Origin of the sequence: Pseudomonas sp. SORGH_AS_0199, assembly GCF_031453735.1 — a bacterium.
In the GTDB taxonomy this organism is placed as follows: domain Bacteria; phylum Pseudomonadota; class Gammaproteobacteria; order Pseudomonadales; family Pseudomonadaceae; genus Chryseomonas; species Chryseomonas aestiva.
Genome location: NZ_JAVJAE010000001.1, coordinates 1,982,881 through 2,038,809 on the forward strand (window position 1 = coordinate 1,982,881; position 55,929 = coordinate 2,038,809).

Sequence of the window (55,929 nt, forward strand, 5' to 3'; positions counted from 1 at the left end):
CAACCTGCGGGTGATGAAGAACAAGCGCGGCGACAAGATGGGCTTCGTCACCCTGGACGATCGCTCCGGGCGCATCGAGGCCTCGCTGTTCGCCGAAGCCTTCAATGCCGCCCAGGCGCTGTTGCAGACCGATGCCCTGGTGATCGTCGAGGGCGAGGTCAGCCAGGACGATTTCTCCGGTGGCCTGCGCCTGCGCGCCAAGCGGGTACTGGGGTTGGAGGAAGCCCGGACCGCCCTGGCGGAAAGCCTCAGGATCGCCGTGCGCAGCGAGGCGCTGGCCGGCGATCGGCTGCGCTGGCTGGGCGAGTTGTGCGGTCGCCATCGCGGCGCCTGTCCGGTCACTATCGACTACCAGGGGCCCACCGCGCGGGCGCTGCTGCAGTTCGGCGAGAACTACCGGATCGACCCGGCCGATGGCCTGATTCAAACCCTGCGTGACCAGTTCGGCAGGGAGAACGTCTTTCTGAACTATCGTTAAGTCCGAGCGCCTCGTGCGCTCCGTCCCAACCCTCGCCAGCGGCGGGTGCCGGTGATGTGGCAGGAGTCTCGACCTGTCCCGTCCGATCCCTTAAGGTAGGCGCCCCGGCCCCTGGCTCTAGATTGTAATAACGGATGCCCATGAACCCGAACTATCTCGATTTCGAACAGCCTATCGCCGATCTCCAGGCCAAGATCGAAGAACTTCGACTGGTCGGTAACGACAATGCGCTGAACATCAGTGACGAGATCGCCCGGTTGCAGGAGAAGAGTCAGGCGCTCACCAAGAGCATCTTCAGCGACCTGTCCAGCTGGCAGGTGGCTCGTCTGGCCCGGCATCCGCTGCGTCCCTATACCCTCGACTACATCAGCTACCTGTTCAGCGATTTCGAAGAGCTGCACGGTGACCGCCACTTCGCCGACGATCCGGCCATCGTCGGTGGCATCGCCCGCCTGGAAGGTCGTCCGGTGATGATCATCGGTCACCAGAAGGGCCGTGAGGTACGCGAGAAGGTCCGCCGCAACTTCGGCATGCCGCGTCCGGAAGGCTATCGCAAGGCCTGCCGCCTGATGGAAATGGCCGAACGCTTCAAGATGCCGATCCTGACCTTTATCGACACCCCCGGGGCCTACCCGGGCATCGACGCCGAAGAGCGTGGCCAGAGCGAGGCCATCGCCTGGAACCTGCGGGTCATGGCGCGCCTGAAGACCCCCATCATCGCCACCGTGATCGGCGAGGGTGGTTCCGGTGGCGCCCTGGCCATCGGCGTCTGCGACCAGCTGAACATGCTGCAGCACTCCACCTACTCGGTGATCTCGCCGGAAGGTTGCGCCTCCATTCTGTGGAAGACCGCCGAAAAGGCCCCCGATGCCGCCGAGGCCATGGGCATCACCGCCGAGCGGCTGAAGAGCCTGAACATCGTCGACCAGGTGATCGACGAGCCCTTGGGCGGTGCCCATCGCGATCCCCAGACCATGGCCAACAGCCTGCGCAGCGCACTGCTGGAGCAGCTGGATGAACTCAAGGGCTACGACCTGCCGGCGCTGCTGGATCGTCGTTACAAGCGCCTGATGAGCTACGGCATTTCCTGATCCCGCGGCCATGAGTCTGCTGGACCGGCTGCACGCCCGCCTGGAGCGGCAGCCGCCCACCCGCCACTGGCGAGTGGGCTTCTCCGGCGGACTCGACTCCACCGTTCTCCTGCACCTCTGCGCGCGACTGCGCGCGCGCGGCTTGTTGGTCGACCTGCAGGCGGTGCATGTGCACCACGGCCTGCAGGCTGCGGCGGATGCCTGGGTCGCGCATTGCACCCGGGTCTGCCAAGGGCTGGGCATTCCTCTCGCTGTCCTGCACGTCCGCACCGATGGCGCCGCCAGTCTCGAGCGAGCCGCCCGCGAAGCGCGCTATGCCGCCTTCGCCCGGGTGCTGCCGGAGGATGGCTGCCTGGTGCTGGGTCAGCATCGCGACGATCAGCTGGAGACCCTGTTGCAGCGGCTGGTACGTGGCGCGGGTGTGAAGGGCCTCGCCGGCATGCCGGAGACCCGATCGCTGGCGGCCGGGCGCCTCTGGCGCCCGTTGCTGGACGAGCCCCGCGCCGCACTGCTGGCCTATGCCGAAGCCGAAGGGCTGGACTGGATCGAAGACCCCAGCAATGCCGATACCGGGCTGGATCGCAATTACCTGAGACACAAGGTGCTGCCACGGTTGCGCCTGCGCTGGCCAGGGGTCGATCAGGTCATGGCGCGCAGCGCCCGCCACCTGGCCGAAGCCGACGAACTGCTCGGCGAACTGGCCAGTCTGGATCTGCAGCAGGCTCGGCTCGTCCCCCAGCCTTTCTCCTGGATTCCCTTGCCCAGTCTGGCCCTGGTGCCCTTGCAGCGCTTGAGCGAGGCCCGTCAGCGCAATGCCCTGCGTGCCTGGCTGGCTGCGCTGACGCGCCAGCCCGACAGCGCCCATTGGGCCGGCTGGCAGGCGGTGCGCGAGGCGGGCACGGCCAGCGATCCCGTCTGGCGCCTCGAAGGCGGCAGTGTGCGCCGTGGGGCCGGGCGGATCTGGTGGGTTCCGGACGCCTGGCAGGTCATGCCCTCTCCCCAGCCGGTCGCCGCTCGGGTCGGCACCCTGGAACTGAGGGGCAATGGCCGCCTGATCTTTACCGGACAGGCCGTCGAAGCCGGCTGGCGAATCGGCTATCGCCAGGGCGGCGAGCGACTGGTCGTACCCGGTCGCGGCAGTCGCGATCTCAAGCGCCTGCTCAACGAGCGGGAGGTCCCGCCTTTCCTGCGCGGCCGTTTGCCGCTGCTCTGGCGAGGCGACGAACTGCTGGCCGTGGCCAATCTGCCCGGCCTGAGTGCTCTGCCAGGGGGAGGGCGGCTTGAGTGGCAGCCCGCAGACGGCATGGGTGGGTTTGAGCTGGGATGACCTTTAGGCTAGACTACGCTCCCGTCTTATACCGCATTTTCCGCTCGCTCCGAGTGGACGGTGTGCATTGGTCCGGCGCCAGGCCGACCGCTCTCGCTTTCATCGGCGGCTCTCCGCCTCAACGCAGATTCTAGGAATTTTCATGACGCGCTTTATTTTCGTCACGGGCGGTGTTGTTTCTTCTTTGGGGAAAGGCATCGCCTCGGCTTCCCTGGGCGCCATTCTGGAAGCGAGAGGGCTGAAGGTCACCATGCTCAAGCTGGATCCCTACATCAACGTGGATCCCGGCACCATGAGCCCCTTCCAGCACGGCGAGGTGTTCGTCACCCATGACGGCGCCGAGACCGACCTGGACCTGGGTCACTACGAGCGGTTCATCCGCACCACCGTGACCCAGAACAACAACTTCACCACCGGTCGCATCTACATGGACGTGCTGCGCAAGGAGCGTCGTGGCGACTACCTGGGCGCCACCGTGCAGGTGATCCCGCACATCACCGACGAGATCAAGAGACGCATCATCAAGGGCGCCGGCGATGCCGATGTGGCCCTGGTGGAGATCGGCGGTACCGTCGGCGACATCGAGTCGCAGCCTTTCCTCGAAGCCATCCGCCAGTTGCGGGTGGAGATCGGGGCGCGCCGCGCCATGCTGATGCACCTGACCCTGGTGCCCTATATCGCCACCGCCGGCGAGACCAAGACCAAGCCGACCCAGCATTCGGTCAAGGAACTGCGCTCCATCGGCCTGCAGCCCGATGTGCTGATCTGCCGGTCCGACCACACCGTCGACAGCTCCTCGCGTCGCAAGATCGCGCTCTTCACCAACGTCGAAGAGCGCGCGGTCATCTCCCTGGAAGACGTCGACACCATCTACCGCATTCCCTCCGTGCTGCACGCCCAGGGCCTGGACGAGTTCGTCATCGAGCGCTTCGGCCTGGAGTGCAAGCCGGCCGATCTGTCCGAGTGGGATCGCGTGGTGGACGCCAAGCTCAACCCCGCGCAGGAAGTCACCATCGCCATGGTCGGCAAGTACATGGAACTGCTCGATGCCTACAAGTCGCTGATCGAGGCCATGACCCACGCCGGCATCCAGAGCCGCACCAAGGTCAACCTGCGCTATATCGATTCCGAGCACATCGAGCAGCAGGGCACCCATCTGCTCAAGGGCGTGGACGCCATCCTGGTTCCCGGCGGCTTCGGCCTGCGCGGCGTGGAAGGCAAGATCGCCACCGTGCAGTACGCTCGCGAGAACAAGATTCCCTACCTGGGCATCTGCCTGGGCATGCAGGTGGCGGTCATCGAATTCGCCCGTAACGTGCTGGGCTGGAAAGACGCCAACTCCACCGAATTCGACAAGGCCAGCGGGCACCCGGTGGTCGGCCTGATCACCGAGTGGCAGGACGCCACCGGCGCCACCGAGATCCGCACCGAAGGCTCCGATCTGGGTGGCACCATGCGTCTGGGCGCCCAGGAGTGCCAGCTGAGCGAAGGCACCCTGGTGCACGACTGCTACGGCCAGGACGTCATCGTCGAGCGCCATCGTCACCGCTACGAGGTCAACAACAACCTGCTGCCGCAGATCCAGGCCGCCGGCCTGAAGATCTCCGGTCGCTCGGGCGACGGCGCCCTGGTGGAGGTGGTGGAGGCCCCGGACCATCCCTGGTTCGTCGCCTGCCAGTTCCACCCGGAGTTCACCTCCACCCCGCGTGACGGCCATCCCCTGTTCAGCGGCTTCGTCAACGCCGCCCTGCGTTACGCCAAGAAGGATTGAGCATGACCGTGCAGAAGATCGTCCGCGTCGGCAACATCGAGATCGCCAACGACAAGCCCTTCGTGCTGTTCGGCGGCATGAACGTGCTGGAATCCCGTGACCTGGCCATGCAGGTCTGCGAGCAATACGTCAAGGTGACCGAGAAGCTGGGCATCCCCTATGTCTTCAAGGCCAGCTTCGACAAGGCCAACCGCTCCTCGGTGACCAGCTATCGCGGTCCGGGCATGGAAGCCGGCCTGCGCATCTTCGAAGAGCTCAAGGCCACCTTCGGCATGCCGGTGATCACCGACGTCCACGAGCCCTATCAGGCGGCTCCAGTGGCGGCGGTGTGCGACATCATCCAGCTGCCGGCCTTTCTCTCGCGGCAGACCGACCTGGTGGTGGCCATGGCCAAGACCGACGCCGTGATCAACATCAAGAAGGCGCAGTTCCTCGCGCCCCAGGAGATGAAGCATATCCTCGCCAAGTGCGAAGAAGCCGGCAACGACCAGCTGATCCTCTGCGAGCGGGGCTCCTCCTTCGGCTACAACAACCTGGTGGTCGACATGCTCGGCTTCGGCGTCATGAAGAGCTTCGGCTACCCGGTGTTCTTCGACGTGACCCATGCCCTGCAGATGCCGGGCGGTCGCGCCGATTCCGCCGGCGGCCGCCGCGCCCAGGTCACCGACCTAGCCAAGGCTGGCATGAGCCAGGGCCTGGCCGGTCTGTTCCTCGAAGCCCATCCGGATCCCGAACATGCCAAGTGCGACGGCCCCTGTGCCCTGCGCCTGGAGAAGCTGGAGCCCTTCCTGGCCCAGCTCAAGGCGCTGGACGAGCTGGTGAAGTCGTTCACGCCGATCGAAACTGCCTAAGCGGCGGCTGAACCAAAAGGCCCAGGCGCAGCCGAAGGCTGATCCGTCAATGACCGGTAACATGGAGATCGATACAAAAATGGCTAACATCGTCGACATCAAGGGACGTGAAGTCCTGGATTCCCGCGGCAACCCCACCGTTGAAGCGGACGTTATCCTGGACAATGGTATCGTCGGTCGCGCCACCGCGCCGTCCGGCGCGTCCACCGGTTCGCGCGAGGCACTGGAGCTGCGCGACGGCGACAAGAGCCGTTATTTGGGCAAGGGCGTGCTGAAGGCCGTGGGCAACATCAACGGCCCGATCCGTGACCTGCTGCTGGGCAAGGATCCGAGCGACCAGAAGGCCCTGGACCGCGCCATGATCGAGCTGGACGGTACCGAGAACAAGGCCAAGCTGGGCGCCAACGCCATCCTGGCCGTGTCCCTGGCGGCCGCCAAGGCCGCTGCCGAAGACCAGGACCTGCCGCTCTACGCCCACATCGCCAACCTGAACGGTACCCCCGGTCAGTACTCCATGCCGGTGCCGATGATGAACATCATCAATGGCGGCGAGCATGCCGACAACAACGTCGACATCCAGGAATTCATGGTCCAGCCGGTCGGCGCCAAGAGCTTTGCCGATGCCCTGCGCGTGGGTGCCGAGATCTTCCACCACCTCAAAGCCGTGCTCAAGGCCCGGGGCCTGAGCACCTCCGTGGGTGACGAAGGCGGCTTCGCGCCGAACCTGGCTTCCAACGCCGACGCCCTGGCCGCCATCGCCGAAGCGGTGAAGAACGCCGGCTACACGCTGGGCACCGATGTGACCCTGGCCCTGGACTGCGCTTCCAGCGAATTCTACAAGGACGGCCAGTACGACCTGTCCGGCGAGGGCAAGGCCTTCGACGCCAACGGTTTCGCCGACTACCTGGCCGGGCTGACCGAGCAATTCCCGATCATCTCCATCGAAGATGGCATGGACGAGTCCGACTGGGCCGGCTGGAAGGCGCTGACCGACAAGATCGGCAGTAAGGTGCAGCTGGTGGGCGACGACCTGTTCGTCACCAACACCAAGATCCTCAAGGAAGGCATCGAGAAGGGCATCGGTAACTCGATCCTGATCAAGTTCAACCAGATCGGCTCCCTGACCGAGACCCTGGAAGCCATCCAGATGGCCAAGGCCGCCGGCTACACCGCGGTGATCTCCCACCGCAGCGGCGAGACCGAAGACTCTACCATCGCCGATCTGGCCGTGGGCACCGCCGCCGGTCAGATCAAGACCGGATCGCTGTGCCGCTCCGATCGCGTCTCCAAGTACAACCAACTGCTGCGCATCGAAGAGCAACTGGGTGCCAAGGCGCCTTACCGCGGCCGTGCCGAGTTCCGCAGCTAAGGGCTGCGCGACCGGGGAGGTGCTGACTCGCGTCAGCGCCTCCCGCCACGTCCGACGGACCACAGGATAGATGCCCAGTTTACAAGCGTAGAGCTGGGCTTCTATCCTGTTTTCGTCTCTGCCGCCGCCTTTGCGGCATCCGCCGTCCGCGAATCCGTTATCTCCCATGCGAAGTCCCTACTGGCTGTTCCCCTTCCTGCTCCTGCTGCTCGGCGGTCTTCAGTATCGCCTGTGGGTCGGTGATGGCAGCTTCGCCCAGGTGCGCGAACTCAAGCAGCAGATCGCCGACCAGAATGGTGAGAACAAGCGCCTGCTTGAGCGCAACGAGATCCTCGAAGCCGAGGTCGTCGAGCTCAAGAAAGGCATGGAGACCGTCGAGGAGCGTGCCCGCCACGAACTCGGCATGGTCAAACAAGGCGAAACCCTCTTCCTGCAATCCAAATAATGTCCCTTCTGCCTTCCTTCTGGGCGGTCATCCCCGCCGCGGGCGTGGGTGCGCGGATGCGTGCCGACCGACCCAAGCAATACCTCGACCTGTGCGGCCGCAGCCTGCTGGAGCGCACCCTCGACTGTTTTCTCGACCACCCGCGCCTGCGCGGCCTGGCGGTGAGCCTGGCGCCGGAAGACCCCTGGTGGCCGACGCTGGCCTGCGCCCGCGATGCCCGCATTCTGCGCGCACCGGGCGGTCGCGAGCGTGCCGACTCGGTACTCGGTGGCCTGCTGCTGCTGAGCGAGCAGGGCGCTAGCGACGGCGACTGGGTGCTGGTGCACGATGCCGCGCGACCCAATCTCTGTCGCGAGGATCTGGACCGGCTGCTGGCCGAGCTGGCCCAGGACCCGGTGGGTGGCCTCCTGGGCGTGCCGGCACGAGATACCCTCAAGCGCGTTGGCCACGATGGCCGGGTGAGCGAAACCGTGGATCGCAGCCAGGTCTGGCTGGCCTATACGCCGCAGATGTTTCGCCTCGGTGCCCTGCGTGACGCCCTGAGCGCCGGCCTGGCTGCGGGCGCTGCCATCACCGATGAGGCGTCGGCCATGGAATGGGCCGGTCATGCGCCGCGCCTGGTCGAAGGCCGCGCGGACAACATCAAGGTCACCACCCCCGAAGACCTGCAGCGGCTGCAACAGGTCTTCGCCGAGGCCTAGGATCCAGGCCCGCAGTGGCCCATCGCTGAAAAGACTCGCTCGCTGCGCTCAATCCACTGGGTGGCGAGCCCCTGGGCGCGGGGTGCCCAGGCCCTGCTTGAGGTGTTCCACCAGCAGGCGAATCTTCGGCGAGAGAAAGCGCCGCTGCGGATAAAGCGCCCAGACCGCGCTATTGGGCGGCTGACGATTGTCCAGCAGGGCGCGCAGCTCGCCGCGGGCCAGATGCGGCTGCACGTAGTAATCCGGCAGCTGGCAGAGGCCGAAGCCACGCAGGGCAGCGTCGAGCACCGCCTGGCCGCTGTTGCAGCGCCAGGAGCCCTGCACCCGGTGCAGCACCTCACGCTCGTTTTCGCGAAAGCTCCAGATATCGCTGGTACCCACCAGGCAACGATGGCGACTCAGCTCGGACAGGGTATGGGGCGCGCCGAAGCGTTCCAGATAGCTGGGCGCGGCGCACAGATAGAGCTCGCGCGGCGCCAGGCGCGTCGCCACCAGGCGCGAGTCGGCCAGGCGGCCCAGGCGGATGGCCAGATCGTAGCCCTCGTGCAGCAGGTCGACGGTGCGGTTGGTCAGGTCCAGCTCCAGACTCACCTCGGGATGGCGGGCGAGAAAATCGTTGACCAGGGGCACGACGAAGCGTTCGCCATAGGTCACGGCGCAGGTCATGCGGATCAGCCCCTTGGGCTGGCTGGAGAGATCGCTGACCTCGCGCAGCGCTTCGTCGCGTGCCTCCTGCAGACGGCGGCAGTGCTGGAGAAAGGTGTGGCCGGCTTCGGTGAGGGCGACACTGCGGGTGCTGCGATAGAGCAGGCGCGCCTGCAGACGCTCCTCCAGCCTTGCCACCTGACGGCTGACGTGGGACGTGGAGGTGCCCAGGCGATCGGCGGCTTGACCAAAGTGCAGGGTGTTCGCCACCGCGACGAACTCATCGATACCCTCCCAACCCATCATTGTTTCCCTGTGGCAAAAATGAATTCCAGTATGCCCGATTGTTCCAGGATTTCTGGCGTCTAAACTGATCACCTCGTTTTTTCGTCCTACTGGAGTCGAGCATGATCAAGTCCCGCGCCGCCGTAGCCTTCGCGCCCAATGAGCCCCTGAAGATCGTCGAAGTGGACGTCGAGCCGCCCAGGGCCGGTGAGGTGCTGATCCGCATCGTCGCCACCGGCGTCTGCCACACCGACGCCTACACCCTGTCCGGCCAGGACTCCGAGGGGGTCTTTCCCTGCATCCTCGGTCACGAAGGCGGTGGCATCGTCGAGGCGGTGGGCGAGGGCGTGACCTCGGTCGCCGTGGGCGATCACGTCATCCCGCTGTACACCGCCGAATGCGGCCAGTGCAAATTCTGTAAATCCGGCAAGACCAACCTGTGCAGCTCGGTGCGCGCGACCCAGGGCAAGGGCCTGATGCCCGACGGCACCACCCGCTTCTCCTACAACGGCGAGCCGATCTACCACTACATGGGCTGCTCGACCTTCTCCGAGTACACGGTGCTGCCGGAGGTCTCGGTGGCCAAGATCCCTGCCGAGGCACCCTTGGAAAAGGTCTGCCTGCTGGGCTGTGGCGTGACCACCGGCATCGGCGCCGTGCTCAACACCGCCAAGGTGGAAGAGGGCGCCACCGTTGCGGTCTTCGGTCTGGGTGGCATCGGTCTGGCCGCCATCATCGGCGCCAAGATGGCCAAGGCCAGCCGCATCATCGCAATCGACATCAATCCCTCGAAGTTCGACATCGCCCGCGAACTGGGCGCCACCGACTTCGTCAATCCCAAGGATCACCAGAAGCCGATCCAGGAGGTCATCGTCGAGCTGACCGACGGCGGCGTCGACTACAGCTTCGAATGCGTCGGCAACGTCAACCTGATGCGTGCGGCCCTGGAATGCTGCCACAAGGGCTGGGGCGAGTCGGTGATCATCGGCGTGGCCGGGGCTGGCCAGGAGATCAGCACTCGGCCGTTCCAGCTGGTGACCGGTCGCGTCTGGCGCGGCAGCGCCTTCGGCGGCGTCAAGGGCCGCAGCGAGCTGCCCGGCTATGTGCGCAAGGCGCAGAGCGGCGAGATCCCGCTGGACACCTTCATCACCCACACCATGGGCCTGGAGCAGATCAACGAGGCCTTCGAGCTGATGCACGAAGGCAAGAGCATCCGCACCGTCGTCCATTACTGATCACCAGGCGGGCGCCCAGGGGCGCCCCCTGTTCGGGAGATGACCATGAGTCTCGAACTGCTCTCCAGCAACAAGAGTTTCGGCGGCTGGCACAAGCGCTATCGCCATCGCGCGCGCAGTCTCGACTGCGATATGACCTTTGCCGTCTACCTGCCGCCGCAGGCGGAAGCCCGTAGCGACCTGCCGGTGCTCTACTGGCTGTCGGGGCTGACCTGCACCGACGAGAACTTCATGCAGAAAGCTGGCGCCCAGCGCCTGGCGGCCGAGCTGGGCCTGGTGCTGGTGGCGCCGGACACCAGTCCGCGCGGCGAAGGCGTACCGGACGACCCCGAAAAGGCCTGGGACTTCGGCCTGGGCGCCGGCTTCTACATCAATGCCACCCAGCAGCCCTGGGCCAAGCATTACCGCATGCACGACTATGTGGTGGAGGAGCTGCCGGTGCTAATCGAGGCCAACTTCCCGGTCTCGGATCGCCGCGGCGTCAGCGGTCATTCCATGGGCGGCCACGGGGCCCTGATCTGCGCCCTGCGGCATCCGGGTCGCTATCGTTCGGTGTCGGCCTTCTCGCCCATCGTCAATCCGCTGGATTGTCCCTGGGGGCACAAGGCGTTCTCCCACTACCTGGGTGACGACCGCAGCAGCTGGGCGGAGTGGGATGCCTGCGCGCTGCTGGCCAAGGCCGAGGAGCGCCTGCCGCTGCTGGTCGACCAGGGTGAGCAGGACAGCTTCCTCGCCGAACAGCTCAAGCCCCAGGCCCTGCAGCGGGCGGCGGAAGCCACGGGTCATCCGCTGGAACTGCGGCTGCAGCCAGGCTATGACCACAGCTATTTCTTCGTCGCCAGCTTCATCGACGACCACCTGCGGCATCACGCGGCGGCCCTGTCGACCTCGTAAGGGCGACGGCGCCTGTCCACAGCCGGTAGAATCTACGCCCTGTCATTTTCCAGGGCGTCTCTCTTCATGCGCATAGGTCACGGTTTCGACGTTCACGCCTTTGGCGAGGGCGACTTCATTACCCTCGGTGGCATTCGTATTCCCCACCACCACGGCCTGGTTGCCCACTCCGATGGCGACGTGCTGCTGCATGCCCTGGCCGATGCCCTGCTGGGGGCGGCCGCCCTGGGCGACATCGGCAAGCATTTCCCCGATACCGATCCGCGCTTCAAGGGCGCCGACAGCCGGGTGCTCCTGCGCCATGTGGTCGGGCTGGTCCGTGAACAGGGCTGGAAGGTCGGTAACGTCGACGGCACCATCGCCGCCCAGGCGCCCAAGATGGCGCCGCACATCGAGGCCATGCGCCAGGCCATCGCCGAGGACCTGCAGGTCGAGCTGGGCCAGGTCAACGTCAAGGCCACCACCACCGAGCGTCTGGGTTTCGTCGGGCGCGAAGAGGGCATCGCCGTGCACGCTGTGGCCCTGCTGCTGCCACTATGACCGAAGACCAGCTGCTCGGGCCGCGTGCCCATGGCGAGCCCTGCGGCCAGGCGATTCTCAAGGCCAGCGCCGAGGACTTTCAGGTGGACGAGGTGCTGGACATCCCGCTGAGCGGTGATGGCGAGCACCTCTGGCTGTGGGTCGAGAAGCGCGGCCTCAACACCGAGGAAGCCGTGCGCCGCCTGGCGCGTGCCGCCGGGGTGCCGCAGCGGGCGATCAGCTACGCCGGCCTCAAGGATCGCCAGGCCCTGACCCGCCAGTGGTTCAGCCTGCACCTGCCCGGCAAGGCCGATCCGGACCTGGCGGCCGCCTGCGACGAGACGCTGGTGATCCTCCAGCAGGGTCGGCACCGGCGCAAGCTGCAGCGGGGCGCCCATGCCGCCAATGGCTTCCGCCTGCGCCTGACCGGGCTCCAGGCCGATGCCGCGCTGCTGGAGGCGCGGCTGCAGGCCATCGCTACCGGCGGCGTACCCAACTATTTCGGCCCGCAGCGCTTCGGCTACCAGGGCGGCAATCTGGCCGACGCCCAGGCGTGTGCTCGCGAGCAGCGTCTGCCCGAACAGCGCAACCGGCGTTCACGGACGCTGTCCGCCGCGCGCAGCTGGCTGTTCAATCAGGTGCTGGCCGAACGGATCGCCGACAACTCCTGGAATCAGGCGCAGGAGGGCGATCTGCTGGCCTTCACCGACAGCCGCAGCCACTTTCCGGCGACCGCCGCCGATCTGGCGGATCCGCGCCTGGCGGCGCTCGATCTGCACCCCACGGGCCCGCTGTGGGGCGCCGGTGAATCCCTGGTGCAGGGTCCGGCCGCGGCCCTGGAACAGGAGGTGGCCAGGGCCGCCGGAGAGCTGCCCGCCTGGCTGGCCGGTGCCGGCCTCTCGCATGAACGGCGCATCCTGCGCCTCCCCATCGGCGGCCTGACGTGGCATTATCCCGCTCCTGACATTCTGCAACTCGAATTCGTCCTGCCGGCCGGCTGTTTTGCCACCGCAGTGGTTCGCGAGCTGGTAACGCTTGGCGAGGCAGGGCAGACGGAACATCCATGCGACTTCTGATCGCCAACGACGATGGGGTGCTGGCCCCCGGTATCGCCGCGCTGCATGCCGCGCTTTCCGCCCGTGCGGACTACGAGTGCCAGGTAGTCGCGCCGCTCTATGACATGAGCGGCGTGAGCAGTGCCCTGACGCTGGACCGCCCCCTGCATCCGCAGCGCCTGCCCAACGGCTTCCTGGGCGTCAACGGCACGCCTACCGATTGCGTTCACCTCGGCCTCAATGGCCTGTTGGAAGCTACGCCGGACATGGTGGTGGCCGGGATCAACCTGGGCGCCAATCTTGGCGACGACGTCCTCTATTCCGGTACCGTGGCCGCGGCCATGGAAGGGCGTTTTCTCAACCGCCCGGCGCTGGCCTTCTCGCTGGTGTCGCGCAGTGCCGACAACATGGCGGTCGCGGCCGAGATCGCCGCCCGCATCGTGGCCTTGCACGAGCGCTTCGATCTGCCGCCGCGCACCGTCCTCAACGTCAACATCCCGGATCTGCCGCTTGCGCAGATCAAGGGGCTGCAGCTGACCCGCCTGGGTCATCGCGCCCAGGCCAAGCCGCCGGTGCGCGAGGTAAATCCGCGTGGCAAGGCGGGCTACTGGATCTCGGTTTCCGGCGATGCGGTGGATGGCGGACCGGGCACCGACTTCCATGCTGTGCTGGAAGGCTATGTCTCGGTGACGCCGCTGCAGTTCGATCGCACCTTCCGCGAGGGTTTCGCCGGCCTGCAGGCACTGACGGAGCTGCTGGCATGACTCAGGGGCAAGAGCATATGCAAAGACACGGCATCGGCATGACCTCCCAGCGCACCCGGGAGCGCCTCATCCAGCGCCTCTACGAAGAGGGGCTGTCCAACGCCCAGGTGCTGGAGGTGATCCGCCGTACGCCGCGTCACCTGTTCGTCGACGAGGCCCTGGCCCATCGCGCCTACGAAGACACGGCGCTGCCCATCGGCCACAACCAGACCATTTCCCAGCCGTTCATGGTGGCGCGCATGACCGAGCTGCTGCTCGCCGGCGGTCCGCTGGACAAGGTCATGGAGATCGGCACCGGCTCCGGCTACCAGACCGCCATCCTGGCGCAGACCGTGGAGCGGGTGTTTTCCGTGGAGCGCATCCAGTCGCTGCAGGACCGAGCCAAGGAGCGCCTGCTCGAACTCAATCTGCGCAACGTGGTGTTTCGCTGGGGCGATGGCTGGGAAGGCTGGCCGGCGCTGGCGCCCTACAACGGCATCATCGTCACCGCCGCGGCGCGGGAAGTGCCCCAGGCGCTGCTCGACCAGCTGGCACCCGGCGGTCGCCTGGTGATCCCGGTAGGCGTCGACGAGGAGCAGAAGCTCCTGCTGATCGTGCGCGAAGCCGAGGGCTTCGTCCGCCATGAACTCAATGCCGTCCGTTTCGTGCCCCTGCTCAATGGACCCCTGGCCCAGTGAGCGACAGGGAACGTTACCCCGGTACCGCGCTCCAAGGCTGCCTGGCGGCCGCGGCCGCTTGAGGCCGGCGGGATGGCCGGACGGTAGATGATCAGACTCTGCGGGAGGAACGGGTGAAGGCCCGAGCGCAAGGATTTCCAGGACGAGGGCGTTCAGGCTGGCTGGCGGGGGTGCTCTTGGCCCTGCTGCTGGCGGGCTGTTCGAGCAACGGCTCGCGAGCGCCGGTGGTCGACCGCGGCGATGGCCGCAGCAGCGTGCCCCAGGTCACTTCCGGGCAGTATCGCGTCAAGCGCGGTGACACCCTGTTCTCCATCGCCTCCCGCAATGGCTGGGAATGGCGTGCCCTGGCAGCCCAGAACGGCCTCCGGGCACCCTATGTCATCCATGTCGGCCAGGTCATCCGTTTCGGCAGCGGTTCCAGCGCCGGTGGTTCCAGTCGCATCATCCGTCGACCGGCCACGGTAGCTTCCGCTCCGGCACCCGGCACTCCGGTGGCGACACCAGTGCCCATCCCGCCGCCCGTCACCTCCAGTCCCACTGTCGCCACCCCGGTGGTGACCCCCAATCTGCCCGCCGCGCCCCCGCCGACGCCGGTAACGCCCGCTCAGACGCCGACCCGTGATGTCCCCCAATCCGCATCCGGTTGGGCCTGGCCGACGAAAGGTACGTTGATCAGCCGCTTCTCGGCCAGCAGCAGCCTAAACAAGGGAATAGACATCGCCGGGCAGGAAGGTCAGCCCGTGATGGCCGCTGCCGACGGTACCGTGGTCTATGCGGGAAATGGTCTACGGGGTTATGGTGAACTGGTTATCGTCAAACACAGCGAAACCTACGTTAGTGCCTACGGTCACAATCGTAGGTTGCTGGTTCGGGAAGGTGAGCGTGTCAAGATAGGGCAGACGATTGCCGAGATGGGTTCGACCGGGACTGATCGGGTCAAGCTCCATTTCGAGATTCGCCGTCAGGGCAAGCCGGTGGATCCCTTGCAGTTTTTGCCCAATCGCTGATTCGCTAGGCGCCGACTCGATCCCGCAGCTTTTTTGGGGGCGAGTCATGGCGCATCGGCAACGTATCGATACGCCCTGGCTCGAAGCGCAGACGAGCAAGGGTTACTCAAGATGATCCAGAACAAACAAGAAACCGAGTACGACCTCGGCGATGATGTCCTGCTTCTCGATTCCAATCCCTTCGGTGAGGAATCCGCCGATTCAGCCATGACCAAGGCGCTCTCCGGGCGCGGCAATCAGGTCTTGCGGGGGGCGAAACTGGCCGACTACGGCCGAGCGCTCGACGCTACCCAGCTCTATCTCAACGAAATCGGCTTTTCGCCGCTGCTGTCACCAGCAGAGGAAGTGCATTTCGCCCGTCTTGCCCAGCGTGGCGATCCCGCCGGTCGCAAGCGCATGATCGAAAGCAACCTGCGCCTGGTGGTGAAGATCGCTCGCCGCTACATCAATCGCGGTCTGTCGCTGCTCGATTTGATCGAGGAGGGCAATCTCGGCCTGATTCGCGCGGTGGAGAAATTCGATCCCGAGCGAGGTTTCCGATTCTCCACCTATGCCACCTGGTGGATCCGGCAGACCATCGAGCGGGCGATCATGAATCAGACCCGCACCATTCGCCTGCCGATCCATGTGGTCAAGGAACTCAACCTGCATCTGCGCGCCGCGCGCGAACTGACCCAGAAGCTCGACCACGAGCCTTCACCCGAGGAAATCGCCGCCCTGCTGGAAAAGCCGGTAGCGGACGTCAAGCGGGTGATGGGCCTGAACGAGCGGATCAGCTCGGTTGACATGGTCCTCGGCCCCGATTCCGACAAGACCCTGCTCGACACCCTGACCGACGACCGCCCCACCGATCCCTGCGAATTGCTGCAGGATTCGGATCTCAACCAGAGCATCGACCAGTGGCTGCTGGAGCTGCCGGAAAAGCAGCGCGAGGTCGTGGTGCGTCGCTTCGGCCTGCGTGGTCATGAAGCCTGCACCCTGGAAGAGGTCGGGCAGGAGATAGGGCTCACCCGCGAGCGGGTCCGGCAGATCCAGGTCGAGGCGCTCAAGCGGTTGCGCGAGATTTTCGAGCGCAATGGCCTGTCCAGTGATTCGCTGTTCTGAACATGCATAGCTGAATGTCAGCCAAACGGAGCCCGGATTTATCCGGGCTTTTTTCTGCGTTTCGTTGTAAGCCAAGGCTTACAGTCCGCGTAAGCATGCATCGCTTCAGGCTGCCGGAAAGTATCGCTTGAGCAGCTCGACTAATAGCCAAGTGCTTGCTGCGTAACGTTTTTTTGTTTCGAGGGGCGTGCTGAGCGCGCTCACCGTGACCGACTGTGGCAGATTGCCAGCCTTCGGCAAAGGCGTACTATCGGCGCTGTGTCTGGGACGACACGGATCGGCAGGAAGCGGATCGGGATCACCTCGGGACGAGGTTCACCAGGACGGTGACAGGATTACAGGGACAGGGACGAAGGGGGCGGAGCGATCCGCCCCCTTTTTTTTGGCCCGGATTTCCAGGCGCGGCCTAGCGCTCGAGCTGGGCGAGCTTGCCGGTCTTGCCATCCCATTCGGCCGCGTCGGGCAGGGCTTCCTTCTTCTCGGTGATGTTCGGCCAGATGTTGGCCAGCTCACTGTTGAGTTCGATGAAGGCTTCCTGGCCGGCCGGTACCTCGTCTTCCGAGAAGATCGCCTGGGCCGGGCACTCGGGCTCGCACAGGGCGCAGTCGATGCACTCGTCCGGGTGAATCACCAGGAAGTTGGGGCCTTCGTAGAAGCAGTCCACCGGGCAGACTTCCACGCAGTCGGTATATTTGCATTTGATGCAGTTGTCAGTGACGACGAAGGTCATCTGCTCGTTCTCCTCAGGCTAAGGCGGCGGATTCTAGCAGCATTGCCGGAACCCTCGTATCCGTTAACTCAGATACGCTTTTTCCATTCGTAGATAAGCTCCAGGGCCCGTCTGGGTGTGATGTCGTCCGGCTGCAGGCGTTCCAGTTCCTCGATGAGAGGATGGGTGGCGCTGGCGAACAGATCGGCCTGCAACGGACGACCCTTGGCCGGCGCGCTTACCGGCAAGGGGGCACCCACCTCACCGTTGAAACTGGCCGCTTCCAGGCGGGCGAGATGCTCCCGCGCGCGCAGGATGACGTCCTCCGGCACGCCGGCCAGTTGGGCCACGGCCAGGCCATAGCTCTGGCTGGCCGGACCGGGCAGCACATGGTGCAGGAAGACGATGCGGTCGTTGTGCTCGGTGGCGTTGAGGTGGACGTTGGCCACGCTCGGCTGGCCTTCCGGCAGCACGGTCAGCTCGAAGTAATGGGTGGCGAACAGCGTCCAGGCGCGCAGGCGCGCCAGTTGCTCGGCGGCGGCCCAGGCCAGGGACAGGCCGTCGAAAGTACTGGTGCCGCGGCCGACCTCGTCCATCAGCACCAGGCTGTGTTCGCTGGCGTTGTGCAGGATGTTGGCGGTCTCGCTCATCTCCACCATGAAGGTGGAGCGGCCACCGGCCAGGTCGTCGCTGGAGCCGATGCGGGTGAAGATGCGATCCACCAGGGACAGCTCGCAACTCGCCGCCGGGACGAAGCTGCCGACATGGGCCAGCAGCACGATCAGCGCGGTCTGGCGCATGTAGGTGGACTTGCCGCCCATGTTCGGGCCGGTGATCACCAGCATGCGGGTGTCGTTGTCGAGGGTGACGTCGTTGGCGACGAAGGGCGTTTCCAGCACCTGCTCCACCACCGGGTGACGTCCCTGGCCGATTTTCAGGCAGGGCTCCGCGACGAAGCGCGGCTTGTTCAGGTCCAGGTTCAGGGCGCGCTCGGCGAAGTTGGCCAGGACGTCCAGTTCGGCCAGGGCCGCGGCGCTGTCCTGCAAGGGCGCCAGGTGACCGATGAGTTCCTCCAGCAGCGCCTCGTAGAGGGCCTTTTCCCGCGCCAGGGCGCGACTCTGGGCCGACAGCGCCTTGTCTTCGAAGGCCTTGAGCTCCGGGGTGATGAAGCGCTCGGCGCCCTTGAGGGTCTGGCGGCGGATGTAGTCGGCCGGTGCCGACTCGGCCTGGCGGCTGGGGATCTCGATGAAATAGCCGTGGACGCGGTTGTAGCCGACCTTGAGGCCTTGCAGGCCGGTGCGGGCCTTTTCCCGGGCCTCCAGGTCCATGAGGAACTGGCCGGCGTTTTCGCTCAGGGTCTGCAGCTCGTCCAGCTCGCTGTCGTAGCCGCGCTTGATGACGCCGCCGTCGCGGATCACCGCCGGCGGATTGTCGATGATGGCGCGAGCCAGGGTCGCAGCCAGTTCCGGATAGGTCTTGATGCTTTTGGCCAGGTCGAGCAGGTGCGGGGCGATCATCTGCGTCAACCCCTCCTGCAGCGCCGGCAGCGCGGCCAGGGCGTCTCTCAGGCGCGCGAGGTCGCGCGGGCGGGCGTTGCGCAGGCCGATACGGGCGAGGATGCGCTCCAGGTCGCCGATGTCCTTGAGTTGCGGCTGCAGCGTCTCGAAGCGATAGCCTTCCAGCAGGCAGGTGATGGCGTCCTGGCGCGCCTCGATCACCGCGCGATTGCGCAGCGGCCGATTCAGCCAGCGGGTCAGCAGACGACTGCCCATGGCGGTCTGACAGCGGTCCACCACCGACTGCAGGGTGTTGTCGCGGCCACCGGCCAGGTTGACGTCCAGCTCCAGGTTGCGGCGGCTGGCGCCGTCGAGGATGACGGTGTCGTCCAGGCGCTCGTGCCTGAGGCTGCGCAGGTGCGGCAGGGCGGTGCGCTGGGTTTCCTTGGCATAGGCCAGCAGGCAGCCGGCGGCGCCGAGGGCCAGGCCCAGCTTGTCGCAGCCGAAGCCCTTGAGGTCGCCGGTACCGAATTGCTGGCAGAGACTCTTGAGCGCCGAATCGCAGTCGAAGTCCCAGGGCGCCCGGCGGCGCACGCCGCGGCGCTTCTCGGCGGGAAGGCCGGCGGGCCAGTCGTCGGGGATCAGCAGCTCGGCGGGATTGAGACGATCAAGCTCGGCCAGCAGGGTCTCCCAGCCGGCCAGTTCCTGCACGGTGAAGCGGCCGCTGGCGATGTCCAGCACGGCCAGGCCGAACAGGCGCTCGTCGCCCAGCACGGCGGTCAGCAGGTTGTCGCGGCGCTCGTCCAGCAGCGCTTCGTCACTGACGGTGCCAGGGGTGATGATGCGCACCACCTGGCGTTCCACCGGGCCCTTGCTGGTGGCGGGATCGCCGATCTGCTCGCAGATCACCACGGATTCGCCGAGCTTGACCAGCTTGGCCAGGTAGCCTTCGGCGGAGTGGAAGGGGATGCCGGCCATGGGGATGGACTTGCCGGCCGAGGCGCCGCGGGCGGTCAGGGTGATGTCGAGCAACTTGGCGGCACGCCGGGCGTCGTCATAGAACAGCTCGTAGAAATCGCCCATGCGATAGAACAGCAGCTGTTCGGGATGCTGATGCTTGATCTTGAGGTACTGTTGCATCATGGGCGTGTGCGCGGAGAGATCGCTCATGCGGGTGTTTCGATCCGGTTGCCTGTGGATAGCCGCGTATTGTCCACCAACTGGCGGCGTTTGTCGGCCCCGCTCGGCTCAGTGCAGCGGTATCAGGCCTGCGGCCCTTGTTCGCGGGCAGCCAGCAGCTGATCGATGCGGGCCATCAGCCGTTCCAGGGTGAAAGGCTTGGCCAGCACCTCGACATCTGGAACAGGCAAGGCCTCGCCAGGCAGGTTTGCCTCGGCATAGCCGGTGATCAACAGGGTCATCAGACCCGGGCGGCGTTCCCGGGCCAGGGCGGCGAGCTGGCAGCCACTCAGCCCGCCCGGCAGGCCGACATCGGCAATCAGCAAGTCCAGCGAGATATCCGATTCCAGTACCTGCAGCGCCGCGGCGGCATCGGGTGCCTCCAGGGTATGGATGCGATGTTCGCGCAGGGCTTCGTCCACCAGCATGCGCACCAGAGGTTCGTCGTCCACCACCAGGACGGTCATGCCGTCGGGATAGCGCAGCGCTGGAGCCGACGGCGTCTCCACTGACGACGCTGAAGGCTCCACCAGGCGCGGCAGATAGAGGGTCACGGTGGTGCCTTGGCCGGGTGCCGAGGCGATATGGGCGACCCCGCCGGATTGCCTGGCGAAGCCATAGATCATCGACAGGCCAAGCCCGGTGCCCATGCCCACCGGCTTGGTGGTGAAGAAGGGATCGAAGGCCCGCGCCAGCACCGCGGGCGGCATCCCGGAACCGGTGTCGAGCACTGCCAGGGTCACATAGTCGCCAGCCGGCAATTCCAGCGCGGCGGCCTGGGCGTCGTTGAGTCGGCGATTGGCGGTGACGATGCGCAGCATCCCGCCCTCGGGCATGGCATCCCGGGCGTTGATGCACAGGTTGAGCAGGGCGTTCTCCAGCTGATGGGGATCGCAAAGGGTGAGATTCAACGCCTCCGCCAGTTCGATATGGATCTCGATCTGGGGGCCGACCGAGCGGCGGATGAGTTCCTCCATGCCCAGCACCAGTGCGTTGGTCTGGGTGGCCGAAGGATCCAGCGCCTGGCGACGGGGAAAAGGCGAGCAGGCGGTGGGTCAGCGCCGCGGCGCGCTCGGCGGCACCCTTGGCGCCACTGGCATAGCGCTCGAGATCGGTGAAGCGGCCTTGTTCGAGTCTCAGACTGAGCATGTCCAGACTGCCGATCACACCGGTCAGCAGGTTGTTAAAGTCATGAGCGATGCCTCCGGTCAGCTGGCCCACGGCTTCCATCTTCTGGCTCTGGCGCAGCTGTTCCTCGGTCTGGCGCAGGGCTTCCTGTTGCTCACGGATGGCGGTGACTTCGCGCACCGCAGAATAGATGAGGCCATCCTGCAACACCGAATTCCACGACAACCAGCGATAGCCGCCTTCTCGATGCCGATAGCGATTCTCGAAGCCGAACACCGGTTCGCCGTCCTTCAGGCGTTCCAGGGCCGTCTCGGTGCGGGCGCGATCCTCGACATGCACGAAGGCCATGAAAGGCTCGTGGCGCAACTGTTCTTCGCTCCAGCCCAGGGTGCTGGTCCAGGCTGGATTAAGGTCCAGCAGCTGGCCCTCCAGGGTCGCCGTACAGAGCAGATCGGGGCTGGCCTGCCAGATCAGATCACGCTGGCGGGTGCGCAGGGTGACCTGTTCGCCGAGATTGCCGGCGAAGCGATAGAGAGACTCCAGGCTGCGGCGCTGGGCCGCGCAGACCACCGCCATGATGACGTTGACCAGCACGAACAGCGCATGGGACACCCAGCGTTCCGAGAACAGTGCGAAATAGGCGGGTGCCTTGACGAAGAGGGTCTCGGCCAGCAGCACCGACAACAGGGTGGCGAAGATGCCGGGACCCAGGCCGAACCAGAAGGCCGCGGCCATGATGAAGGGAATGAACAGCAGATAGGGCAGGCTGTCGATGCCCAGGCTCAGGCGGATTCCGGCCGCGATGGCGATCAGCAGGGTAGCGCCCAGAAAGCGCAAGGGAGCCGGCGTCTCCCGCGGGACCAGCTTGAGCAGCCGGCCGAGCAGGGTATGGGTGGCAATGGGCACTGGCGCTAGACCTCGGGGCGCTGATCGCTCACGGTATCGAACGGGTCACGACCGGCAGGCCGGCTCAGGTGCCCTCGTGCCGCTCGAATTCCTCGACTGCGCGTACCACGCCAGCGTTGTCCGCCGCCGTGCTGCGGGCCTGGCGCTCGAAGGCGGTGGCCAGCTCATTGACCAGTTGCAGCAGACGCGGGATGTCGCCGCTGCGTTCGGCATCGGCGGCCTGCTCGCGCACGCGGTTGACGAAGGCTTGGGGATCGTCGAAGGCGGTCATGGGGCGTTCTCCGTTGTGATGATACTTGTCTGACCACAAATGACGGCCAAGGCTCACTCGCGCCGCGTCCAGGCCTGCGGATTGACCAGATTTGCCGGTCGCTGACCGCCCAGGGCGGCCAGCAGGTTGTCCACCGCGCAACGGGCCATGGCCTCGCGCGTCTCCCGGGTCGCCGAGCCCAGGTGCGGCGTGGGCACCACGTTGGGCAGCTGCAGCAGGGGCGAGTCCGGCGCCACGGGTTCCCGATCGAAGACGTCCAGCCCGGCGCCACGCAGCCGGCCTTCCTGCAAGGCGGCGATCAGGGCGGCTTCATCGATGACCGGGCCGCGCGAGACGTTGATCAGGATGGCGTGGGGCGGCAACCGGGCCAGTTCGGCGGCGCCCAGCAGGTGATGGGTCTCGTCGCTCAGGGGTACGGTGATGCAGAGGAAGTCGCAGCTCGCCAGCAACTCGGGCAGCGGCAGGAAGCGCGCGCCGAAGCGCTCGTCCACCTCGGGCTTGGCGGCGTGGGCGGTGTAGTTGACCTGCATGCCGAAACCCAGGTGGGCGCGGCGGGCGATGGCCTGGCCGATGCGGCCCATGCCCACCAGGCCCAGGGTCTTGCCATGGACGTCGCAACCGAAATGCGCCTCGCCCAGACTGGCCTGCCACTGGCCGGCGCGTACCCAGTCCGCCAGTTCGACGATGCGCCGCGCGGTGGCCAGCAACAGGGCGAAGGCGGCATCGGCGACGCTTTCGGTGAGCACATCCGGGGTGTTGCAGAGCAGGATGCCGCGCCGCTCCAGATAGGGCAGGTCATAGCTGTCGAAGCCGACCGAGACGCTGGCGATGGCTTCCAGCCGGGGAGCCAGGTCCAGCAGTTCGGGCGTCAGCTTGTAGCTGGAGCCGAGCAGCCCCTGGGCCTCGGGCAGGCGTTCGCGCAGGCGGGCCTCCCCGCCCGGCGCCTTGACGTCGACGTATTCCAGATCGAAGGCTTCGTCCAGTCGCGCGGTCAGCGCCGGCGACAGGGCCTTGTAGTGGATCACCTTCTTTTTCATGGACAGCGCTTCCTCTAGTGACTGGTGGCGGGCTTGAGCGCCGCGGCGCGGGTGACCGGTTCCTGGCGCAGCAGCAGGGTCAGGACCACGGCCACCAGCAGGGCGCCGCCCATGAAGCCGAAGGACGCGCCGGGACCACCGGTCACGCCGTTGAGATAGCCCACCAGGTAGGAACCGGCAAAGGAGCCCAGGGCGCCCATGCTGTTGATCAGCGCCATGGCGCCGCCGGCGACGTTGCCAGGCAGGATCTCCGGAACGATGGCGAAGAAGGGGCCGTAGGGGGCGTACATGCAGGCACCGGCGACCACCAGCAGGGCATAGGACCACCAGAAATGCTGGGTGCCGAGGGCGAAGGAGCCGAGGAAGGCCAGGGCGGCGATCAGCAGCGGCGGCCAGACGAACAGCTTGCGATTTTGCATGCGGTCCGAGGCCCAGGACACCCCGAGCATGGCCAGTACCGCGGCCAGATAGGGCAGCGAAGACAGCCAGCCGGCCTGAACGATGTCCAGGTGGGCGCCCTGGCGCAGGATCGACGGCAACCAGATGACGAAGCCATAGACGCCGATGCTCCAGCAGAAATACTGCAGCGACAGCAGGATGACCTTGGGCGAACGGAAGGCTTCGGCGTAGTTCTTGACCGGCTTCATGCCCTGCTGCTCGGCCTTCAGCGCCTCTTCCAGGCGGGCCTTTTCGTCAGCGGCGAGCCACTTGGCATCCTTGGGCCGCTCGGCGGCCAGGCGCCACCAGATGAAGGCCCAGATCACCGCCGGCAGGCCTTCGATGATGAACATCCAGCGCCAGTCCAGGGCATGGATCAGATAACCCGAGACCACCGACATCCAGAGGATGGTCACCGGATTGCCGAGGATCAGAAAGGTATTGGCCCGGGAACGCTCACGCTTGGTGAACCAGTGGCAGAGATAGACCAGCATCGCCGGCATCACCGCCGCCTCGACGACGCCGAGCAGGAAGCGGATGGCGATCAGCAGGGTGACGTTGGGTACCAAGCCGGTCAGGGTCGCCAGACCGCCCCAGGCGATCAGGCTCCAGAAGATCAGTCGCTTGACGCTGCGCTTCTCGGCATAGATGGCGCCGGGCACCTGGAAGAAGAAGTAGCCGAGAAAGAACAGCGCGCCGAGCAGCGAGGACATTGCCGGGGTGATGCCCAGGTCGTCGGCCATGCCCGAGGCCGCGGCGAAGCCGTAGTTGGCCCGATCGAGATAGGCCAGGCTGTAGGTGATGAAGACCACCGGCATCAGATACCACCAGCGGCGTGGAGCGAGAGGGGAAGCGTTCATGGGGTCACCTGCTTGATTGTTCTTGTCAGGGGGTTGGCGTCGATCAGGGGAGTTCGTGGCGGTAGGGCAATCCTTCCATGTCACCGACCACCTGCACGGCGCGGGCGCCGATCCAGTTGCCGCGGGCGACGGCGGCGGCGACGTCGAGACCGTCGAGCAGGGCGCTGACGAAGCCGGTGGCGAAGCCATCGCCGGCGCCAACGGTGTCGACCACCTCGGCCACCGCTACGCCGGGGACCTCGCCCTCGGCGTCGGGCGTGCGCCAGTAGCCGCCCTCGGGGCCGAGCTTGATGGCCACGGCCTTGGCGCCGCGATCCAGGTAGAAGGCGGCGATGTCCGCCGGGGTGTCGTAGCCGGTCAGCAGCCGGCCCTCGGCCAGGCCGGGCAGCACCCAGTCGGCCAGGGCGGCGAGGTCGTTGAGTTCACGGCGCATCTGGTCTTCGCTGTCCCACAGCGACGGCCGCAGATTGGGATCGAAGGAGATGCTGCGACCGGCGTCGCGCATGGCCTGCAGCAGATGACGGCTGAAGGCGCGGGCGCTGTCCGACAGCGCTTGCGGAATACCGGTGGCATGCAGGTGACGCGCCTGCAGCAGGCTGGGGTCGAAGTCTTCTTCGATGTTGAGGTGGCTGGCCGCCGAGCCGCGGCGGAAGTACTCCACCACCGGATCGCTGCCATCGGTGGCGCGGGACTTGAGCTGGAAGCCGGTGGGGTGCCGGGGATCGACGGTGAGGCGGCGGCAGTCCAGGCCCTCGGCCTCGAGACTGGCGCGCACGAAGCGGCCAAAGGAGTCATCGCCCACCCGCGACAGCCAGGCGACCTTGAAGCCCAGGCGACTCAGGCCGATGGCCACGTTGTTATCGGCGCCGGCGATGCGCTTGCCGAACTGGTCGACCGTGGCCAGCTCACCAGGCGTCTCGGCGACGAACATGGTCATGGTTTCGCCAAAGGCGAGGATGTCGATGTCAGCCATGCCGGCGCTCCTCCCGGGCCTGCCCATCCAGGGTGCGTAGCGCCGCTACCTGGCGGCGGGTCTCGGCCAGCAGATCCGCCCCCATCAGCGGAAATTCGATGGCGCGGCGCAGGCGGCTGGGGAAGTGCGCCATCAGGCCCTGCCAGGCCAGCAGGTCGGCGGCTTCCGGCGGTACGGCGTGCAGGCCACCGGCCCGCCGGCGCACCGCCTTGCAATGCAGGTAACGGACGTCGGGGCCGAGCAGGCGAGCAGCCTGCAAAGGGTCTTCGTCCTGCCAGCGCCAGTTGCCGACGTCGAAGGTCAGCGCCACCGGCAACTGGATTGCCCGGGCCGCCTGGATGAAGGCGCGCAGTGGCTCGACCCGGCCGCCCTGGGCGGTCTGGTCGTTTTCCACCAGCAGCTGTGGGCCGTCGCCTGTCAGCAGGCTGGCGAGCGGCGCCAGATCGGCCGCCGCGCGGTAGTGCCCGAGGGACACCTTGAGTGTATCGGCGCCCAGCAGGCGGGCTTCCGCGAGGGCCGAGGGCAGACGTGGCGAGAGGGCCGCGCCGGCGTCGGGCCAGAGTTCGAGGGGGACCGAATAGACACAGCCCAGACCAGCTGCCTGGATGGCGGCGCCCAGGGCGGCGAAATCGGGCGCCTCGGTAAAGAGTTCGGCGCGGATTTCCACATGGGTGGCGCCCGCGGCGGCGATCAGGTCGAGCCAGGCGGCCTGACCCTGGGTACGGACCCCGTCGGCACCAAAGGCCGAGGTGGTGATGGCGATCTCCGGTGGCATTGTTGTTCTCCTGAAACCGGTTTCAACAAAAGACGAGCAAAAGGGCGAAAGGTGCCTCTAGGTTCGGGCGCGAGTCGACTGACGGATGCGCAATTCCGCGCCGAAGGTCTGCTGCACCGGGGCGCTGCGATCCCCGTCGATCCGCCGCTGCAACCGCTCGAAGGCGGCTATGCCCAGGGCATGGGTCGGCTGGGCAAGGGCGCTGATGCCGCCACCCACCAGGGGAAACCAGTCGAGGTCGTCGAGAGCGAGCAGGCCGAGGCGTTCGAACAGGGGTTCGCCCAGGGCCTGCAGCGCCAGGGTCGTCGCCAGGGTCGCCACGCCATTGGCGGTGAGCAGCGCCTTGGGGCCGGGTCCGGGGCTGGCGAGAAAGGCGGCCAGTGCCGTCTGCAAGGCCAGGGCATCGTCGGCCTGGGCGCAATGCCCGCCACGACAGCCAGGATGGTCGGCCAGGGCTGCGTCGAAGGCCGTCAGCCGCTGGCGGCGGGAGCTGGTGCCGTCCAGAGGTTCGCTGACCAGCAACAGGTCGCGATACCCCTGACACTGCAGGTGGGCCACGCCTTCGGCGATGGCCTGGTGGTTGTCGAGGCCGACCAGATCGGCCTCGACGCCCGGCAGTTCGCGATCCAGCAGCACCAGCGGCAGGCGGCTGCCCAGGTGGCGCAGGTCGGCGGCGTGCTGGCCAAAGGTGTTCACGATCAGGCCTTCGATGCTGTAGGACTGCAGCGCGGCCAGTTGCTGGCGCTCCTGGCGGGCGTCCTGGTCGGTGTTGCAGATCAGCAGCGAATAGCCCTGCTGGCGGCAGGCGGTTTCCACGCCATGCATCACCGCGGTGGAGTAGGGATTGAGCAGATCGGCCACCAGCATCCCGATCAGGCGGCTGCGACCGCGCTTGAGGCCACGGGCCATCTGGTTGGGCTGGAAATCGAGGGCGACCACGGCCTGCTCGATACGCGCGGCGAGGGAATCGGACAGCAGGCGGCGATCGTCGCTGATGTAGCGAGACACGCTGGCCTTGGACACGCCGGCGGCGGCGGCCACTTCGGCGATGGTCGCACGGGTGGCGCGCGGACCGGGGAGAAAGACATCGTTCATGGCGTACCGCTGTTAGGATTTTGTAGGTGCCTGAAACCGGTTTCAGTAAATCTTTTCTCACGCGGACCGGCAAGCCGGTCTAAGGTGCAGGCCGACCAGTGGTCGCCGCAGGCGGTCGCTGGCCGCGGTCACCTTTTATGTTCTCCTTTGCACAGGAAGGTCTCGATGGACTCCCTCGACAGTCTCGCCCAACAACTGGGTGAAGCCCTGCAGGCGGCCGGCGCCCAGGTCACCACTGCCGAATCCTGCACCGGTGGCGGCATCGCCGAGGCGATCACCCGCGTCGCCGGCAGCTCGGCCTGGTTCGAGGCCGGCTTCGTCACCTACTCCAACCGCCAGAAGACCCTGCAACTGGGCGTGCCCGAGGCGCTGTTCGAGCAGGTCGGCGCGGTCAGTGAGGAGGTGGTGGCGGCCATGGCGCTGGGCGCGCAACAGCGTGCCGGTGCCCGCTTCGCGGTCGCGGTGAGCGGTATCGCCGGGCCGGGCGGCGCGGTGCCGGGCAAGCCGGTCGGTACCGTCTGGCTGGCCTGGCGCGACGGCGAAAAATTGCACACCGAACGGCAGGTATTTGCGGGTGATCGCGCCGCCGTTCGCCAGCAGACCCAGGTCCGCGCGCTGGAGGTTTTATTGGCCTTCCTGACCGAGGAAAAAGGCCCTCAGGTGTAGCAACCAGGGGGTGAATATGGTTTAATACTGTTCACTTATACAGGTATCCACGGCCGTCTGGCCCTTCTTTCTCCGAGAGGAATCTAATGGACGACAACAAAAAGCGTGCCCTGGCCGCGGCCTTGGGACAGATCGAAAAGCAATTCGGCAAGGGCACCGTGATGCGCATGGGCGATCACGAGCGCCAGGCCATTCCGGCGATTTCCACCGGCTCCCTGGGCCTGGACATCGCCCTTGGCATCGGTGGTCTGCCCAAGGGCCGGATCGTCGAAATCTACGGTCCCGAGTCCTCGGGCAAGACCACCCTGACCCTGTCGGTCATCGCCCAGGCCCAGAAGCAGGGCGCCACCTGCGCCTTCGTCGACGCCGAACATGCCCTGGATCCGGACTACGCCGGCAAGCTGGGCGTCAATGTCGACGACCTGCTGGTGTCCCAGCCGGATACCGGTGAACAGGCCCTGGAAATCACCGACATGCTGGTGCGCTCTAACGCCGTCGACGTCATCATCGTCGACTCCGTGGCCGCTCTGGTGCCCAAGGCCGAGATCGAAGGCGAGATGGGTGACATGCACGTGGGCCTGCAGGCGCGCCTGATGTCCCAGGCGCTGCGCAAGATCACCGGCAACATCAAGAACGCCAACTGCCTGGTCATCTTCATCAACCAGATCCGCATGAAGATCGGGGTGATGTTCGGCAACCCCGAGACCACCACCGGCGGTAACGCCCTGAAGTTCTATTCGTCGGTCCGCCTGGACATCCGTCGCATCGGCGCGGTGAAGGAAGGCGACGAGGTGATCGGCAGCGAAACCCGCGTCAAGGTGGTCAAGAACAAGGTGGCACCGCCGTTCCGCCAGGCCGAGTTCCAGATCCTCTATGGCAAGGGTATCTACCTGAACGGCGAGATCATCGATCTGGGCGTGCAGCTGGGTCTGATCGAGAAGTCGGGTGCCTGGTACAGCTACCAGGGCAGCAAGATCGGCCAGGGCAAGGGTAACGCTGCCAAGTTCCTGGAAGACAATCCCGAGATCAAGGGCGCCGTGGACAAGGCGATCCGCGAAAAGCTGCTGAGCCAGCCGACCAATCAGAAAGCCGAAGTGGCTGCTGAAGAAGGCGCTGACGTCGATCTCTGATCGCCTGCCAGTGTTCCAGACGACCCCCGCCCCGTGCGGGGGTTTTCGTATGAGGAGGATCACCCTTGGGCAATCCGCTGGATACCACCGCTGCCATCCGTTTCGCTGCCATGGATCTGCTGGCGCGTCGCGAGCATGGCCGTGAAGAGCTGTCGCGCAAGCTGCGTCGGCGCGGGGCCGAGGAGGAACTGCTCGGTCCGGTGCTGGATCGCCTGGCCGAGGATGGCCTGCTCGATGAAAGTCGCTATCTGGAGAGCTATATCGCCAGCCGTGCCCGCTCCGGTTACGGGCCCATGCGCATCCGCGAGGAACTGGGCCAGCGTGGCCTGAAAAGAGAGCAGGTGGAGATGGCCCTGCGCGAAGCGGACGTGGACTGGCAGGCGCAGCTGGAAGAGGTATGGCGCCGGAAATTCGGTACGCCGCCGGCCGACGCCAAGGAGCGTGCCAAGCAGGGGCGTTTCCTGGCCTACCGAGGCTATGCCATGGACGGGATCAACCGGGTGCTGAGTCGGCGGTAGTGGGGTGTGGCTTGCGGTGTTGGGCTTCGCTGTGATCAGCGCCAGCCTGCAGGTCCATCCCGCCCAAGGTGAGTGATTGATTGCGGGAAATGAACGCGCGCACGACTAACCCCCTCTCCCTGAGGAAGAGGGTTGGGGTGAGGGGGTGCTTCGCGGTGATGCCGAATGGAAAGGAGGCGCCATTTTCCGTGCGTTTGCCAGGACACGAATCGAGTTCAGAGCCATCGCGGCCATGGGCCGCTCCTACAGTCAAATCAGTGTCTGTAAGAGCGGCCCATGGCCGCGATGGCAGCGATCACTTCGGTCCCGCACCGCAGGTTCGCGCTGAGCACAGTGGCGCCTAGCATCGGTTCTGGTGTTGGATATCGTTGGGCTTCGCTGCGCTCAACCGAACCTACGGGAGAGTGCTGCAGGTTGGGTTGAGACGGCCCCATCGTCGAAGCCCAACATGGCGGCAGAGTCTGGATACGTTGGGCTTCGCAGTGCTCAGCGCCAACCTACGTGACTGCCCAATGCTCCGGCCGATTGAGTTCGTCCACCAGTTCGCGCAGACGACCGTAGTGACGGCCATGGAAGTCGAAGGCGAGGCGCGTCAGATGGGCGAATTCCGCTTCGTCGGGCTGGCCTTCCCCGGGCGCCAGCTGGGTGAAGCCCGGGGTCCGGCAGAGGTCGCCGAAATCCGTTGCCAGGCGCTCAAGACAGGCCGGTGTCAGGGCGTGCTTGAGGCGGATATGCAACAGGCCGTCACGTCGGCGGGTGGAGTGGTAGTTGCCATAGAAGTGCTCGATCTCGGCGGCGGCGGCTTCCGGTGAGCGTACCAGCCGGACCAGCTTGAGATCGGCTGGCAGGATGTAGCCTTCCTCCAGCAGATTGCGCTGCAGATAGGCCAGGGTGTCGTCCCAGAAGTGGCCGTCGGGGGTGTCCAGCAGGACCAGCGGCACCAGCGGACTCTTGCCGGTCTGGATCAGGGTGAGCACCTCGAAGGTCTCGTCCAGGGTGCCGAAACCGCCGGGGCAGAGCACCAGGGCATCCGCCTCCTTGAGAAAGAACAGCTTGCGCACATAGAAGAAGTGAAAGGACAGCAGGTGATCCGTGCCCTCGATGGTGGGATTGGCGCGCTGTTCGAAGGGCAGGGTGATGTTGAAGCCGAGACTGGCCTCGGGCCCTGCGCCTTCGTGGGCCGCGCCCATGATGCCGGCGCCGCCGCCGGTGATGACCATCATGTCGCGGCGGGCCAGGGCACTGCCCAGTTCGCGGGCGAGGGCATAGAGGCCATGATCGATGCGGGTCCGCGCCGAGCCGAATACCGTGACCTTGCGTCGCCTGCGGAAACGCTCGAGGGTGCGGAAGGCCTGCTCCAGCTCCTTGAGCGTCTGCAGCATGATCTTGGCGTCCCAGCGTGCCGGATTGGTCTGCGCCATGCGCACCACCGTCACCAGCATCTCGCGGTAGAGGCCCAGGTTGGGACTGCCGCCCGGGAGGGCGTGCTCCAGCAATTCGTCGATGCGCTGACCGAGGTCGGCGGCGCTGGGCTCCACGTGGCGGGCCAGGTAGCTGTCGTCGCTGTCCTCGGTCATGGCCGCGGTCTCCGCTTACTTGCCCAGGCCGCAGTCGGCCGCCTGGAAGCGCTCGACCATGACCGGCTTGTTGGTCTGGTATTCGGTGAAGTCATAGACCAGGGTGGCGCCACGGGCCAGCAGCTGGCGATAACCATTGTTTTGGCAGACGCTTTCGGCGAGCTGTACCCGCACCGTGGCCGGATTCTCGCGCATGCGGGCGGCATGGGCCGGGCGGACGCTGAGGTTGTTGATCAGCTGCTTGCCCTGCACGGTATAGCCGCGGTCGAGGATGTCTTCGTTGATGGCGCGGGGCGTGCCCTGGCTGCTCTCGGTCGCCACCTTGCGCAGCATCTGGTTGAGCTCGTGGTCCTTGAGCGACTCGGCCGCCTGGACGGTGAAGGGCAGGGCGAGGGTCAGGGCGAGCAAAGCAAAACGAGGCATCGTGTTCTCCAGCGTAGAGGAGCCCGTTTCGACCGTGGTCGCGGGCGGGGGTTCGCAGGGCGTCTGCGCAGGGTAACCTGCCTGGCCGCCGCGGGCATCCCGATCGCTCTGGTAAACTGCGCTTTTGCCCCGCGAGCCCGGCATGACCCCGATCAGCGACACCCCTCTGCATGCCGTGGCCCGTCTGCGCCAGGAGCGCCTGGCGCGCAGCATCAAGCCCTTCATCGCCCGTGGCTCGCGCATGGCGCGCTGCCCGAATTGCCGCCTGGCACCCAGCCACTGCCTCTGCGACCTGCGTCCCCTGCGCCAGACCCACGCCGGCATGTGCCTGCTGATGCACGACGTCGAGCCGCTCAAGCCGAGCAACACCGGTTGGCTGATCGCCGACGTGGTGGCCGACACTCATGCCTTCGGCTGGAGTCGCACGGCGGTGGATCCGGGGCTGCCGGCATTGCTCGCGCAGCCGGAATGGCAACCGCTGCTGGTGTTTCCCGGCGAGTACGCCGCGCCCGAGCGGGTGGTCGAGAGCCTGCCGCTGGCGCCCGGTCAGCGCCCGCTGTTCGTGCTGCTGGATGCCACCTGGACCGAGGCGCGCAAGATGTTTCGCAAGAGTCCCTATCTGGACCGCCTGCCGGTGCTGAGCTTCCAGCCCAACGCCCTGTCGCGCTATCGCCTGCGGCGCTCGACCCGGGGCGAGCACCTGTGCACCGCCGAGGTCGCCGCCCTGTGCCTGGAACTGGCCGGCGAGGCACCGGCCGGTCGGTTGCTGGAGGCCTATCTGGATGTCTTCAGCGAGCGCTACCTGGACGCCAAGCATCACCTGCCGCTGGCGGCGGACAGCCCGGCCAGCCGGCAACTGAAGGCCCTGCGAGATTAGTTGACCGGCTTGATCTCCACCGGCGCCTGGCGCGGCCAGAGCTGGGCCGCGAGCATGCCGGCGAACATCAGGCCGCAGCCCAGGTAGCCACGACCGCTGAGGGCCTCGCCCAGCAGCCAGGCACCGAAGAAGGCGGCGAACACCGCCTCCAGGGAAAAGATCACCGCCGCATGGGAGGCGATGGCGCCGCGCTGGGCGAACACCTGCAGGGTGTAGCCGATGCCGGCGGCGATCAAGCCGCCATAGAGCAGCTCGGGCAGGGCGAGGACGATCCCGGTCGACTGGATCGGCTCGAAAGCCAGTGCCAGCGCCAGGCTGAGCACGGCGCAGACGCCGAATTGCAGGATCGACAGCACCGTGGCGTCGTGGCGACTGGAATAGTGCCCCACCAGCAGCACATGGATCCCCCAGGCCAGGGCGCCGGCCAGTTGCAGCAGATCGCCCGAGGCCACGTGGAAGTTGTCGCCGATGCTCAGCAGCCCCATGCCGACCACCGCCAGGCTGGCGCCGATCCAGGTGCCCAGGTGGCTGCGCTGGCCGAGCAGCAGCCCCAGTAGCGGCACCACGATGACATAGAGGCCGGTGATGAAGCCGGAATTGGTCACGCTGGTGAACAGCAGGCCGACCTGCTGCAGGTTGATGCCCAGGGTCAGTACCAGGCCCATCAGCAGGCCGCCCTTGAAGGTGTCGCGGGTCAGACGCTGCTGGCGGCCGCGGCGGCGCAGGAACAGGAGCAGCGGGACCAGGGTGAGGGCGCCCAGGGCGAATCTCAGGCCGGTATAGAGAAAGGGACCGATGTGCTCCATGCCGCCGGTCTGGGCGATGAAGGCGCTACCCCAGATGAGGGCGGTGAGCAGCATGAGCAGATCGGCACGCAGGGCGGCGCTGGGCATGGGACGTCTCTTGGGCAAAACGGCAACTGTGCCGCAAACCGCAGGGCCTTGCCTACCGTCCGCGGTCCGCCCGGCCTTGCCCCCGTCCGCGCCGTTCGGCATGCTTGCGTGCAGCCCGTGCGCCAGCTACCTGGTCGACGTGGGCGCTCACGACAACAAGGAAAGCTACACCATGGCGGCTGCCTACCAGATACTGATCGCCGACGATCATCCGCTGTTTCGCAGCGCGCTGCAGCAGGCCCTGACCCTGGGCCTGGGCGCCCAGGCACGGCTCACCGAGGTGGCCGACATCGCCGAGCTCCAGGCCTGCCTGGCCGAGCGCACCGACTGGGATCTGGTCCTGCTCGATCTCAACATGCCCGGCGCCTATGGCTTTTCCGGACTGGTCCTCCTGCGGGGCCAGTATCCCCAGGTGCCGGTGGTGATGATCTCGGCCCAGGAGGAACCGGCGGTGGTGCAGCGCGCCCGGGAATTCGGCGCCAGTGGCTTCATTCCCAAGTCCAGCGATCTGAGCACCCTGCAGCAGGCGGTCAGTCAGGTGCTGGATGGCGATACCTGGTGGCCGCCCCAGGTGGAAGGCGCTCCCGCCCTGAGCGAGGAAGCCAAGGCTGCCAGCGCCGGACTCGCCAGTCTCACCCCCCAGCAATTCCGGGTGCTGACCATGCTCTGCGAAGGCCTGCTCAACAAGCAGATCGCCTTCGAGCTCAATGTCTCCGAGGCCACGGTCAAGGCCCATGCCACGGCGATCTTCCGCAAGCTCGGCGTCCGCACCCGCACCCAGGCGGCGCTGCTGCTGCAGCAACTGGAGAGCACCTCCAGCTGACCCAGGCGCTGTCGGCGCCTGAACCGGGCGCGACCCTCGACTTTCACTTTCTGGCAGCTGCCGTCCATCCGGATCTGCGGTTCGCCCCTGCTGGATGGAGCTTTCGGTGATCTCTCCCTACAAAGGCAAGACCGGCCTGCGCCGGGTCATCAATGCCACCGGCTATTCCCTGGCCGGCCTGCGCACGGCCTTTCGCCAGGAAGCGGCCTTTCGTTCGCTGGTGATGCTCAATGTGGTGCTGGTGCCCCTGGCCTTCTGGCTGGACGTCAGTCGCGGCGAGCGGGCGTTGCTGGTGGCGGTCTGCCTGCTGTCGCTGGTGGTCGAACTGTTCAACGCGGCCATCGAGGCGGTGGTGGACCGCATTTCCCTGGATTGGCACGAACTGTCGAAGAACGCCAAGGATCTGGGCAGCGCTGCGCAGTTCGTGGCCATGATCATCATCGCCGTGGTCTGGGGCATCGTCCTGCTCGGGTGAGCAGGACCCCGGTCAGAGGGTAGCGCCCAGGGTGGCACCCGCCGTGGTGTCATCCGCGGCCAGGCCCTGTTCCAGCACGCTGGGCTGGGCCGAGTGGATGACCTTGTGGATGAAGTGCAGCTTGGCGATCACCGGGGCGGGCAGGGCGAAGGGATAGAAGTCCGGCTGGCCCATGCTGCGCGACAGCTCGTTGAGCATGGCCGCCAATTCGATCCAGGCATTGGCGAAGCCGAGGAATTCGTCGTCGCTGCGATCCTCGGCCTCGTACAGCGCCTCGCGGGTGAACGGCTGGAAGTCCAGCTGCAGGCTGCCGGCGTTCATGCCCAGGCTGGCGGCGGTGGCCAGGGTGTCCATCATGTGCAGGTAGTGCGCCCAGGTTTCCGCCCAGTCCTCCCAGGGGTGCATGGTGGCGTAGGCGCTGACGTACTGGCTCTCCCAGCCTGCCGGTGCGCCCTGCTCGTAGTGGTGCTGGAGCGCCTGGCCATAGTCGGCGCGTTCGTCACCGAACAGGGCGCGGAAGGGTTCTTCCCAGTCGGTGCCGGCGACCAGGCGATCGAAGTAGTAGTGGCCGACCTCGTGGCGGAAGTGCCCGAGCAGGGTGCGATAGGGTTCGTGCATGTCGGCGCGGACCTTTTCCCGGTGGGCATCGTCCGCTTCGAGGATGTTCAGGGTGATGAGGCCATTGGCGTGCCCGGTGGTGGGGGTGCCGGTGGCATCGGGGGCGAGGAAGTCGAAGGCGAGGCCGTGCTCGGCATCCACGGTCTGGGGGATCACCTGCAGCCCCAGGCCCAGCAACTGGGCGACCAGTTGCCGCTTGGCCAGCTCCAGCTTGCGCCAGCGCTCGCCGTTGCCGTCGAAGGACAGGTCCGGGATGGTGTGATTGAGCTGGCAGGCCACGCAGAAGTTTTCTCCCGAGTCGGCCGGTACCAGCCAGTTGCAGGCGGCGGGCATGTCCAGGTTGGCGCAGCGGCGATAGAGCGCGCTGGTCGCCTCGGGCAGTTGCCAGAGGCCGCCTTCGCCCGGCAGCAGCGCCGTCGGCGTGCCCTGGTCCGGGGCGTAACCCAGGGCGTTGCCGCAGGCCAGGCACTCGCTGTTGGGAAAGAAGATGGCCTGGCCGCAGGTGCAGTTGGCGACCTTGCGCTGGACGGGCAGGGCGCGCAGGGCGTTGCGTTGCTGACGATTCGAGCTGTAGCTTCCGAGAAAATTGCGCATGGGGCTGATACCTGGCGAGAGCGGCCGCGTCGGACGTCGGCGGAGCGCCGGCGTCTTGCTAGCGGATTAGTAGAGCGGCTCGACCCGGGAGTTCCGGGTTGTTCGTCGCCTGGGACGGCCGGCGAGGGCTCTGGGATCGGCTCCCGCACCGGGCGACGCGCCACAGGCAGCGGCGGCCAGCGTTAGCGGTGGCGCATCCCGACGCACATCACTACCCTAGGTTACCGGTCGCGACCGGCGCGTGCGGTCCGGCGTGCCCGTCGAGGCGACCTCTCCGAACCTGCTCGCGCACCCTGTCAGCCGTCCTCCGACCATGCCCCCGAACGCTTCCCGCAATGCCAGTGACATGACCGGCAGCTACCACGAACTCTGGAGTCCGCGGGGTGGCGTGCGGCCGCCCTGGCGCCGCTTCTACGGCCATCTGGCCGGACTGCGACCCGCGCAGCTCGATCAGCGCCAGGCGTTGATCGCCCGGCAGATCCAGGAAAACGGCGTGACCTACAATGTCTATGCCGATCCCAAGGGCAGCGACCGGCCCTGGGCACTGGACCTGCTGCCGCAACTGATCTCGGCGGAGGAGTGGGCGCCCCTGGCGGCGGGCGTGGCGCAGCGGGCGCGTCTGCTGAACCGGGTACTGGGCGATCTCTATGGCGAACAGCGGCTGCTGCACGAGCGGCTGCTGCCGCCGGAGCTGGTGTTCGGCCACAACAACTTCCTCTGGGCCTGCCAGGGAATGCGCCCGCCGGGCGATACCTGGCTGCACGTCTATGCGGTGGATCTGGCGCGCGCGCCCGATGGCCGCTGGTGGGTGCTGGCCGATCGCACCCAGGCGCCCTCCGGCGCCGGCTATGCCCTGGAAAACCGCCACATCGTGGCGCGGGCCTTTCCCGAGTTGCACCGCGATCTGCAGGTCCAGCCACTCAATGGCTACTTCCAGGCCCTGCAGCGCACCCTGAGCACCGGCCTGGACACCGGCGAGGAGGCACCGCTGGCGGTGCTGCTGACGCCGGGACGCTACAACGAGACCTACTTCGAGCACCTCTACCAGGCCCGGCAACTGGGCTTTCCGCTGGTGGAAGGCCAGGACCTCACGGTGCGCGACGCCTGCCTCTATCTGAAGACCCTGAGCGGGCTGAGGCGCGTCCACGCGGTGTTCCGCCGGCTGGACGACGACTTCTGCGATCCGCTGGAATTGCGCACCGATTCGGCGCTGGGCGTACCCGGCCTGCTGGAAGCGGTGCGCCAGGGCAACGTCATCATGGCCAACGCCCTGGGCAGCGGCCTGCTGGAATCGCCCGGTCTGCTGGGCTTTCTGCCCGGCGTCTGCCAGGCGCTGCTGGGCGAGACCCTGGCGCTGCCCTCCGTCGCCACCTGGTGGTGCGGCGAGACGCCGGTGCGGGAAGCGGCCCTGGCGCGGCTGGCGGAGCTGGTGATCAAGCCGGCCTATCCGGCCCAGGGCTTCGAGCCGGTGTTCGGCAAGGCGCTGGATGCCGCGGGACTGGTCGATTTGCGCGCGCGCATCCTGGCCACGCCCCATGCCTATGTGGCCCAGGAGCGCATCCAGCTGTCCCAGGCGCCGGTCTGGCAGGGCGGCAGTCTGCAATCGCGCGCCATCGGCATGCGCGTCTATGCGGTGGCCAGCGAGGACGGCTACTGGGTGATGCCCGGCGGTCTGACCCGGGTCGCCCACGAGGGCGCCGCGGTGGTGTCCATGCAGCGCGGCGGGTCGAGCAAGGACACCTGGGTGCTGGGTGGCAGTCGCGGCGCCGCCGAGGTGCCCGGAGCGCGGGTGCTGGGGGTGCGCGACCTGGTGCGCAAGGACCCCTTCCTGCCCTCGCGTACCGCCGAGAATCTGTTCTGGTACGGTCGCTACAGCGAGCGCTGCGAGGATGCCGCGCGCCTGCTGCGGATCGTCCTGAGTCGCCACCTCGATGCCGATGACGGCGGGCCGGCGGTGCAGTCGGCCATCGATCTGGCCACGGCCCTGGAATTGCTGCCGGCGGGTGGCCGGCTGGCGGAGCAACTGCGCGCGGCCCTGGGGCCGGGTGACTTTCCCAGCGGCCTGGGCGCCAATCTGCAGCGCCTGCATTGGGCCGCGGCCCAGGTGCGTGGCCGGCTGTCGCCGGAGAACTGGCGCGCCATTCGCGAGGTGGAGCGCGAGGCCCATGGTCTGGGCCAGGTCGGCAGCGAGCCGGGCGAGGCGCTGCAGAGTCTCAACCGCCTGGTGATGGCGCTGGCGGCGGTGGCCGGCTTCACCTTCGACGACATGACCCATGACGAGAGCTGGCGCTTCCTGATGATCGGCCGGCGCATCGAGCGGGTGCAATTCCTCGCCGGCAGCCTGGCGCACTTTCTCGAAGGCGGCGCCACCTGGGACGCGGCCGGCCTGGAATGGCTGCTGGAACTGGGCAACAGCATCATCACCTATCGGTCGCGCTACCAGGCGGCGCCCCAGCTGATCCCGGTGCTGGACCTGCTGATGCTGCACGAGCACAACCCCTATTCGATCCGCTTCCAGCTGCATGCGCTGATCAACGCCGTGGAGCACCTGGAACGCTACTACGGCCTGCCCCGCGATCCGGCGCTGCACGATACCTACGATCGCCTGCGCCGCTTCGACCTCGCGACCCTGGAGAACACCCTGTTCGGCGACGCCGGTCGGGTCGAGGTGCAGCAGGGGCTGGCGCGCCTGCTGCGGCAGGTCGCCGAGGCCAGCAGCCAGCTGTCCGAGCGGGTCATCTATCGCTGCTTCGCCCATGTCGACGCCGTCAGCCAGCGCACGGTGTCCATGTGATGAATCAGGTCCGCTATCGCATCCAGCACGACACCCACTATCGCTACGCGACGCCGGTGTCGCTGTCGCAGCAGCTGCTGCACCTGTTGCCGCGCGACTGCGCCTGGCAACGCTGCCTGTCCCGGCAACTGGTGATCCTGCCGCAGCCGACCCAGCGCCAGGACGCCTGGGACGCCTTCGGCAATCCGCTGACGCGATTGTCCTTCGAGCGACCCCACGACGAACTCTATGTCGGCACCGAGCTGGAAGTGGAGGTGGATTCCCGTGCCGGTCTAAGGCTGGCGGATTCGCCCGCCTGGGAGGAGGTCCGTGACGGCCTGCGCTATCCCGCCGCCCAGGTGTCGCTGGACGTCCATCACTTCCGCTTCGAATCCCCAGCGGTGCCGCTGGACGGCATCTTCGCCCGCTTCGCCGAGGAGTGTTTCCCACCGGGCCGTCCCCTGTTGCTGGGCTGCCGGGCGCTGATGGAAAAGATCCACCGCGAATTCCGCTTCGACGCCACCGCCACCCAGGTGGCGACGCCCCTGCGCGAGGTGCTGGAGCACCGCCATGGCGTCTGCCAGGACTTCGCCCATCTGATGCTGGCCTGCCTGCGTGGCCTGGGGCTGGTGGCGCGCTACGTCAGCGGCTATCTGCTGACCCGGCCGCCACCCGGCAAGCCGCGGCTGATCGGCGCCGATGCCTCCCACGCCTGGGTCAGCGTGCATTGCCCGCTGCAGGGTTGGGTCGACTTCGATCCCACCAACGACGTCCTGCCGGACCTGGAGCACATCACCCTGGCCTGGGGCCGCGACTTCACCGACGTCTCGCCATTGCGCGGGGTGATCCTCGGCGGCGGCGATCACGATCCGGTGGTCGAGGTGACGGTGACGCCGCTGTAGCGTTTTTGACTTGGCAGGAATTCCAGCTAAGGAACACCTAGCTACAGCACGGTAGCGTGGAAAACGGCGCAGCCTTTGCCACTGGGACTGCGTGGCGAGGGGCGCCCTCACCCCAGCCCTTTCCCGCGGGGAGAGGGGGTTGTTCGAGCAGGCGTTCAGCGCTATCTACGAAACGCCTGCTTGCAGCGCCGTAGCGTGGAAAACGGCGCAGCCTTTTCCACTGGGGCCGCGTGGCAAGGGGCGCCCTCACCCCAGCCCTCTCCCGCGGGGAGAGGGGGTTGTTCGAGCAGGCGCTCAGCGCTATCAGGCCGGGCAAGATCGGCATCAGCTATCGCACCGGCTTGTAGAGGCGACGCTGACCGTGGCGATTTTTAAAGTGGCGCCATAGGTGCGGCCGGCGTTGGCTGAGTCGTGGCAACAGGCAACTCGCTGTTGCGTCCCCGCAGAGTCCTTATTGTCTATACAAAATGAGTGTCGCCTTTCCCCGGTGCTGAGCTTCCATTGCGTCACCGTCAGCGTTCTGCTGGCTTCTAAGGCAAGGAGAGGCTTCATGTGCTTGACGATCAATCAACTCTGGATTAAATGTATATACATTAACCGGAGGGGTCATCATGTCCGCCGCTACCCAGTCGCTGCTCTGGCGTCACGTTACCCTGTTCGATGGCCTGCAGACCCTGCCCAAGCCCATGGCGGTCTGGGTCAAGAATGACCAGATTGCCGGTGTCTGGCCGGAGTCCGAGTTTTATTCCGAGCTGGCCCAAGGCGCCGAACTGGCCCAAGGCGCCGAACTGGCCGGGGAGGGCGGGGTGATGACGCCCGGCCTGGTGGATTGTCATACCCATCTGGTCTATGCCGGTCAGCGTGCCGGAGAATTCGAGCAGCGGTTGGAGGGCGCTAGTTACGCGGAAATCGCCCGCGCCGGTGGCGGCATCCTCGGCACCGTAAGGGCCACCCGTGCAGCCAGCGAGGCGGACCTTTTCGCCCTGAGCCTGCCGCGCCTGCAGGCCTTGGCCAACGAGGGCGTTACCACCGTGGAGATCAAGTCCGGCTACGGCCTGACGGTGGCCGACGAACTCAAGCTGCTGCGGGTCGCCCGCCAATTGGGCGAGGCGCTGCCGGTCCGGGTGATCACCACGCTGCTGGGCGCCCATGCCGTGCCGTCGGAATTTCAGGGCGATGCCGACGGCTATGTCGAGCTGGTCTGCCAGGAGATGATCCCGGCCGCGGTGGCCGAAGGGCTGGCCGATGCGGTGGACGTCTTCTGCGAGGGGATCGCCTTTTCGCCGGCCCAGTGCGAAAGAGTCTTCCAGGCGGCGCACGCGCACGGTCTGCCGATCAAGGCCCATGCTGAACAGCTGTCCAACCTGGGCGGCAGCGCCCTGGCCGCGCGCCTGGGCGCCTTGTCGGCGGACCATGTTGAGTATCTCGACGAAGCCGGGGTGCGCGCCCTGGCCGCCGCCGGCACCGTCGCCGTGCTGCTGCCCGGCGCCTTCCTGATGCTGGGCGAGACTCAACATCCACCGGTCGAACTGCTGCGTCGCCACGGGGTGCCCATGGCGCTGGCCAGTGACGCCAATCCCGGCACCTCGCCGCTCTATCTGCCTACCCTGATCGCGCACCTGGGCTGCACCCTGTTTCGCCTCACGCCCCGCGAGGCCCTGGCCGGCATGACCGCCCACGCCGCCCAGGCCCTGGGGCGCCCGGAGCTGGGCCGCATCCAGGTGGGCGCCCCGGCGGAGCTCTGCTTGTGGGACGTCGGTCAGCCGGCGGAGCTGGCCTATGAGGTACGTCCGGGCCGCCTGCGTCAGCGCGTCTTCGGCGGCGAGGTGCAGCATGTTCGCTGATCGCCAGACCCTGGAGCTCTGGACTGGCCGTACCGATCCGGAAGCCGATGCCTTGCGCTGGCACCAGCGCATCGAGCCGCTGGCTGCGGACAGCGCGCCCGGCGTGGCCCTGCTGGGCTTCGCCTGTGACGAGGGCGTGCGGCGCAACCAGGGTCGCCCCGGCGCTGCCGAGGGTCCTGGCGCCCTGCGGCGTGCCCTGGCCAATGTCGCCTGGCAACGCCAGGGCCCGGCCTATGACGCCGGTGATATCCGCTGCGCCGACGGTGATCTGGACGGCGCCCAGCAGCGCCTGGCCGAGGGTGTGTGCCTCTTGCTGGAGGCCGGTCACCTGCCGCTGGTACTGGGCGGCGGTCATGAGGTGGCCTGGGCCAGTTGGTCAGGCCTGGCGCTGCACCTGGCCAGGACCCTGCCCAAGCCGCGCATCGGCATCGTCAATTTCGACGCCCACCTGGACCTGCGCGACCCGACTCGGGGAGCGACCTCCGGTACGCCCTTCGCCCAGGTCGCCGCGCACTGCGCCCGCCATGGCTGGTCCTTCCACTATGCCTGCCTGGGGCTGAGCCTGGCGGCCAATACCCGCACCCTGCTCAGGCGTGCCGCCGAGCTGGACGTGCTGATCCGCGAAGACCATGAGATCCGCGAAGGCAGCCTGGAGCGCATTGGCGCCGAACTGGACGCCTTCGCGGCTCGCTGCGATGCCCTCTATCTGACCTTCGACCTGGATGTGCTGCCCGCCGGCGATGCACCCGGGGTCAGCGCCCCCGCCGCCCATGGCGTGAGCCTCGCGCTGCTGGAACCCCTGATCCGTCGGCTCAAGGCCAGCGGCAAGTTGCGCCTGGCCGATGTGGCCGAACTCAATCCCGCGCTTGACCAGGACGGCCGCACGGCCCGGGTCGCGGCGCGGCTGATCCATACCCTGGCACTGGACCTCTAGGGCCTGCCGCGAACAACAAGAGAGGAAGATTCCATGACCCGCTTTCGTGAAGGTGAGATCCGCGCGCCCCGCGGCACCCAGCTCAATGCCAGAAGCTGGCTGACCGAGGCGCCACTGCGCATGCTGATGAACAATCTCGATCCCGCGGTCGCGGAAAATCCCGAGGAGCTGGTGGTCTACGGTGGCATCGGCCGGGCGGCGCGCGATTGGGAAAGCTACGACCGCATCGTCGCGACCCTCAAGGAACTGGGCGACGACGAGACCCTGCTGGTGCAATCGGGCAAGCCGGTGGGGGTATTCAGGACCCACGCCGACGCGCCGCGGGTGCTGATCGCCAACTCCAACCTGGTACCGCACTGGGCCAGCTGGGAGCACTTCAACGAACTGGATGCCAAGGGCCTGGCCATGTACGGCCAGATGACCGCCGGCAGCTGGATCTACATCGGCAGCCAGGGCATCGTCCAGGGTACCTACGAGACCTTTGTCGAGGCCGGGCGTCAGCATTACCAGGGTGACCTGCGTGGCCGCTGGGTGCTCACCGCCGGTCTCGGCGGCATGGGCGGTGCCCAGCCGCTGGCCGCGACCCTGGCCGGCGCCTGTTCGCTGAACATCGAATGCCAGCAGAGCCGTATCGACTTCCGCCTCAAGACCCGCTATGTGGACGAACAGGCCAGCGACCTGGACGACGCCCTGGCGCGCATCGCCCGGCACACCGCCGCCGGTGCCGCGGTCTCCGTCGCCCTGCTGGGCAACGCCGCCGAGATCCTGCCCGAACTGGTCCGCCGCGGCGTGCGCCCGGATATGGTCACCGACCAGACCAGCGCCCACGACCCCCTCAACGGCTATCTGCCGATCGGCTGGACCTGGGCCGAGTACCGGGATCGTGCAGTCACCGATCCGGCGGGGGTGGTCACGGCCGCCAAGCAGTCCATGGCCGTGCACGTCCAGGCCATGCTCGACTTCCAGAAGCGCGGCGTCCCGACCTTCGACTACGGCAACAACATCCGTCAGATGGCCCAGGAAGCCGGCGTCGCCGATGCCTTCGCCTTCCCGGGCTTCGTCCCGGCCTATATCCGCCCGCTGTTCTGCCGCGGCATCGGCCCCTTCCGCTGGGCCGCGCTGTCGGGCGATCCCGAGGACATCCAGCGCACCGACGCCAAGGTCAAGGAGCTGATCCCCGACGATGCCCATTTGCACCGCTGGCTGGACATGGCCCGCGAGCGCATCGCCTTCCAGGGCTTGCCGGCACGCATCTGCTGGGTCGGCCTGGGCCAGCGGGCCAGGCTGGGCCTGGCCTTCAACGAGATGGTGCGCAGCGGCGAACTCAAGGCGCCCATCGTCATCGGTCGCGACCACCTGGACTCCGGCTCGGTGGCCAGCCCCAACCGCGAGACCGAGGCCATGCAGGACGGCTCCGATGCCGTCTCCGACTGGCCGCTGCTCAATGCCCTGCTCAATACCGCCAGCGGTGCCACCTGGGTCTCGCTGCACCACGGTGGCGGGGTGGGGATGGGCTTCTCCCAGCACTCCGGCATGGTCATCGTCTGCGACGGCAGCGACGCCGCCGCAGCCCGTATCGCCCGGGTCCTGCACAACGACCCGGCCACCGGGGTGATGCGCCACGCCGATGCCGGCTACGACATTGCCATCGAATGCGCCCGCGAGCAGGGCCTGAATCTGCCCATGATCAAGAGTTGAGCGTCCTGACGCCGGTGGTAGCACCGGCGTCCCGTTCCCGACAACAACAAGAGCGCCGACCTTCGGCGCCGTGGAGCGCGAACCATGCCCAAGGCCAACACCCCCCTGATCGAGCGGCGCTCGATCGACTTCATTCCCGAGACCGAGCGGCACGGTCGGCTCTACAGTCAGTTCACCCTCTGGCTGGGCGCCAACCTGCAGATCACCGCCATCGTCACCGGTGCCCTCGCCGTGGTGCTGGGAGGTGATGTCTTCTGGTCGTTGATCGGGCTGTTCATCGGCCAGTTGCTGGGCGGTGGGGTGATGGCGCTGCATGCCGTCCAGGGCCCCCGGCTCGGCCTCCCGCAGATGATCTCCAGCCGGGTGCAGTTCGGCGTCTATGGCGCGGCGATTCCCATCGTGCTGGTGTGCCTGATGTACCTGGGCTTCACCGCCACGGGCACCGTGCTGTCCGGCCAGGCGATCGCCCAGCTGGCCGGCATCAGCGACAGTGCCGGCATCCTGGTCTTCGCCACTTGCATCGTGGTGGCCACGGTCCTCGGCTACCGGGTGATCCACTGGGTCGGTCGACTGGCCAGCGTCCTGGGCATCCTCGCCTTCTGCTACCTGTTCGCCCGGTTGATCAGCCTGGGCGACCTGGGCGCCTTGCTGCAGATCCGCCACTGCAGCTGGGCGTCCTTTCTACTGGCCTTGTCCCTGGCCGCTTCCTGGCAGATCGCCTATGGCCCCTATGTTGCGGACTATTCCCGTTATCTGCCGAGCGCTACTTCGAGCTGGAAAACCTTTGCCGCCGTGGGGGCCGGTTCGATACTCGGCGCCCAGGCGGCCATGATCCTCGGCGTGCTGGCTGCAGCCCTGGCGAACGGCCAGTTCGCCGGGCGCGAGGTGGCCTATATCGTCGGCCTTGGCGGCAGTGGTGTTACCGCGGCGCTGCTGTACTTCAGCATCGCCTTTGGCAAGATCACCATCTCCACGCTCAATTCCTATGGCAGCTTCATGTGCATCGCCACGGTGATCAGTGGCTTTCGCGGTCATCTGGAGGTGTCGCGGCTCCAGCGGCTGTTCTTCGTGCTCGCCATCGTTGGCGCCGCCACCCTGGTGGCGCTGCTTGGCCAGCGGGAATTCCTCGGCGCCTTCAAGTCATTCATCCTCTTCCTGCTGACCTTCTTCACGCCCTGGAGCGCGGTCAACCTGGTGGACTACTACGCCGTCAACCACGGCCGCTACGACCTGTCCGCCCTGGCTGATCCTGACGGGCGCTACGGTCGCTGGAATCGGGCCGGCCTGCTCGCCTACGGCGTCGGGGTGCTGATCCAGCTGCCGTTCCTCTCGACCAAACTCTACACCGGCCCGCTGGTGGCGCATCTGGGCGGCGTGGACATCTCCTGGATCATCGGCCTGCTGGTGCCGGCGGTCCTCTACTACCTGCTGGCCCGTCGCCAACCACTGCCGAACACGCGCCCGGCGGCAATCTGAATTTCTCGATCAACGCCGACACCTGCGGTGTGCGGCTCTGGAGTCCTAGATGAACACCCTGACCCTGAAACCTGGCACCCTCGATCTGACCCAGCTGCGCCAGGCCTATCAGCAGCCGTTGCGCGTCGAGCTGGATCCGGCGGCCTACCCAGCCATCGATGCCAGCGTGGCCTGCGTGGAAAACATCCTGGCCGAAGGCCGGACCGCCTATGGCATCAACACCGGCTTCGGCCTGCTGGCCTCGACGCGGATCGCGCCGGCGGATCTGGAAAAGCTGCAGCGCTCCCTGGTGCTGTCCCATGCCGCCGGGGTGGGCGAGGCGCTGGACGACGACGACCTGGTGCGGCTGATCCTGCTGCTCAAGGTCAACAGCCTGGCCCGTGGCTTTTCCGCCATCCGCCGCCAGGTCATCGAAGCCCTGATCGGCCTGATCAATGCCGAGGTCTATCCGCACATTCCGCTCAAGGGTTCGGTAGGGGCCTCCGGTGACCTGGCGCCGCTGGCTCACCTGTCGCTGGTGCTGATCGGCGAGAGCAAGGCGCGCTACCGGGGCCAGTGGCTGCCGGCCCGCGAGGCGCTGGCGGTGGCGGGTCTCGAACCCATAACCCTGGCCGCCAAGGAGGGCCTGGCGCTGCTCAATGGCACCCAGGTGTCCACCGCCTATGCCTTGCGCGGGCTGTTCGAGGGCGAAGACCTGTTCGCCGCGGCCACGGTCTGCGGCGGCCTGAGCGTCGAGGCCATGCTCGGCTCCCGGGCACCCTTCGATGCGCGCATCCATGCCGCGCGGGGCCAGCGCGGCCAGATCGACGTGGCCGCGGCCTATCGCGAGCTGCTCACTGACAGCAGCGAGGTCTCCCGTTCCCATGCCAACTGCGACAAGGTCCAGGATCCCTATTCGCTGCGTTGCCAGCCCCAGGTGATGGGTGCCTGCCTGACCCAGTTGCGCCAGGCCGCCGAGGTCCTGGAGGTGGAAGCCAACGCCGTGTCCGACAACCCCCTGGTATTCGCCGAGGAGGGCGACGTCATCTCCGGTGGCAACTTCCACGCCGAGCCGGTGGCCATGGCCGCCGACAACCTGGCCCTGGCGCTGGCCGAGATCGGCGCCCTGTCGGAGCGGCGCACCTCGCTGATGATGGACCGGCACATGTCCCAGCTGCCGCCCTTCCTGGTGGAGAACGGCGGGGTCAATTCCGGCTTCATGATCGCCCAGGTCACCGCCGCGGCCCTGGCCAGCGACAACAAGGCCCTGGCCCATCCGGCCAGCGTCGACAGCCTGCCCACCTCGGCCAACCAGGAAGACCACGTGTCCATGGCGCCCAATGCCGGCAAGCGACTGTGGGCCATGGCCGAGAACGTGCGCGGCATCCTCGCCATCGAGTGGCTGGGCGCCTGCCAGGGCCTGGACTTCCGTCACGGCCTGAAGAGTTCGGAGCGCCTGGAAAGGGCGCGCAGCCTGTTGCGCGAGCAGGTGCCCTACTACCAGGAAGACCGCTTCTTCGCCCCCGACATCGAGGCCGCCAGCGCGCTGCTGGCCAGCGGCTGCCTGAACGCGCTGGTCACGCCGCGGCTGCTGCCCAGTCTCTGAGAGGGACGCGGTCCGGCAGCCAGAACGCCGGACCGCGCGTTATCATCGGCGTCCCATTTTTCGGCCTGGAGTTCGCGTGAGCAGCACGACACCCCCGCGCTACAAGGTGATCGAGGACTTCCTGCTCGAACGCATCCTGGGTGGTGCCTACCCGGTGCATCACCAGATCCCCACCGAGGAGCAGCTGGCGCGGGATTTCGCCGTCAGCCGCATGACCGCCAACAAGGCCATCACCCGCCTGGTGCAGCAGGGCTACCTGATGCGCCAGGCGGGCCTCGGCACCTTCGTCATCGAGCGCAAGGCCGAATCCTCGCTGCATGAGGTGATGAACATCGCCGCCGAGGTACGCGCCCGGGGGCATGCGTATTCCAACGAGGTGCTGCGCAGCGAGGCCATCGCCGCCGACGACGAGGTGGCCTTGCGCCTGGGGCTGCGGATCGGCAGCCAGGTGTTCCACAGCATCCTGGTGCATCGCGAGAACGGCCTGCCCATTCAGCTGGAAGATCGTTACGTCAATCCGCGCTGGGTGCCGCACTACCTGGAAAGCGATTTCAGCCGCCAGACCCCCAACGAGGTGCTGGTGGCCAGCTGTCCGATCAGCGATGTGGAGCACATCGTCGAGGCGGTACTGGCCAATGCCCAGACCGCACTCTGGCTGGATATCGCCGAAGGCGCGGCCTGCCTGTCGATGATCCGCCGGACCTGGTCGGACGAACACCTGGTCAGCTATGTGCGGCTGCTGCATCCGGGCGACAGGTACAAGCTGAGTTCGACGACCCGGCATCGCTGAGGGGCGTGGAGTGGGGAGGGGTGTTGGGCTTCGCTGCGCTCAGCCCAACCTACGAGACTGTTCACACGCGCCGATTTGTCCCCTCTCCCTCGGGGAGAGGGTTGGGGTGAGGGTAGCCCCTGCAGCCAGCGATCAGAGCTTGCCCACCAGCGCCACGGCATTCTGTTTGGCCTGGTCGCGTGAAGCCTGGTCGACCTCGGCACCGAACAGGGTCTTTTCCACCACCACGGTACGCATCCGGTCGATGCCGACCATCTCGCACCAGGTGCGCAGATAGGATTCCTGGTGCTCCTGGCGATCCAGGGCCGCACCGCGGGCGGCGATCACCAGTGCCTGGCGACCGCCGAGCAGGCCATTGAGGCCGCGCTCGTCGAAGGTGAACAGCAGGTCCTTCTGGCTGACCACGTCGAACAGCTGCTTGAGCTTGTAGGGGATGCCGAAATTCCAGCAGGGCACGCCGAACACCAGCACATCGGCGGCCTTGAAGCGCTGTGCCAGCGCCTTGGCCACTGTCCAGGCGTGCGCCTGCTCGGCGCTGAGGGACTCGCCCTGGATGCCGGCGTACTTGGCGTCGAGGATGGGACCGTCGAATTCCGGCAGGTCGCAGTGCCAGGCATCGAGGGTATCCACCTCGGCGTCGGGATGTTCGCCCTGCCAGGCCTGGATGAAGGCGGTGGCGACTTCCAGCGAGGCGGAACGATCCTGGCGGGGCGAACCTATCACGTGCAGCAGTCGGGGCATGGGCGGATCCTCGAGGGATGGGGATTGCGATAACTATAAGCGTCTCGCTGGGGAGCGCCAGCCTCGAAGGGGGGTGTGCCGATGGATGGTCTGGGGGGATTCTCGGCCTGACAAACCGTGTTGGGCGGACCCTCACCCCAGCCCTCTCTCGGAGGGAGAGGGGGTGGTCTGGCGCGGGCAGGAGGCTGCATTCCACGCGTTCGGGATGGACCCAGGTGGAAAACGCTGCGCGGTTTTCCACGCTACGGCTGCGATTTGGGACGGACCCTCACCCGGAGGGAGAGGGGGTGGTTTGGTGTGAGCGGGAGCCTGCGTGCGCTGTAGAGTGGACAACGGCGTAGCCTTGTCCACGCGTTCGGCGTCGCCCAGGCGGAAAACGCTGCGCAGTTTTCCACGCTACGGCTGGATGAGGGAGGCTCCGTAGGTTGGGTTGAGCGCAGCGAAGCCCAACAACCACCCAGCCCACCTCAAGCCGAACCGGCCTCCGTGCGCAGCGCCGGGCCGCGCAGGCCGAGCAGGGTGTCCAGCAGCAGGAACAGCAGCAGGCTGCCGCCCAGCACCGGCAGGCAAAGACCGATCAGCAGGGCCGTCGCCGGCACCAGCAGACGCGGCAGCGGCGACAGGTGGCGCCAGAGGGCGAGCAGCCCGGGTTGCGCCGGATCGCGGCTGGGCCGGCGGCGCCACCAGAGCAGATAGCCCCAGACGGTCATCACCAGCAGGCCGAGGGCGATGGCCGCCAGCACCAGCTGGTTGGCCAGGCCGAACAGCACGCCCATGTGGGCATCGATGCCCCAGCGGGTCAGCTTGGCCGGCAGCGAGTACTGGGCGAAGCGCACCTGATCGATCACCTTGAAGCTGGTCGGGTCGACGGCGACGGCATCCACCCGGGTCGGCCAGCGCCGGTCGATCTCACTGACCGTCCAGGCCTTGTCGGCACTGCGGGCCGGGCGGATCTCCAGCTTGCCGGCGTTGATGCCGGCGGCGCGGGCGCTGGCCAGTACCCGGTCGAAGGTGGCCGGATCCAGAGCCGGCCCCATGGCCATGTGCATGGCGCCATGGTGATCGGCGTGCTCGTCATGGGCCATGGTGGGTGTCAGCGCGGTGCCCAGGGCGGTCTTCACGCCTGGCGTGGACCAGCCGTAGTGGGCGCGCAGCACGCCGATGTTGTCGCCGGCGAAGCGCGACCAGGTCAGGCCGGTGGCGGAGAGGAACAGCAGGCCACCCAGCAGCCAGACGCCGGTGCAGGCGTGCAGGCCGCGCAGGCCCCGGGCCGGGCGGCGCTGGCGGCGGCGTGCCAGCCAAAGGGTCAGGCCGCCGAGGGCCGCGACCCACAGCCAGGAGGCGGCCAGCTCGCTGTAGAGACGACCGGGCTCGCCCAGCAGCAGGCTGCGGTGGAACTGGTCGATGGTGGTGCGCAGCGGCAGGATGCCGCTGGTGCCATAGACCGCCAGATCGCCGCGGATGGCGCCGGTGACCGGGTCGATGAACAGCGCTCGATGGGTCGACTCGCCCAGCGCCGGATCATTGAACATCACCCGGGTGGTATCGCCCTCGGCAGGGGCCGGGCGCACCGCGCCCAGGGTCAGGGTGGGGCCTACCGCGGCCTGGGCGATATGGATCTGCTCGGCCAGCGGCAAGGGCTTGCCGCGGCTGGGGGTGTGCAGGGCCTCGGCATAGAGGTGCGCCTCGAGTTGCGGCGTGAGGGCATAGATCAGGCCGCTGGCGGCGGCCACCAGCAGGAAGGGACCGACGAACAGACCGATGAGAAAATGCAGCCGCGCCAACAGCTGCAGCAGCGGCCCCGGCGTCTTGGCGGCCGGAACGGAGGGGTGCGAAGTCATAGCGTTCACCACGGAGCGACGCGCAGCCAGCGAGAGGCCACGCGCGGGATTACGAAAAAGGAGGACAGCCGTCTTTCGTCGCCGGGGTGTCAGGGGGCCTGGGGATGGAGCGTGGAGCGTCGTGCGCGCGGTGGCGGCGGCAGGGCGCTCTGGTAGCGAGGACGATGAGGATCGCCGGGGCGCAGCAGCCACTGCAGCACGACGGCGGCCAGCGAGGCGAGGAACAGGGTAGCGGCGAAGACGCAATCACCCGTGGGGGAAAGGGTGGTCACGCTGCCGCTCGGCAGGCCCGCATGCATGCCGGCCATGTCACCCTGGGCGGTCTGGGCGTGCAGACCGTGATGGTGCTCGTGTGCCTGGGTAAGGGGCGGCAGGACCGGCAGGGTCAAGCGCGCCAGCATCTGACCGTGGCCCAGGGCGCAGACGAGTCCGTTCAGCAGGATGCAGGCGAGCAGCATCCAGGCGAGCGAGGCGCGCGGTGAACGGACGGTTTTCATGGCGAGGGACTGTATCATCGTCGCGGGCGGCGCACAGCCCGGCCGGCGCGGCCCTGCGCCGAAATGTCGCGCCCCTGCCACTGCCAGAGAGACGCACAGGACCATGAGCGAAGCGCCACCCATTACCCTCGAACGGCTCACCGTGGCAGATGACGAGACGCTGAGTTTTTTGCTGGCGAGCTATCACGAGCTGTTCGGTAGCCAGGTCGAGGCGACGGCCGTACCCCGGGATCTACGGCGCTTCGCCGACCACTATGGCGCGGGTCATGGCTGCCTGCTGATCGCCCGGGGCGCCGCCGGAGAGCCCCTCGGCAGCATCGGCTACCGGCCCTACGACCGGCGCTTTGCCCAGCTGGCCTATCCCGGCGAGCGGGTGGTGGAGGTGGTCCGGCTGTTCGTGGTGCCCCGGCAGCGGCGCCAGGGCCTGGCGCGGCGGCTGTTCGCAGCGCTGCTGACCCAGGCGCGGCGCGATACCGTGGAGCGCCTCTACCTGCACACCCATCCCTTCCTGCCCGGGGCCGAAGCCTTCTGGCTGGACCAGGGCTTCCGAGTCGTCGCGCGGGAGTCGGCCTTGCCCTGGCAGACCCTCCATCTGGACCGATGGCTGGACAGCCCTCAGGCGTCCGCCGGCCCCCGACAGAGCAGATAGGTGTCCATGATCCAGCCGTGTTCTTCGCGCGCAGCGCTGCGCACCCGGTGGATCTCCTCGGCTACCTCCTGCAGCGGACCGGCGATGAGGATCTCGTCCGCCGTACCGACGTAGGCACCCCAGTAGATATGCAGACCGGGCTCGTCCAGGCGGCGATAGGCTTCGTGGGAATCGAGCATCACCACCAGACTGTCCAGGTGCGCGGGGAAGCGCTCCAGGCGCCGGCCGGGGGTGATCTCCAGGGCCTGGCCGATGCGATTGAGCGGCACCCGGTGGCGCGCGGCCAGGGCCTGGACGCTGGAGATGCCGGGGATCACCTCGTAGTCGAAGTCCAGCCGGCCTTCGCGCCTGATCGCCGCCAGGATGCGCAGGGTGCTGTCGTACAGCGCCGGATCGCCCCAGACCAGGAAGGCGCCGCATTCGTCGTCCGCCAGCTCGTGCTCGATCATCTCCACCATCAGCGCCTGCTTGGCGGCGTTGAGGTCGTCCACCGCCTGGCGATAGTCGCCTTCGCGGCGGCGCTCGGGGATGGGCGCGGTGACGAACCGATAGTCCGCCTGGCGGATGTGGCGGGCGCAGATGGTTTCGCGCAGGTGGATCAGGCTGTCCTTTTCCGTGCCCTTGTCGAACAGGAAGAAGGTACTGGCGCGATTGAGGGCGGCGACGGCCTGGAGGGTGAGGTAGTCGGGATCGCCAGCGCCGATGCCGATGACCAGCAGGGTTTTCATGGGGTGGCCTCGAAGGAAAGAGCGGCGCCCAGTGTAACGGGGGATGTCTTCTCCGTAGAGACTCGGGCAATCGTCATGCTAGTTTCGACCGGTTTGCCTGCTGCCAGGCAGGGATGGACAGGATCAAGGAGGACAGGGGCGTGACGATGACGGCGAGCTGGCGACGGATACCCCGCGGGGTCTGGATTCTGGGTGGGGTGAGCATGTTCATGGATATCTCCTCGGAGATGATCCACAGCCTGCTGCCGCTGTTCCTGGCCACCGGCCTGGGCCTGAGCGTGCTCTATATCGGCATCCTCGAAGGGGTGGCCGAGGCGACCGCGCTCATCACCAAGATCTTTTCCGGCGTCATCAGCGACTACCTGGGCAAGCGCAAGGGCCTGGCGGTGCTGGGCTATGGCCTGGGCGCCTTGAGCAAGCCGCTGTTCGCCCTGGCCAGCGGTGCCGGCCTGGTGTTCGGCGCGCGCTTCATGGATCGCATCGGCAAGGGCATCCGCGGGGCGCCGCGCGACGCCCTGGTGGCCGACGTCACGCCGCCGGAGATCCGCGGCGCCGCCTATGGCCTGCGCCAGTCGCTGGACACCTTCGGCGCCTTTCTCGGTCCGCTGCTGGCGGTGGGGCTGATGCTGCTCTGGGCCAACGATTTCCGCGCGGTGTTCTGGGTGGCGGTGATCCCGGCCTTTATCGCCGTGGCCCTGCTGTATTTCGGGCTGGATGAGCCCCAGGCGGCCATCGTCCAGGCACGCACCAATCCGCTCACTCGCAGTCAGCTGCGCAAACTGCCGGCGGCCTTCTGGCAGGTGGCGCTGCTCGGCGGCGTCTTCACCCTGGCGCGCTTCAGCGAGGCCTTCCTGGTGCTCAAGGCCGAGCAGGTGGGCGTGCCCCTGGCGCTGGTGCCGCTGGTGATGGTGGGCATGCAGCTGGTGTTCTCGCTGTCGGCCTATCCGCTGGGGGCGCTGTCCGACCGGGTCAGCCATCGCGCGCTGCTGGCCTGGGGCCTGGTGCTGCTGATCCTGGCCGACCTGGCCCTGGCCTTCAGCAGCAGCTGGACCGGTCTGGCGCTGGGCGTCCTGCTCTGGGGCCTGCACATGGGCATGACCCAGGGCCTGCTCGCCGCCATGGTCGCCCGCACCGCCCCGGCCGAATTGCGCGGTACCGCCTTCGGCCTGTTCAACTTGGTCAGCGGTGTCGCCCTGCTGCTGGCCAGCAGCATTGCTGGCGCGCTCTGGCACTTCCTCGGCTCCGCCGCCACCTTCCAGTTCGGTGCCCTGGCGGCGACGTTGACGCTGCTGGTGCTGGCGGCCTGCCGCCGCAGCGTGGCACCGCTGGCAGGCTAGTCGAACAGGGGCCGCAGATAGGGCGCCGTGGGGCTGGCGGGATCGTCCGCCACCGCGCGGGGCGTGCCGCAGGCGACGATGCGGCCACCGGCCGTGCCGGCGCCGGGGCCGATGTCGATCAGCCAGTCGCTGCCGGCCACCACCTGCAGGTTGTGCTCCACCAGCACCACCGTGTTGCCTTCGTCGGCCAGGCCGTGCAGCTGGCGCATCAGGCGCTCCACGTCGGCCGGGTGCAGACCGGTAGTGGGTTCGTCCAGCACATAGAGGGTGGTGCCTCGGCTGGTGCGCTGCAGTTCGGTGGCCAGCTTGATGCGCTGAGCCTCGCCGCCGGAGAGTTCGGTGGCCGGCTGGCCCAGGCGCAGATAGCCCAGGCCGATGTCGGCCAGCACCCGCAGCGCGCGCGCCACCGGGGCTTCCTCGGCGAAGAAGGCCAGGGCCTCGTCCACCGTCAGGCCGAGCACCTCGGCGATGGTCTTGCCCTGCCAGCGCACCTCCAGGGTCTCGGGGTTGTAGCGCGCGCCCTGGCAGGTGGGGCAGGCGGCATAGACGCTGGGCATGAACAGCAGTTCGACGCTGACGAAGCCCTCGCCCTCGCAGGTCGGGCAGCGGCCCTTGGCGACGTTGAAGGAAAAGCGTCCGGCGTCGAAGCCGCGTTCCTGGGCCTCTGGGGTGGCGGCGAACAGCTTGCGCACCCCGTCGAATAGCCCGGTGTAGGTGGCGAGGTTCGAACGCGGCGTGCGGCCGATGGGCTTCTGGTCCACTGGCACCAGCCGGCGAATGCCGCCGAGGCCACCGACCACCTGCCCGGTGGTGGCGGGCAGGGCATCGCCGTCCAGTTCCGGGGCTTCGTCGCCATCTTCGGCGGCGCGCTGGCCCAGGTCGGCGCCCACCAGTTCCAGCAGCGCCTGGCTGACCAGGCTGGATTTGCCCGAACCGGAGACGCCGGTCACCGCCGTCAGGCAGCCCAGCGGAAAGGCGGCGTCCAGACCCTGCAGGTTGTTGCGGGTGACCCCGGCCAGCCGCAGCCAGCCCTGGGGCTCGCGGGGCGGCCGGGTCTCGCGTTGCGGCGCGGCGAACAGATAGCGCGCCGTCACCGACTCCTCGACCTCGGCCAGACCGGCGGGCGGGCCGCTGTAGAGTACCCGGCCACCGCCTTCGCCGGCCGCGGGACCGACATCCACCAGCCAGTCGGCACGCTTCATGGTGGCCAGGTCGTGCTCCACCACGAACAGCGAATTGCCCTGGGCCTTGAGGCCGTCGAGGGCTTCCAGCAGCGCCTCGCCATCGGCCGGATGCAGACCGGCGGAGGGTTCGTCCAGCACATAGACCACCCCGAACAACTGGGACACCAGCTGGGTCGCCAGGCGCAACCGCTGCAATTCGCCGGAGGAGAGGGTGGTGGTGCTACGCTCCAGTGCCAGGTAACCGAGGCCGAGGCGAGTCAGGGTCTGCAGCCGTTCCAGCAATTCGGTGGCCATGCGTTGGGCGGCCAGGCGCTTTTCCGGGGAAAGATCGGGGGTACGGCGCACGTCCGGGGCACTGGCGTGATCGCTGCCGCCGGCGGCCTTGCGCCGGGCGCGATCCTGCTTACCGGCCTTGGCGTCCAGCACGCGGGCATCCTTCGCCTCGTCGAAATCGCCGGCAGCGACCCGGCGCAGCAGCACGGTGAGGTCGTCCAGCGGTAGCCGCGACAACTCGCCGATGTCCAGGCCGGCGAAGGTCACCGAGAGCGCCGCCCGGGTCAGCCGCTTGCCGTGGCACAGCGGGCAGGTCTGGCCGATCATGAAGCGCGCCGCGCGCTGCTTCATCTTGGCGCTCTGGGAGTTGGCGAAGGTGTGCAGCACATGGCGCCGCGCCCCGGTGTAGGTGCCCTGATAGCTGGGCTCGGCCTTGCGCTTGAGCGCGGCGCGGGTCTGCTCGGGGGTGAGGCCGGCATAGACCGGCACCGTGGGCTGCTCCTCGGTGAAGAGGATCCAGTCGCGCTGCTGTTGCGGCAGGTCGCGCCAGGGCGTGTCGACGTCATAGCCCAGGGTGACCAGGATATCGCGCAGATTCTGCCCGCCCCAGGCGGTGGGCCAGGCGGCGATGGCGCGCTGGCGGATGGTCAGCGAGGGGTCCGGCACCATGGAGGCCTCGGTCACCTCGTAGACCCGGCCCAGGCCGTGGCACTCCGGGCAGGCACCCTGGGGCGTGTTGGGCGAGAAGTCCTCGGCATAGAGCATCGGCTGGTCGGCGGGGTAGCGCCCGGCGCGGGAGTAGAGCATGCGCACCAGGCTGGACAGCCCGGTCACGCTGCCCATGGACGAGCGACTGCTGGGCTGGCCACGCTGCTGCTGCAGGGCCACCGCCGGTGGCAGGCCTTCGATGGCCTCCACCTGGGGCACCCCGACCTGGTCGATCAGCCGCCGCGCATAGGGCGCCACGGATTCGAAATAGCGCCGCTGGGCCTCGGCAT

At 67.2% G+C, this 55,929-nt stretch carries 52 protein-coding genes and 1 pseudogene (2 of these 53 cut by a window edge); 32 read left to right on the top strand and 21 right to left on the bottom strand.

Annotated elements, in window-relative coordinates:
• From dnaE to ispD, 8 genes are all read left to right on the top strand, one after another.
• A protein-coding gene (dnaE, locus tag QE444_RS09280) for a DNA polymerase III subunit alpha (RefSeq protein ID WP_309738049.1) crosses the window boundary here: on the top strand, window positions 1-478 show its final stretch. The gene continues 3,044 nt to the left of window position 1, outside the view; 478 of the gene's 3,522 nt are visible here — the last part of the coding sequence; its start codon lies off the left edge, out of view; its stop codon occupies window positions 476-478.
• Between the two features lie 140 nt (window positions 479-618).
• Entirely contained in the window at window positions 619-1,569 is a 951-nt protein-coding gene (locus QE444_RS09285; RefSeq protein ID WP_133859810.1) for an acetyl-CoA carboxylase carboxyltransferase subunit alpha, read from the top strand.
• Between the two features lie 10 nt (window positions 1,570-1,579).
• Window positions 1,580-2,896, top strand: a complete 1,317-nt coding sequence (gene tilS, locus QE444_RS09290) for a tRNA lysidine(34) synthetase TilS (protein ID WP_309738052.1) — start codon at window positions 1,580-1,582, stop codon at window positions 2,894-2,896.
• A 142-nt stretch (window positions 2,897-3,038) separates the two neighbouring features.
• Complete coding sequence (locus QE444_RS09295) at window positions 3,039-4,667, top strand: CTP synthase (protein ID WP_158892280.1); 1,629 nt, start codon at window positions 3,039-3,041, stop codon at window positions 4,665-4,667.
• Window positions 4,668-4,669: 2 nt separating this feature from the next.
• Window positions 4,670-5,518, top strand: a complete 849-nt coding sequence (gene kdsA, locus QE444_RS09300) for a 3-deoxy-8-phosphooctulonate synthase (RefSeq protein ID WP_158892283.1) — start codon at window positions 4,670-4,672, stop codon at window positions 5,516-5,518.
• Window positions 5,519-5,597: 79 nt separating this feature from the next.
• Complete coding sequence (gene eno / locus QE444_RS09305; protein WP_309738055.1) at window positions 5,598-6,887, top strand: phosphopyruvate hydratase; 1,290 nt, start codon at window positions 5,598-5,600, stop codon at window positions 6,885-6,887.
• 166 nt (window positions 6,888-7,053) lie between these two features.
• Window positions 7,054-7,332: a septum formation initiator family protein gene (locus tag QE444_RS09310; RefSeq protein ID WP_007159473.1), complete on the top strand. Its 279-nt coding sequence runs from the start codon at window positions 7,054-7,056 to the stop codon at window positions 7,330-7,332.
• Window positions 7,332-8,033: a 2-C-methyl-D-erythritol 4-phosphate cytidylyltransferase gene (ispD, locus tag QE444_RS09315; RefSeq protein ID WP_309738061.1), complete on the top strand. Its 702-nt coding sequence runs from the start codon at window positions 7,332-7,334 to the stop codon at window positions 8,031-8,033. Before QE444_RS09310 ends, ispD begins: the two co-directional genes overlap by 1 nt.
• Before the next feature lie 48 nt (window positions 8,034-8,081).
• Here ispD and QE444_RS09320 read toward each other — a convergent pair whose 3' ends face one another.
• Window positions 8,082-8,984, bottom strand: a complete 903-nt coding sequence (locus QE444_RS09320) for a LysR substrate-binding domain-containing protein (protein ID WP_133859804.1) — start codon at window positions 8,982-8,984, stop codon at window positions 8,082-8,084.
• 101 nt (window positions 8,985-9,085) lie between these two features.
• Between QE444_RS09320 and QE444_RS09325 the strand changes: the two genes are divergently transcribed.
• From QE444_RS09325 to rpoS, 8 genes are all read left to right on the top strand, one after another.
• A complete protein-coding gene (locus QE444_RS09325; RefSeq protein ID WP_309738064.1) occupies window positions 9,086-10,198 on the top strand; it encodes an S-(hydroxymethyl)glutathione dehydrogenase/class III alcohol dehydrogenase in 1,113 nt (370 codons plus the stop codon).
• A 39-nt stretch (window positions 10,199-10,237) separates the two neighbouring features.
• Window positions 10,238-11,092 (top strand): S-formylglutathione hydrolase, encoded by an 855-nt coding sequence (gene fghA, locus QE444_RS09330; protein ID WP_309738066.1) that lies wholly within the window; start codon window positions 10,238-10,240, stop codon window positions 11,090-11,092.
• 66 nt (window positions 11,093-11,158) lie between these two features.
• Entirely contained in the window at window positions 11,159-11,632 is a 474-nt protein-coding gene (gene ispF, locus QE444_RS09335) for a 2-C-methyl-D-erythritol 2,4-cyclodiphosphate synthase (RefSeq protein ID WP_058766625.1), read from the top strand.
• Window positions 11,629-12,687, top strand: coding sequence for a tRNA pseudouridine(13) synthase TruD (truD, locus tag QE444_RS09340; RefSeq protein ID WP_187978709.1), 1,059 nt, complete (start codon window positions 11,629-11,631; stop codon window positions 12,685-12,687). The genes ispF and truD overlap by 4 nt, the downstream gene beginning before the upstream one ends.
• Complete coding sequence (surE, locus tag QE444_RS09345; protein ID WP_280310638.1) at window positions 12,675-13,430, top strand: 5'/3'-nucleotidase SurE; 756 nt, start codon at window positions 12,675-12,677, stop codon at window positions 13,428-13,430. The genes truD and surE overlap by 13 nt, the downstream gene beginning before the upstream one ends.
• A 38-nt stretch (window positions 13,431-13,468) precedes the next feature.
• Entirely contained in the window at window positions 13,469-14,107 is a 639-nt protein-coding gene (locus tag QE444_RS09350; protein WP_007159462.1) for a protein-L-isoaspartate(D-aspartate) O-methyltransferase, read from the top strand.
• Window positions 14,108-14,277: 170 nt separating this feature from the next.
• Entirely contained in the window at window positions 14,278-15,114 is an 837-nt protein-coding gene (locus QE444_RS09355) for a peptidoglycan DD-metalloendopeptidase family protein (RefSeq protein ID WP_309738070.1), read from the top strand.
• Window positions 15,115-15,225: 111 nt separating this feature from the next.
• Window positions 15,226-16,218, top strand: a complete 993-nt coding sequence (gene rpoS, locus QE444_RS09360; RefSeq protein ID WP_133859798.1) for an RNA polymerase sigma factor RpoS — start codon at window positions 15,226-15,228, stop codon at window positions 16,216-16,218.
• A 406-nt stretch (window positions 16,219-16,624) separates the two neighbouring features.
• On the opposite strand, the gene fdxA is transcribed toward rpoS, so the two are convergent.
• From fdxA to QE444_RS09410, 10 genes and pseudogenes are all read right to left on the bottom strand, one after another.
• Window positions 16,625-16,948 carry a ferredoxin FdxA gene (gene fdxA, locus QE444_RS09365; RefSeq protein WP_059314069.1) on the bottom strand — a complete coding sequence of 108 codons (324 nt, stop codon included), beginning with the start codon at window positions 16,946-16,948 and terminating at the stop codon, window positions 16,625-16,627.
• Between the two features lie 68 nt (window positions 16,949-17,016).
• Window positions 17,017-19,593: a DNA mismatch repair protein MutS gene (gene mutS / locus QE444_RS09370; protein WP_280311461.1), complete on the bottom strand. Its 2,577-nt coding sequence runs from the start codon at window positions 19,591-19,593 to the stop codon at window positions 17,017-17,019.
• Window positions 19,594-19,685: 92 nt separating this feature from the next.
• Complete coding sequence (locus QE444_RS09375) at window positions 19,686-20,579, bottom strand: ATP-binding protein (RefSeq protein WP_309738075.1); 894 nt, start codon at window positions 20,577-20,579, stop codon at window positions 19,686-19,688.
• A gap of 115 nt (window positions 20,580-20,694) precedes the next feature.
• A pseudogene (locus QE444_RS09380) lies at window positions 20,695-21,636 on the bottom strand (PAS domain S-box protein); the annotation flags it as partial.
• A gap of 64 nt (window positions 21,637-21,700) precedes the next feature.
• Entirely contained in the window at window positions 21,701-21,907 is a 207-nt protein-coding gene (locus tag QE444_RS09385; protein WP_158895980.1) for a hypothetical protein, read from the bottom strand.
• Window positions 21,908-21,960: 53 nt separating this feature from the next.
• Window positions 21,961-22,944 carry a D-glycerate dehydrogenase gene (locus QE444_RS09390; RefSeq protein ID WP_187978713.1) on the bottom strand — a complete coding sequence of 328 codons (984 nt, stop codon included), beginning with the start codon at window positions 22,942-22,944 and terminating at the stop codon, window positions 21,961-21,963.
• Between the two features lie 14 nt (window positions 22,945-22,958).
• Window positions 22,959-24,242, bottom strand: coding sequence for an MFS transporter (locus QE444_RS09395; RefSeq protein ID WP_309738077.1), 1,284 nt, complete (start codon window positions 24,240-24,242; stop codon window positions 22,959-22,961).
• A gap of 43 nt (window positions 24,243-24,285) precedes the next feature.
• Complete coding sequence (locus QE444_RS09400; RefSeq protein ID WP_309738079.1) at window positions 24,286-25,215, bottom strand: sugar kinase; 930 nt, start codon at window positions 25,213-25,215, stop codon at window positions 24,286-24,288.
• Window positions 25,208-25,990, bottom strand: a complete 783-nt coding sequence (locus QE444_RS09405; protein ID WP_280311465.1) for a sugar phosphate isomerase/epimerase — start codon at window positions 25,988-25,990, stop codon at window positions 25,208-25,210. The genes QE444_RS09400 and QE444_RS09405 overlap by 8 nt, the downstream gene beginning before the upstream one ends.
• A 57-nt stretch (window positions 25,991-26,047) precedes the next feature.
• A complete protein-coding gene (locus QE444_RS09410) occupies window positions 26,048-27,085 on the bottom strand; it encodes a substrate-binding domain-containing protein (protein WP_187978717.1) in 1,038 nt (345 codons plus the stop codon).
• Window positions 27,086-27,250: 165 nt separating this feature from the next.
• Here QE444_RS09410 and QE444_RS09415 point away from each other — a divergent pair, with 165 nt between their 5' ends.
• The 3 genes from QE444_RS09415 to recX all read left to right on the top strand — a co-directional run bounded on the left by QE444_RS09415 (window position 27,251) and on the right by recX (window position 29,399).
• Window positions 27,251-27,751 (top strand): CinA family protein, encoded by a 501-nt coding sequence (locus QE444_RS09415; protein ID WP_187978718.1) that lies wholly within the window; start codon window positions 27,251-27,253, stop codon window positions 27,749-27,751.
• A gap of 86 nt (window positions 27,752-27,837) precedes the next feature.
• On the top strand, window positions 27,838-28,881 hold the full coding sequence (gene recA / locus QE444_RS09420; RefSeq protein ID WP_133859788.1) for a recombinase RecA: 1,044 nt from the start codon (window positions 27,838-27,840) through the stop codon (window positions 28,879-28,881).
• 65 nt (window positions 28,882-28,946) lie between these two features.
• Complete coding sequence (gene recX / locus QE444_RS09425) at window positions 28,947-29,399, top strand: recombination regulator RecX (RefSeq protein ID WP_158895966.1); 453 nt, start codon at window positions 28,947-28,949, stop codon at window positions 29,397-29,399.
• A gap of 497 nt (window positions 29,400-29,896) precedes the next feature.
• On the opposite strand, the gene QE444_RS09430 is transcribed toward recX, so the two are convergent.
• Together QE444_RS09430 and QE444_RS09435 are read right to left on the bottom strand one after the other, a co-directional pair.
• On the bottom strand, window positions 29,897-30,976 hold the full coding sequence (locus tag QE444_RS09430) for a TIGR00730 family Rossman fold protein (RefSeq protein ID WP_187978719.1): 1,080 nt from the start codon (window positions 30,974-30,976) through the stop codon (window positions 29,897-29,899).
• Window positions 30,977-30,991: 15 nt separating this feature from the next.
• Entirely contained in the window at window positions 30,992-31,399 is a 408-nt protein-coding gene (locus QE444_RS09435) for a quorum-sensing-regulated virulence factor family protein (RefSeq protein WP_027597050.1), read from the bottom strand.
• A gap of 142 nt (window positions 31,400-31,541) precedes the next feature.
• Between QE444_RS09435 and QE444_RS09440 the strand changes: the two genes are divergently transcribed.
• Window positions 31,542-32,276: a tRNA-uridine aminocarboxypropyltransferase gene (locus QE444_RS09440; protein ID WP_187978720.1), complete on the top strand. Its 735-nt coding sequence runs from the start codon at window positions 31,542-31,544 to the stop codon at window positions 32,274-32,276.
• On the opposite strand, the gene QE444_RS09445 is transcribed toward QE444_RS09440, so the two are convergent.
• A complete protein-coding gene (locus QE444_RS09445; protein ID WP_280311466.1) occupies window positions 32,273-33,169 on the bottom strand; it encodes a DMT family transporter in 897 nt (298 codons plus the stop codon). The two genes, QE444_RS09440 and QE444_RS09445, sit on opposite strands and share 4 nt — an antisense overlap.
• Before the next feature lie 172 nt (window positions 33,170-33,341).
• Between QE444_RS09445 and erdR the strand changes: the two genes are divergently transcribed.
• Window positions 33,342-33,992 carry a response regulator transcription factor ErdR gene (gene erdR / locus QE444_RS09450; protein ID WP_133859994.1) on the top strand — a complete coding sequence of 217 codons (651 nt, stop codon included), beginning with the start codon at window positions 33,342-33,344 and terminating at the stop codon, window positions 33,990-33,992.
• 94 nt (window positions 33,993-34,086) lie between these two features.
• Window positions 34,087-34,467, top strand: a complete 381-nt coding sequence (locus QE444_RS09455) for a diacylglycerol kinase (RefSeq protein WP_178083871.1) — start codon at window positions 34,087-34,089, stop codon at window positions 34,465-34,467.
• 12 nt (window positions 34,468-34,479) lie between these two features.
• Here QE444_RS09455 and QE444_RS09460 read toward each other — a convergent pair whose 3' ends face one another.
• Window positions 34,480-35,679 (bottom strand): putative zinc-binding metallopeptidase, encoded by a 1,200-nt coding sequence (locus QE444_RS09460; RefSeq protein ID WP_280311467.1) that lies wholly within the window; start codon window positions 35,677-35,679, stop codon window positions 34,480-34,482.
• A 313-nt stretch (window positions 35,680-35,992) separates the two neighbouring features.
• Between QE444_RS09460 and QE444_RS09465 the strand changes: the two genes are divergently transcribed.
• The 8 genes from QE444_RS09465 to hutC all read left to right on the top strand — a co-directional run bounded on the left by QE444_RS09465 (window position 35,993) and on the right by hutC (window position 47,681).
• A complete protein-coding gene (locus QE444_RS09465; protein WP_280311468.1) occupies window positions 35,993-38,473 on the top strand; it encodes a circularly permuted type 2 ATP-grasp protein in 2,481 nt (826 codons plus the stop codon).
• Window positions 38,473-39,354 carry a transglutaminase family protein gene (locus QE444_RS09470; RefSeq protein WP_280311469.1) on the top strand — a complete coding sequence of 294 codons (882 nt, stop codon included), beginning with the start codon at window positions 38,473-38,475 and terminating at the stop codon, window positions 39,352-39,354. Before QE444_RS09465 ends, QE444_RS09470 begins: the two co-directional genes overlap by 1 nt.
• A gap of 611 nt (window positions 39,355-39,965) precedes the next feature.
• Window positions 39,966-41,198, top strand: coding sequence for an imidazolonepropionase (hutI, locus tag QE444_RS09475; RefSeq protein WP_309738091.1), 1,233 nt, complete (start codon window positions 39,966-39,968; stop codon window positions 41,196-41,198).
• Window positions 41,188-42,132 (top strand): formimidoylglutamase, encoded by a 945-nt coding sequence (hutG, locus tag QE444_RS09480; protein ID WP_309738093.1) that lies wholly within the window; start codon window positions 41,188-41,190, stop codon window positions 42,130-42,132. Before hutI ends, hutG begins: the two co-directional genes overlap by 11 nt.
• A 33-nt stretch (window positions 42,133-42,165) precedes the next feature.
• Window positions 42,166-43,830: a urocanate hydratase gene (hutU, locus tag QE444_RS09485; protein ID WP_309738095.1), complete on the top strand. Its 1,665-nt coding sequence runs from the start codon at window positions 42,166-42,168 to the stop codon at window positions 43,828-43,830.
• 84 nt (window positions 43,831-43,914) lie between these two features.
• Window positions 43,915-45,306 carry a cytosine permease gene (locus QE444_RS09490; RefSeq protein WP_309738097.1) on the top strand — a complete coding sequence of 464 codons (1,392 nt, stop codon included), beginning with the start codon at window positions 43,915-43,917 and terminating at the stop codon, window positions 45,304-45,306.
• Between the two features lie 49 nt (window positions 45,307-45,355).
• Complete coding sequence (hutH, locus tag QE444_RS09495; protein ID WP_309738099.1) at window positions 45,356-46,891, top strand: histidine ammonia-lyase; 1,536 nt, start codon at window positions 45,356-45,358, stop codon at window positions 46,889-46,891.
• 76 nt (window positions 46,892-46,967) lie between these two features.
• Window positions 46,968-47,681 (top strand): histidine utilization repressor, encoded by a 714-nt coding sequence (gene hutC, locus QE444_RS09500; protein ID WP_309738102.1) that lies wholly within the window; start codon window positions 46,968-46,970, stop codon window positions 47,679-47,681.
• Between the two features lie 132 nt (window positions 47,682-47,813).
• Here hutC and QE444_RS09505 read toward each other — a convergent pair whose 3' ends face one another.
• The 3 genes from QE444_RS09505 to QE444_RS09515 form a co-directional block, all read right to left on the bottom strand.
• Complete coding sequence (locus QE444_RS09505; protein WP_309738104.1) at window positions 47,814-48,422, bottom strand: NAD(P)H-dependent oxidoreductase; 609 nt, start codon at window positions 48,420-48,422, stop codon at window positions 47,814-47,816.
• A gap of 467 nt (window positions 48,423-48,889) precedes the next feature.
• Window positions 48,890-50,263, bottom strand: a complete 1,374-nt coding sequence (locus tag QE444_RS09510) for a PepSY-associated TM helix domain-containing protein (protein ID WP_309738106.1) — start codon at window positions 50,261-50,263, stop codon at window positions 48,890-48,892.
• Between the two features lie 89 nt (window positions 50,264-50,352).
• Window positions 50,353-50,760, bottom strand: a complete 408-nt coding sequence (locus QE444_RS09515) for a hypothetical protein (protein WP_309738108.1) — start codon at window positions 50,758-50,760, stop codon at window positions 50,353-50,355.
• A 103-nt stretch (window positions 50,761-50,863) separates the two neighbouring features.
• On the opposite strand from QE444_RS09515, the gene QE444_RS09520 reads away from it, so the two are divergent.
• On the top strand, window positions 50,864-51,409 hold the full coding sequence (locus QE444_RS09520) for a GNAT family N-acetyltransferase (protein ID WP_309738111.1): 546 nt from the start codon (window positions 50,864-50,866) through the stop codon (window positions 51,407-51,409).
• On the opposite strand, the gene cobF is transcribed toward QE444_RS09520, so the two are convergent.
• Window positions 51,376-52,137: a precorrin-6A synthase (deacetylating) gene (gene cobF, locus QE444_RS09525; protein WP_273862621.1), complete on the bottom strand. Its 762-nt coding sequence runs from the start codon at window positions 52,135-52,137 to the stop codon at window positions 51,376-51,378. The genes QE444_RS09520 and cobF overlap by 34 nt on opposite strands.
• 73 nt (window positions 52,138-52,210) lie before the next feature.
• A complete protein-coding gene (locus QE444_RS09530) occupies window positions 52,211-52,348 on the bottom strand; it encodes a hypothetical protein (protein WP_263259209.1) in 138 nt (45 codons plus the stop codon).
• On the opposite strand from QE444_RS09530, the gene QE444_RS09535 reads away from it, so the two are divergent.
• Window positions 52,341-53,474, top strand: a complete 1,134-nt coding sequence (locus QE444_RS09535) for an MFS transporter (RefSeq protein WP_285387596.1) — start codon at window positions 52,341-52,343, stop codon at window positions 53,472-53,474. The two genes, QE444_RS09530 and QE444_RS09535, sit on opposite strands and share 8 nt — an antisense overlap.
• On the opposite strand, the gene QE444_RS09540 is transcribed toward QE444_RS09535, so the two are convergent.
• On the bottom strand, window positions 53,471-55,929 hold the 3' portion of the coding sequence (locus tag QE444_RS09540) for an excinuclease ABC subunit UvrA (protein WP_280311477.1). The gene runs 154 nt beyond the window's last position; 2,459 of the gene's 2,613 nt are visible here — the last part of the coding sequence; its start codon lies off the right edge, out of view — the gene reads right to left on this strand; its stop codon occupies window positions 53,471-53,473. The two genes, QE444_RS09535 and QE444_RS09540, sit on opposite strands and share 4 nt — an antisense overlap.

Coding starts and splice junctions, on each gene's coding strand:
- fghA (WP_309738066.1), top strand. CDS start 10,238: ATGACCATGAGTCTCGAACTGCTCTCCAGCAACAAGAGTTTCGGCGGC.
- QE444_RS09460 (WP_280311467.1), bottom strand. CDS start 35,679: ATGCGCAATTTTCTCGGAAGCTACAGCTCGAATCGTCAGCAACGCAAC.
- QE444_RS09510 (WP_309738106.1), bottom strand. CDS start 50,263: ATGACTTCGCACCCCTCCGTTCCGGCCGCCAAGACGCCGGGGCCGCTG.
- QE444_RS09440 (WP_187978720.1), top strand. CDS start 31,542: ATGACCCCGATCAGCGACACCCCTCTGCATGCCGTGGCCCGTCTGCGC.
- hutI (WP_309738091.1), top strand. CDS start 39,966: ATGTCCGCCGCTACCCAGTCGCTGCTCTGGCGTCACGTTACCCTGTTC.
- QE444_RS09390 (WP_187978713.1), bottom strand. CDS start 22,944: ATGAAAAAGAAGGTGATCCACTACAAGGCCCTGTCGCCGGCGCTGACC.
- QE444_RS09385 (WP_158895980.1), bottom strand. CDS start 21,907: ATGACCGCCTTCGACGATCCCCAAGCCTTCGTCAACCGCGTGCGCGAG.
- erdR (WP_133859994.1), top strand. CDS start 33,342: ATGGCGGCTGCCTACCAGATACTGATCGCCGACGATCATCCGCTGTTT.
- truD (WP_187978709.1), top strand. CDS start 11,629: ATGACCGAAGACCAGCTGCTCGGGCCGCGTGCCCATGGCGAGCCCTGC.
- QE444_RS09505 (WP_309738104.1), bottom strand. CDS start 48,422: ATGCCCCGACTGCTGCACGTGATAGGTTCGCCCCGCCAGGATCGTTCC.
- QE444_RS09350 (WP_007159462.1), top strand. CDS start 13,469: ATGACCTCCCAGCGCACCCGGGAGCGCCTCATCCAGCGCCTCTACGAA.
- QE444_RS09325 (WP_309738064.1), top strand. CDS start 9,086: ATGATCAAGTCCCGCGCCGCCGTAGCCTTCGCGCCCAATGAGCCCCTG.
- fdxA (WP_059314069.1), bottom strand. CDS start 16,948: ATGACCTTCGTCGTCACTGACAACTGCATCAAATGCAAATATACCGAC.
- tilS (WP_309738052.1), top strand. CDS start 1,580: ATGAGTCTGCTGGACCGGCTGCACGCCCGCCTGGAGCGGCAGCCGCCC.
- QE444_RS09455 (WP_178083871.1), top strand. CDS start 34,087: ATGGAGCTTTCGGTGATCTCTCCCTACAAAGGCAAGACCGGCCTGCGC.
- QE444_RS09410 (WP_187978717.1), bottom strand. CDS start 27,085: ATGAACGATGTCTTTCTCCCCGGTCCGCGCGCCACCCGTGCGACCATC.
- ispD (WP_309738061.1), top strand. CDS start 7,332: ATGTCCCTTCTGCCTTCCTTCTGGGCGGTCATCCCCGCCGCGGGCGTG.
- hutH (WP_309738099.1), top strand. CDS start 45,356: ATGAACACCCTGACCCTGAAACCTGGCACCCTCGATCTGACCCAGCTG.
- QE444_RS09465 (WP_280311468.1), top strand. CDS start 35,993: ATGCCCCCGAACGCTTCCCGCAATGCCAGTGACATGACCGGCAGCTAC.
- surE (WP_280310638.1), top strand. CDS start 12,675: ATGCGACTTCTGATCGCCAACGACGATGGGGTGCTGGCCCCCGGTATC.
- hutG (WP_309738093.1), top strand. CDS start 41,188: ATGTTCGCTGATCGCCAGACCCTGGAGCTCTGGACTGGCCGTACCGAT.
- QE444_RS09400 (WP_309738079.1), bottom strand. CDS start 25,215: ATGGCTGACATCGACATCCTCGCCTTTGGCGAAACCATGACCATGTTC.
- mutS (WP_280311461.1), bottom strand. CDS start 19,593: ATGAGCGATCTCTCCGCGCACACGCCCATGATGCAACAGTACCTCAAG.
- QE444_RS09530 (WP_263259209.1), bottom strand. CDS start 52,348: ATGAACATGCTCACCCCACCCAGAATCCAGACCCCGCGGGGTATCCGT.
- rpoS (WP_133859798.1), top strand. CDS start 15,226: ATGATCCAGAACAAACAAGAAACCGAGTACGACCTCGGCGATGATGTC.
- eno (WP_309738055.1), top strand. CDS start 5,598: ATGGCTAACATCGTCGACATCAAGGGACGTGAAGTCCTGGATTCCCGC.
- QE444_RS09375 (WP_309738075.1), bottom strand. CDS start 20,579: ATGGAGGAACTCATCCGCCGCTCGGTCGGCCCCCAGATCGAGATCCAT.
- QE444_RS09435 (WP_027597050.1), bottom strand. CDS start 31,399: ATGCCTCGTTTTGCTTTGCTCGCCCTGACCCTCGCCCTGCCCTTCACC.
- QE444_RS09415 (WP_187978718.1), top strand. CDS start 27,251: ATGGACTCCCTCGACAGTCTCGCCCAACAACTGGGTGAAGCCCTGCAG.
- QE444_RS09535 (WP_285387596.1), top strand. CDS start 52,341: ATGTTCATGGATATCTCCTCGGAGATGATCCACAGCCTGCTGCCGCTG.
- QE444_RS09515 (WP_309738108.1), bottom strand. CDS start 50,760: ATGAAAACCGTCCGTTCACCGCGCGCCTCGCTCGCCTGGATGCTGCTC.
- QE444_RS09490 (WP_309738097.1), top strand. CDS start 43,915: ATGCCCAAGGCCAACACCCCCCTGATCGAGCGGCGCTCGATCGACTTC.
- QE444_RS09310 (WP_007159473.1), top strand. CDS start 7,054: ATGCGAAGTCCCTACTGGCTGTTCCCCTTCCTGCTCCTGCTGCTCGGC.
- kdsA (WP_158892283.1), top strand. CDS start 4,670: ATGACCGTGCAGAAGATCGTCCGCGTCGGCAACATCGAGATCGCCAAC.
- hutU (WP_309738095.1), top strand. CDS start 42,166: ATGACCCGCTTTCGTGAAGGTGAGATCCGCGCGCCCCGCGGCACCCAG.
- QE444_RS09445 (WP_280311466.1), bottom strand. CDS start 33,169: ATGCCCAGCGCCGCCCTGCGTGCCGATCTGCTCATGCTGCTCACCGCC.
- QE444_RS09520 (WP_309738111.1), top strand. CDS start 50,864: ATGAGCGAAGCGCCACCCATTACCCTCGAACGGCTCACCGTGGCAGAT.
- ispF (WP_058766625.1), top strand. CDS start 11,159: ATGCGCATAGGTCACGGTTTCGACGTTCACGCCTTTGGCGAGGGCGAC.
- recA (WP_133859788.1), top strand. CDS start 27,838: ATGGACGACAACAAAAAGCGTGCCCTGGCCGCGGCCTTGGGACAGATC.
- QE444_RS09430 (WP_187978719.1), bottom strand. CDS start 30,976: ATGACCGAGGACAGCGACGACAGCTACCTGGCCCGCCACGTGGAGCCC.
- cobF (WP_273862621.1), bottom strand. CDS start 52,137: ATGAAAACCCTGCTGGTCATCGGCATCGGCGCTGGCGATCCCGACTAC.
- QE444_RS09285 (WP_133859810.1), top strand. CDS start 619: ATGAACCCGAACTATCTCGATTTCGAACAGCCTATCGCCGATCTCCAG.
- QE444_RS09295 (WP_158892280.1), top strand. CDS start 3,039: ATGACGCGCTTTATTTTCGTCACGGGCGGTGTTGTTTCTTCTTTGGGG.
- QE444_RS09405 (WP_280311465.1), bottom strand. CDS start 25,990: ATGCCACCGGAGATCGCCATCACCACCTCGGCCTTTGGTGCCGACGGG.
- QE444_RS09395 (WP_309738077.1), bottom strand. CDS start 24,242: ATGAACGCTTCCCCTCTCGCTCCACGCCGCTGGTGGTATCTGATGCCG.
- QE444_RS09470 (WP_280311469.1), top strand. CDS start 38,473: ATGAATCAGGTCCGCTATCGCATCCAGCACGACACCCACTATCGCTAC.
- QE444_RS09320 (WP_133859804.1), bottom strand. CDS start 8,984: ATGATGGGTTGGGAGGGTATCGATGAGTTCGTCGCGGTGGCGAACACC.